General features: G+C 56.2%; 50 protein-coding genes and 1 tRNA gene (2 of these 51 only partly in view). 14 read left to right on the forward strand and 37 right to left on the reverse strand.

Translation table 11 applies throughout. The annotated features are described in order from the left end of the window. On the forward strand, positions 1-20 hold the end of the coding sequence (thpR, locus tag Q7T36_RS00835; RefSeq protein WP_304842993.1) for an RNA 2',3'-cyclic phosphodiesterase. 577 nt of this gene lie to the left of the window's left edge; 20 of the gene's 597 nt are visible here — the last part of the coding sequence; the start codon falls outside the window, past its left edge; it ends in the stop codon at positions 18-20. A gap of 9 nt (positions 21-29) precedes the next feature. Here the strand turns inward: thpR and Q7T36_RS00840 are convergent, their stop codons facing one another. Together Q7T36_RS00840 and nagZ are read right to left on the reverse strand one after the other, a co-directional pair. Beyond that, entirely contained in the window at positions 30-1,076 is a 1,047-nt protein-coding gene (locus tag Q7T36_RS00840) for an endonuclease (RefSeq protein ID WP_304842995.1), read from the reverse strand. An 85-nt stretch (positions 1,077-1,161) separates the two neighbouring features. Beyond that, complete coding sequence (nagZ, locus tag Q7T36_RS00845) at positions 1,162-2,175, reverse strand: beta-N-acetylhexosaminidase (RefSeq protein ID WP_304842997.1); 1,014 nt, start codon at positions 2,173-2,175, stop codon at positions 1,162-1,164. 158 nt (positions 2,176-2,333) lie between these two features. Between nagZ and Q7T36_RS00850 the strand changes: the two genes are divergently transcribed. Continuing rightward, positions 2,334-4,466: a carboxy terminal-processing peptidase gene (locus Q7T36_RS00850; RefSeq protein WP_304842999.1), complete on the forward strand. Its 2,133-nt coding sequence runs from the start codon at positions 2,334-2,336 to the stop codon at positions 4,464-4,466. Here the strand turns inward: Q7T36_RS00850 and Q7T36_RS00855 are convergent. The 4 genes from Q7T36_RS00855 to rluC all read right to left on the reverse strand — a co-directional run bounded on the left by Q7T36_RS00855 (position 4,432) and on the right by rluC (position 7,529). Next, positions 4,432-4,812, reverse strand: coding sequence for a gamma-glutamylcyclotransferase (locus Q7T36_RS00855; RefSeq protein WP_304843001.1), 381 nt, complete (start codon positions 4,810-4,812; stop codon positions 4,432-4,434). The genes Q7T36_RS00850 and Q7T36_RS00855 overlap by 35 nt on opposite strands. A 91-nt stretch (positions 4,813-4,903) precedes the next feature. Next, on the reverse strand, positions 4,904-5,869 hold the full coding sequence (gene sppA, locus Q7T36_RS00860) for a signal peptide peptidase SppA (protein WP_304843003.1): 966 nt from the start codon (positions 5,867-5,869) through the stop codon (positions 4,904-4,906). A 66-nt stretch (positions 5,870-5,935) separates the two neighbouring features. Next, on the reverse strand, positions 5,936-6,583 hold the full coding sequence (locus Q7T36_RS00865) for an HAD-IA family hydrolase (RefSeq protein WP_304843005.1): 648 nt from the start codon (positions 6,581-6,583) through the stop codon (positions 5,936-5,938). After that, positions 6,570-7,529 (reverse strand): 23S rRNA pseudouridine(955/2504/2580) synthase RluC, encoded by a 960-nt coding sequence (gene rluC / locus Q7T36_RS00870; RefSeq protein WP_304843007.1) that lies wholly within the window; start codon positions 7,527-7,529, stop codon positions 6,570-6,572. The genes Q7T36_RS00865 and rluC overlap by 14 nt, the downstream gene beginning before the upstream one ends. Before the next feature lie 422 nt (positions 7,530-7,951). Here rluC and Q7T36_RS00875 point away from each other — a divergent pair, with 422 nt between their 5' ends. From Q7T36_RS00875 to Q7T36_RS00890, 4 genes are all read left to right on the forward strand, one after another. Further along, complete coding sequence (locus Q7T36_RS00875; RefSeq protein WP_304843009.1) at positions 7,952-11,452, forward strand: Rne/Rng family ribonuclease; 3,501 nt, start codon at positions 7,952-7,954, stop codon at positions 11,450-11,452. A 191-nt stretch (positions 11,453-11,643) separates the two neighbouring features. Beyond that, positions 11,644-12,333: a hypothetical protein gene (locus tag Q7T36_RS00880; RefSeq protein ID WP_304843011.1), complete on the forward strand. Its 690-nt coding sequence runs from the start codon at positions 11,644-11,646 to the stop codon at positions 12,331-12,333. A gap of 151 nt (positions 12,334-12,484) precedes the next feature. Further along, complete coding sequence (locus tag Q7T36_RS00885; RefSeq protein ID WP_304843013.1) at positions 12,485-13,228, forward strand: YebC/PmpR family DNA-binding transcriptional regulator; 744 nt, start codon at positions 12,485-12,487, stop codon at positions 13,226-13,228. 123 nt (positions 13,229-13,351) lie between these two features. Beyond that, positions 13,352-14,566 carry an iron-containing alcohol dehydrogenase gene (locus tag Q7T36_RS00890; protein WP_304843015.1) on the forward strand — a complete coding sequence of 405 codons (1,215 nt, stop codon included), beginning with the start codon at positions 13,352-13,354 and terminating at the stop codon, positions 14,564-14,566. A 27-nt stretch (positions 14,567-14,593) separates the two neighbouring features. Here Q7T36_RS00890 and Q7T36_RS00895 read toward each other — a convergent pair whose 3' ends face one another. Then, positions 14,594-18,658, reverse strand: a complete 4,065-nt coding sequence (locus Q7T36_RS00895) for a translocation/assembly module TamB domain-containing protein (RefSeq protein WP_304843017.1) — start codon at positions 18,656-18,658, stop codon at positions 14,594-14,596. Continuing rightward, entirely contained in the window at positions 18,658-20,391 is a 1,734-nt protein-coding gene (locus Q7T36_RS00900; protein WP_304843019.1) for an autotransporter assembly complex family protein, read from the reverse strand. Before Q7T36_RS00900 ends, Q7T36_RS00895 begins: the two co-directional genes overlap by 1 nt. Positions 20,392-20,529: 138 nt before the next feature. Here Q7T36_RS00900 and Q7T36_RS00905 point away from each other — a divergent pair, with 138 nt between their 5' ends. The 5 genes from Q7T36_RS00905 to Q7T36_RS00925 all read left to right on the forward strand — a co-directional run bounded on the left by Q7T36_RS00905 (position 20,530) and on the right by Q7T36_RS00925 (position 26,472). Beyond that, a complete protein-coding gene (locus Q7T36_RS00905) occupies positions 20,530-22,410 on the forward strand; it encodes an MFS transporter (RefSeq protein WP_304843021.1) in 1,881 nt (626 codons plus the stop codon). Positions 22,411-22,431: 21 nt separating this feature from the next. Continuing rightward, the gene (locus tag Q7T36_RS00910; RefSeq protein WP_304843023.1) at positions 22,432-23,001 is read left to right on the forward strand and encodes an adenylate/guanylate cyclase domain-containing protein; all 570 of its coding nucleotides are present in this window, start codon (positions 22,432-22,434) and stop codon (positions 22,999-23,001) included. 88 nt (positions 23,002-23,089) lie between these two features. Continuing rightward, on the forward strand, positions 23,090-24,454 hold the full coding sequence (locus Q7T36_RS00915; RefSeq protein ID WP_304843026.1) for an SRPBCC family protein: 1,365 nt from the start codon (positions 23,090-23,092) through the stop codon (positions 24,452-24,454). A 103-nt stretch (positions 24,455-24,557) separates the two neighbouring features. Then, positions 24,558-25,448 carry an alpha/beta fold hydrolase gene (locus Q7T36_RS00920; RefSeq protein ID WP_304843028.1) on the forward strand — a complete coding sequence of 297 codons (891 nt, stop codon included), beginning with the start codon at positions 24,558-24,560 and terminating at the stop codon, positions 25,446-25,448. Between the two features lie 286 nt (positions 25,449-25,734). Beyond that, the gene (locus Q7T36_RS00925; protein ID WP_304843030.1) at positions 25,735-26,472 is read left to right on the forward strand and encodes a hypothetical protein; all 738 of its coding nucleotides are present in this window, start codon (positions 25,735-25,737) and stop codon (positions 26,470-26,472) included. Between the two features lie 17 nt (positions 26,473-26,489). Here the strand turns inward: Q7T36_RS00925 and Q7T36_RS00930 are convergent, their stop codons facing one another. After that, positions 26,490-26,684: a CopG family transcriptional regulator gene (locus Q7T36_RS00930; protein WP_304843032.1), complete on the reverse strand. Its 195-nt coding sequence runs from the start codon at positions 26,682-26,684 to the stop codon at positions 26,490-26,492. Positions 26,685-26,855: 171 nt separating this feature from the next. On the opposite strand from Q7T36_RS00930, the gene Q7T36_RS00935 reads away from it, so the two are divergent. Further along, positions 26,856-28,517 (forward strand): SulP family inorganic anion transporter, encoded by a 1,662-nt coding sequence (locus Q7T36_RS00935; RefSeq protein WP_304843034.1) that lies wholly within the window; start codon positions 26,856-26,858, stop codon positions 28,515-28,517. A 138-nt stretch (positions 28,518-28,655) separates the two neighbouring features. Next, the gene (locus Q7T36_RS17945; protein WP_370690031.1) at positions 28,656-28,832 is read left to right on the forward strand and encodes a helix-turn-helix transcriptional regulator; all 177 of its coding nucleotides are present in this window, start codon (positions 28,656-28,658) and stop codon (positions 28,830-28,832) included. Positions 28,833-28,892: 60 nt separating this feature from the next. Here Q7T36_RS17945 and Q7T36_RS00940 read toward each other — a convergent pair whose 3' ends face one another. The 27 genes from Q7T36_RS00940 to cysM all read right to left on the reverse strand — a co-directional run bounded on the left by Q7T36_RS00940 (position 28,893) and on the right by cysM (position 54,668). Then, positions 28,893-29,846 carry a PIN domain-containing protein gene (locus Q7T36_RS00940; RefSeq protein WP_304843036.1) on the reverse strand — a complete coding sequence of 318 codons (954 nt, stop codon included), beginning with the start codon at positions 29,844-29,846 and terminating at the stop codon, positions 28,893-28,895. Positions 29,847-30,117: 271 nt separating this feature from the next. After that, a complete protein-coding gene (locus Q7T36_RS00945; protein WP_304843038.1) occupies positions 30,118-30,378 on the reverse strand; it encodes a hypothetical protein in 261 nt (86 codons plus the stop codon). Between the two features lie 189 nt (positions 30,379-30,567). After that, entirely contained in the window at positions 30,568-31,218 is a 651-nt protein-coding gene (locus Q7T36_RS00950; RefSeq protein WP_304843040.1) for a hypothetical protein, read from the reverse strand. Between the two features lie 67 nt (positions 31,219-31,285). Further along, positions 31,286-31,507 carry a DUF2158 domain-containing protein gene (locus tag Q7T36_RS00955; protein WP_304843042.1) on the reverse strand — a complete coding sequence of 74 codons (222 nt, stop codon included), beginning with the start codon at positions 31,505-31,507 and terminating at the stop codon, positions 31,286-31,288. A 316-nt stretch (positions 31,508-31,823) separates the two neighbouring features. After that, the gene (locus Q7T36_RS00960; protein WP_304843045.1) at positions 31,824-32,063 is read right to left on the reverse strand and encodes a hypothetical protein; all 240 of its coding nucleotides are present in this window, start codon (positions 32,061-32,063) and stop codon (positions 31,824-31,826) included. A 369-nt stretch (positions 32,064-32,432) separates the two neighbouring features. Then, positions 32,433-33,392 (reverse strand): hypothetical protein, encoded by a 960-nt coding sequence (locus Q7T36_RS00965; RefSeq protein WP_304843046.1) that lies wholly within the window; start codon positions 33,390-33,392, stop codon positions 32,433-32,435. A 63-nt stretch (positions 33,393-33,455) separates the two neighbouring features. Continuing rightward, on the reverse strand, positions 33,456-34,172 hold the full coding sequence (locus Q7T36_RS00970; RefSeq protein ID WP_304843048.1) for a site-specific integrase: 717 nt from the start codon (positions 34,170-34,172) through the stop codon (positions 33,456-33,458). Between the two features lie 593 nt (positions 34,173-34,765). Continuing rightward, positions 34,766-34,840: transfer RNA gene (locus tag Q7T36_RS00975), tRNA-Arg, on the reverse strand. Positions 34,841-34,874: 34 nt separating this feature from the next. Next, positions 34,875-35,780, reverse strand: coding sequence for an RNA polymerase sigma factor RpoS (gene rpoS, locus Q7T36_RS00980; protein WP_304843050.1), 906 nt, complete (start codon positions 35,778-35,780; stop codon positions 34,875-34,877). A gap of 42 nt (positions 35,781-35,822) precedes the next feature. Then, positions 35,823-36,719: a peptidoglycan DD-metalloendopeptidase family protein gene (locus Q7T36_RS00985; RefSeq protein WP_304843052.1), complete on the reverse strand. Its 897-nt coding sequence runs from the start codon at positions 36,717-36,719 to the stop codon at positions 35,823-35,825. A gap of 4 nt (positions 36,720-36,723) precedes the next feature. Next, positions 36,724-37,497, reverse strand: coding sequence for a 5'/3'-nucleotidase SurE (gene surE, locus Q7T36_RS00990; RefSeq protein ID WP_304843054.1), 774 nt, complete (start codon positions 37,495-37,497; stop codon positions 36,724-36,726). Between the two features lie 3 nt (positions 37,498-37,500). Then, positions 37,501-37,989 carry a 2-C-methyl-D-erythritol 2,4-cyclodiphosphate synthase gene (ispF, locus tag Q7T36_RS00995; RefSeq protein ID WP_304843055.1) on the reverse strand — a complete coding sequence of 163 codons (489 nt, stop codon included), beginning with the start codon at positions 37,987-37,989 and terminating at the stop codon, positions 37,501-37,503. Then, positions 37,986-38,672 carry a 2-C-methyl-D-erythritol 4-phosphate cytidylyltransferase gene (gene ispD / locus Q7T36_RS01000; RefSeq protein ID WP_304843057.1) on the reverse strand — a complete coding sequence of 229 codons (687 nt, stop codon included), beginning with the start codon at positions 38,670-38,672 and terminating at the stop codon, positions 37,986-37,988. The genes ispF and ispD overlap by 4 nt, the downstream gene beginning before the upstream one ends. Then, entirely contained in the window at positions 38,669-39,004 is a 336-nt protein-coding gene (ftsB, locus tag Q7T36_RS01005) for a cell division protein FtsB (protein ID WP_304843059.1), read from the reverse strand. Before ftsB ends, ispD begins: the two co-directional genes overlap by 4 nt. A 54-nt stretch (positions 39,005-39,058) precedes the next feature. Continuing rightward, positions 39,059-40,351: a phosphopyruvate hydratase gene (eno, locus tag Q7T36_RS01010; RefSeq protein ID WP_304843061.1), complete on the reverse strand. Its 1,293-nt coding sequence runs from the start codon at positions 40,349-40,351 to the stop codon at positions 39,059-39,061. A gap of 19 nt (positions 40,352-40,370) precedes the next feature. Then, positions 40,371-41,216, reverse strand: a complete 846-nt coding sequence (kdsA, locus tag Q7T36_RS01015) for a 3-deoxy-8-phosphooctulonate synthase (RefSeq protein WP_304843063.1) — start codon at positions 41,214-41,216, stop codon at positions 40,371-40,373. 36 nt (positions 41,217-41,252) lie between these two features. Further along, complete coding sequence (locus tag Q7T36_RS01020) at positions 41,253-42,881, reverse strand: CTP synthase (protein ID WP_304843065.1); 1,629 nt, start codon at positions 42,879-42,881, stop codon at positions 41,253-41,255. A gap of 193 nt (positions 42,882-43,074) precedes the next feature. Next, entirely contained in the window at positions 43,075-44,073 is a 999-nt protein-coding gene (locus Q7T36_RS01025) for a porin (RefSeq protein ID WP_304843067.1), read from the reverse strand. Between the two features lie 221 nt (positions 44,074-44,294). Then, positions 44,295-45,326, reverse strand: a complete 1,032-nt coding sequence (locus tag Q7T36_RS01030) for a porin (RefSeq protein ID WP_304843069.1) — start codon at positions 45,324-45,326, stop codon at positions 44,295-44,297. 258 nt (positions 45,327-45,584) lie between these two features. After that, positions 45,585-46,841 (reverse strand): gephyrin-like molybdotransferase Glp, encoded by a 1,257-nt coding sequence (gene glp / locus Q7T36_RS01035; protein ID WP_304843071.1) that lies wholly within the window; start codon positions 46,839-46,841, stop codon positions 45,585-45,587. Positions 46,842-46,844: 3 nt separating this feature from the next. Further along, positions 46,845-47,387 carry a molybdenum cofactor biosynthesis protein B gene (moaB, locus tag Q7T36_RS01040; RefSeq protein WP_304843073.1) on the reverse strand — a complete coding sequence of 181 codons (543 nt, stop codon included), beginning with the start codon at positions 47,385-47,387 and terminating at the stop codon, positions 46,845-46,847. Between the two features lie 39 nt (positions 47,388-47,426). Further along, on the reverse strand, positions 47,427-48,419 hold the full coding sequence (moaA, locus tag Q7T36_RS01045) for a GTP 3',8-cyclase MoaA (protein WP_304843075.1): 993 nt from the start codon (positions 48,417-48,419) through the stop codon (positions 47,427-47,429). Between the two features lie 59 nt (positions 48,420-48,478). Continuing rightward, complete coding sequence (gene mazG, locus Q7T36_RS01050) at positions 48,479-49,282, reverse strand: nucleoside triphosphate pyrophosphohydrolase (protein ID WP_304843077.1); 804 nt, start codon at positions 49,280-49,282, stop codon at positions 48,479-48,481. Positions 49,283-49,285: 3 nt separating this feature from the next. After that, positions 49,286-51,553, reverse strand: coding sequence for a GTP diphosphokinase (gene relA, locus Q7T36_RS01055; RefSeq protein ID WP_304843078.1), 2,268 nt, complete (start codon positions 51,551-51,553; stop codon positions 49,286-49,288). Positions 51,554-51,556: 3 nt separating this feature from the next. Continuing rightward, positions 51,557-52,891, reverse strand: coding sequence for a 23S rRNA (uracil(1939)-C(5))-methyltransferase RlmD (gene rlmD / locus Q7T36_RS01060; protein ID WP_304843080.1), 1,335 nt, complete (start codon positions 52,889-52,891; stop codon positions 51,557-51,559). After that, complete coding sequence (locus tag Q7T36_RS01065) at positions 52,891-53,694, reverse strand: 3'-5' exonuclease (protein ID WP_304843082.1); 804 nt, start codon at positions 53,692-53,694, stop codon at positions 52,891-52,893. The genes rlmD and Q7T36_RS01065 overlap by 1 nt, the downstream gene beginning before the upstream one ends. 80 nt (positions 53,695-53,774) lie before the next feature. Beyond that, positions 53,775-54,668 (reverse strand): cysteine synthase CysM, encoded by an 894-nt coding sequence (cysM, locus tag Q7T36_RS01070; protein WP_304843084.1) that lies wholly within the window; start codon positions 54,666-54,668, stop codon positions 53,775-53,777. Positions 54,669-54,772: 104 nt separating this feature from the next. Between cysM and Q7T36_RS01075 the strand changes: the two genes are divergently transcribed. Beyond that, positions 54,773-57,499 (forward strand): response regulator, encoded by a 2,727-nt coding sequence (locus tag Q7T36_RS01075; RefSeq protein ID WP_304843086.1) that lies wholly within the window; start codon positions 54,773-54,775, stop codon positions 57,497-57,499. A gap of 36 nt (positions 57,500-57,535) precedes the next feature. On the opposite strand, the gene Q7T36_RS01080 is transcribed toward Q7T36_RS01075, so the two are convergent. Further along, on the reverse strand, positions 57,536-57,671 hold the 3' portion of the coding sequence (locus Q7T36_RS01080; protein WP_304843088.1) for a hypothetical protein. Its footprint extends 185 nt past the window's final position; 136 of the gene's 321 nt are visible here — the last part of the coding sequence; the start codon falls outside the window, past its right edge — the gene reads right to left on this strand; the stop codon is at positions 57,536-57,538.

The following is a 57,671-nucleotide window of genomic DNA, read 5'->3' on the forward strand; positions in this document are numbered from 1 at the left end:
GCGGGATCATGCTTCCCTGAATCCGGGTTTTACCGGCGGCATAAGGAGGCGCAGGGAACGCCGTCATTATTGCCGTCAATGGCGGTATTGCCGCAATGCCGCAGCTGGAATTCGGCTTCGGCGCAACTTTTCATTTTGGAGCAAGATTTCACGGGTTGGCATGAAAAAGCCTCCGCAGCCTCTGCTGGCATCGGCAAGGACTCCGGTGGCATTACGGGCACTGTTTCGGGTTCCTGCTTTTCAACGGTCTGAACCTGAATCGGTTGAGCCGGCTTTTCCACGATCTCCTCGTTCTTTCCGGTGCGGATCAACTCCGGGTCCTGCCCGTACAAGCGGATAAATGGATTGTCCTGACCCTGGATTTTGGCAATCCGGCGGTTGCGCTCCATTTCCCAATCGTCCGGCGGGTCCATCCGGTTCCAGGCGGCGTACAGCTTGCGGTCTTGGCCGGATAACCGGAAACCGTAAGTTTTCTCCATGTAAAACATCGTGCGTGCAATTTCGCCTTTCACATATTCCGGAGGTTCGGCGCGCCGGATGGATTCATCGACTTCCATGGTGCAGGCGCCATATTCACGCTTCTCCCCAGGAACTTCGCCCCAGTTGAAATTCGAACGGTCGCCATTGACCTCGCCAATGGCCGGATACAAATTGTTCAGGTCATTGTGCGCGGTATTGAAAACCGGATCCTTGGCTTCGCAACATTTGCGTCCGGACATCTTGCTGCCGCAGATCTTCTCAGGTTCGCGCCAGCAGGCCCTGAAGTTCCCGAACTGGTGCGCCGGCATGACATGCTCGGCTTCAATGCGCGAGGCGCGCTCCGGGTTCTTGCGGGGTTGATAACCGCAACTGTTCCAATCCACCTTGCGCGATTTCGGGCTATAGGAGCAACCACAATAGAAAGTCAGCGCATGTCCTTGATAAACTTCAGAATACAATCTTTTTTTGGCCAGCTCGAAGGTAGCCGGGGTATCAGGCAGGTTTTCCGGGCGCTCCACCGCATTTCCGGAATCGGGCGGGTTCAGCAGTTGTTTGAGATCTTCCAGCGAACACGCCGATAACAGCAGGCATGACAATAAGAACAACCACCTATAATTCAACATCTTGTATCCATTATTGAAAGTTGAAACGGAGGTGTGCCAAGCCTCCGCAGTCATCGCCTCAGACGGTGATCAAGCGCCGAATGCCTTCCTCGGCCGCAATCCATTGCGGGTGGCGGGGCAACTCGCTCCAGCCCAGGCGGCGTCGGCCCTTGAGGGCGGCAAAACGCGATTGATCGGGCAGCGGTTTGCTCTCCCGGGATTCCAGCACCTGGATAGCCGCTTCGGGCTTGTTGCAGACCAGCACCATGTCGCAGCCGGCGGAAATCGCAGCCTCCGCACGGTCGGCAAAAGAACCGGCGACCCCCGCCCCTTCCATGCTCAGGTCGTCCGAGAAAATGACCCCGCGAAAGCCGATTTTCTTACGCAGAATTTCCTGTAGCCATACAGGCGAAAAACCGGCTGGCCGGTCATCAACTTCCGGGAAAATGACATGGGCGGGCATGATGCCCTGCAAGGCTGAAGCCAAGGCGACAAAGGGCTTCAGGTCATGGGCCTCGATGTCAGCCATGGAGCGGGTGTCTACCGGAATGGCGACATGGGAGTCCGCCGCAATGGCGCCATGACCGGGGAAATGTTTGCCGGTGGCCGCCATGCCTGCATCCTGCATGCCCTTGATGAAGGGGCCGAGCAAGGCAATGGCTATTTCAGGCTCACTATGGAACGACCGGTTGCCGATAACCTGGCTGATGCCGCAATCCAGGTCCAGAATGGGTGCGAAACTGATGTCCACGCCAACGGACAGTACTTCCGTAGCCATCAACCAGCCCCATTCGTAAGCCAGCTGCCGGGCTTTTTCCGGACTGAGGGAGAACTGATCGCCCAGCGTCTTCATCGGCGGGATTTTCACAAAGCCTTCCCGAAAACGCTGCACCCTGCCCCCTTCCTGGTCCACCGCCAGAATTAGCTCGGGACGGACAGCGCGAATCTGGGCCGCCAAGGCCTGAATCTGTTCCGGGCCAACAAAATTCCGGGCAAAAAAAATCACCCCGCCGGTCTGCGGATGACGCAAAACTTCACGTTCCACGGCGGTCAGTTCCAGCCCCTGTACATCCAGCATTACTGAACCGATCATGATGTTTACCTCCACCAGTCTTCAAGCGGGCAATAATAACGAAGACACTACGATAAAGCCTGTGTTTTTTAAGGGAGTCCGGCTATAAAAACCCTTGGGCTGTCTCTATAATCCGTGGATGTCGGCAATCCGCCGCGCGCGACCTCATCAAGAATCTCATGGCATTGATCAAGCGTAAAAAAATTGTTGTCTGGGCAGCTGCCTTCGGTGGCGCCGTGTTCTTTACAGCCGTGTTTGCCAAACAGGCCTCGGCTCCCGCACAGCTTGAACCCAATGCCGATGAGAAAAAGGCCGCTCGCAGCAGCGTTGTCCTGCTCCGGCACTTGCATTACGAGCACCGCAATTTCAACGATGCTCTTTCGTCACAGGTGTTGGACCGCTACATCAAGGACCTGGATGGAACGCGCAGCTATTTCCTGGCCAGCGATATTGCATCGTTCCAGATGTATCGCCTGACGCTGGATGATGAAATCAAGCGCGGTGACCTGGATAATGTTTTCGGGATGTACGGCCGCTTCCAGAAGCGCGTCAGCGAACGCCTGGACTTTGTCCTGACGACACTGGGGCGCGGTGTCGGCAAAATGGATTTTACCAATCACCAGTCACTTGAAACCAAACGCGATAACGTGCCGTGGGCGCGAAATACGTCTGAACTTGATGATTTGTGGCGTAAACGCCTGATGTCCGCCGTGATTAGCCTGAGGTTGACCGGCAAGAGTGACGAAGACATTCAAAAGCTGCTGATCAAGCGTTACCAGAACCAGTTGAACAACCTGGCGCGCACCAAGCCGGACGATGTTTTCCAGGCGTTCATGAATTCGCTCGCCGAAACCTATGACCCGCATACGGAATACTTCTCCCCGCGGTCATCCGAGAATTTCAACATCAACATGAGCCTGTCGCTGGAAGGGATTGGCGCCGTGTTGCAGAACGATGATGAGTACACCAAGATTGTCCGCCTGGTGCCTGCCGGACCGGCCGAGAAATCCAGTCAGCTGGCGCCCGGTGACCGTATCATTGCCATTGCCCAGGGCAGCGAGGACTTTGTGGATGTCGTGGGCTGGCGTATTGATGAGGTCGTGGACCTGATTCGCGGCCCCAAGGGCAGCCAGGTGCGGCTGCAGGTGATTCCCGCCAGCGCCAAGGATGAACACCAGACCAAGACCGTTTCCATTGTCCGTAATACGATCAAGCTGGAAGAACAGGCGGCCCAGAAGCGGGTAATCGAAATCACCCGTAATGACAAGGTTTATCGCCTCGGCGTGATCAAGCTCCCGACTTTTTATGCCGATTTTCAGGGCATGCAGAATGGTGACCCCAATTACCGCAGCACCACGCGAGATGTCAAACGCCTGATTGCGGAACTGAAGGCAGAGAAAATTGACGGCATGGTGCTTGATTTGCGCAACAACGGCGGCGGCTCGCTGACGGAAGCCAATTCGCTGGTGGGATTGTTTATTGAAACCGGCCCAACAGTACAGATCCGCAGTGCAGGCGGTGAGGTCGAAGTGATGGGGGATTCCGACCCCGCCGTGGATTATGACGGCCCGCTGACTGTCATGGTCAACCGGCTTTCCGCCTCGGCCGCCGAGATTTTTGCCGGCGCCATACAGGATTATGGGCGGGGCCTTGTGGTCGGCTCCACTAGTTTCGGCAAGGGCACGGTCCAGTCCCTGCGTGACTTGAACCATGGCCAGTTGAAAGTGACTGAGGCCAAGTTCTACCGGATTTCCGGCGCCAGCACCCAGCATCGTGGCGTTGAGCCGGACGTTTACTTTCCGAATGTCTATGACAACAAGGACATTGGCGAGTCCGCACTGGAAAATGCCTTGCCTTGGGATACCATTCCCCCAGCCCGGTTTCTGCCGTACAGCGGGTACGACAAACAGATCAGCCGCTTGCGAGTCCTTTCCCAGCAACGGCAATCTGCCGATCCGGATTTCAAGTATCTGAATGCGCAAATTGCGCTGGCGGACACCCTGAAAAAGAACTCGGTTATCTCGTTGAACGAGAAGGCGCGTCAGCAAGAGCAGAAAGAACTGGATGAGAAACGCCTGGCCATTGAAAACGCCCGTCGTCAGGAAAAGGGTCAGGAGTTGCTGAAAACCTGGCGTGAAGCGGAGGCGGCCAACGATGCCGACGGCAATCCTGACACGGTCGAAGCTCCTGATCCCGGCGCGAAGGAAAAGCCCGAAGATGAGGCCTACGTACGTGAAGCCGGTCAGGTGTTGCTTGACGCTGTTCTGGCTCCGCCGCTCAAGGTAGTGCGTTCAACCAGTCTCCCCCGCTAACCGGTTCCAGCCCGGCCAATGGCCGGGCATACCAATATACCCAAGCATCAAGCCACAACCCACCCTGCCATTGAACCGGCGTCAGGATGCGCCGGTATTCAGGATTTTCCCCCAGAACCTCTTCATAAGCATCCAGTTTTTCCCATAGGCATTCAGGAATGCCGTAAATATCCCCGACAACAGGATCTTGGCCAGGTCCCAGCGCCGGATACCAGCCGACCCGGTAAAGCTGTCCACTGACAACACCTGAACCCAGATAATGCCCCTGCTCAGCCAGCCACTGCCCTTGCGGAGTCCCGGCCTGCGGACGCAGACTGCCGTAAACAAACAGGAAGGAGTTTTCCATGTCACTGCCTTTGCTGATTGACCGGTAATTACCGGGTTAACGTACAAAAAAAAAGGGAGCATCGGCTCCCGTTCTTGTTTCAGTTGCCGCCTTAACGAAGTTTCAACCCACCGCCCAGATCCAGGCGGGCGGCAATTGTTTCGCCCATGCTGGCTCCCAGCTTGCGGATCATGTTGTCGAACGGGTTCTTCCGGGTGGAATAGTCCACCAGTTCCTCGGAACCCGCTTGTTTGGCAACCGATTTCACCGACCCCAAACCATCCGCCAGCCCCAGTTCCACAGCTTGCTGACCGGTCCAGAACAGGCCCGAGAACATCTCGGGAGTCTCCTTCAGGCGCTGGCCACGGCCTTGCTTGACCGCCGTGATGAACTGCTGGTGGATAGTATCCAGCAGTTTCTGCACGTGGGCTTTTTCCTCAGGGCTGACCGAAGCCATGGGGTTGAGGATGGCCTTGTGCTGCCCGGCGGTCATGGTGCGGTCTTCAATGCCGATTTTCTGGGCCAGCGCCTGTGCCCCGAAGCCCGGCATGATGACACCGATAGAGCCTACCAGACTGGCCGGGCTGACATAGATCTGGTCAGCAGCAGCGGCAATATAATATGCGCCGGAAGCCCCGATATCCGTGATGACCGCATAGACCTTCTTGTCCTTGTGTTCTGCCTTGAGCTTGCGGATTTCGTCATAAACGTAAGCTGACTGCACCGGGCTGCCGCCCGGACTGTTGATGCGCAACAGCACCGCCTTGCTGTGCTTGGCCTCGAAAGCGGACTGCAAGCCGTCAATAATATCATCGGCATTGGCGTCACTGTCATCGGCAATTTCACCGCTGATATCGACAACCGCCACATGATCCTTGCCAAAATCCGCCGCTCCTGAACTTCCGCCGGGTGAAAAAATCATGCCGAGAATAACCAGCAGATAGACAAAGGTCAGCAACTTGAAGAAGACACCCCAGCGCCGTGAGCGCCGTTGCTCCTCCACGGAAGCCATGACCGCCTTTTCCAGAATTTGCCACTCTTTGCCCGAATTGTTGGGGGGCGAAGGCCATTCACTCATGTTCATTCTCGGGGATTGATAGGGTTGCTTAGCTTAATAAGGCCCTGAGCCTGCAAATGCAAGGCTTCAGACAAGGTGTTGATACAGTTCCGATACATGGTCGACGATAACGCGAGGCTGATGCGGCAGCAACAACTCAACCGCATGAGCGCCATAGCTGACCCCGATGCCGGGCATCTCCAGTTGCCTGGCCATGGCCAGGTCATAAGTGGTGTCGCCGATCATAATCGCCTGATCCACCCGTTTGCCGGTGTGGGCCAGAATCTGGCTCAGCATAAGCGGGTCGGGTTTGGATGCGCTCTCATCCGCACAACGCGTAATAATGAAATGATCAACGAGGCCCGTCTGGGCCAGCACCCGGTCCAGGCCGATGCGTGTCTTGCCCGTGGCTACCGCTAGCAGGCGGTTTTCATTCAGCAATTGTTCCAGCAGTTCGAGGGCGCCGGGGAACAATCTGCTCTTTTCCTCACTGCCGGCGACGAAATGCCAGGCATAGCGCTGACGCAGCAACTCCCGGACATCGTCATTGGCGTCAGGAAACAATTGGCGGATGGCAATCGGCAGCGCCAAGCCGATGATGTGGCGGCAGTCTGCTGCTGCCGGTACTGGCTGCAACAGGTCGCGCGCGGCTTCCTGAAGACTGTCCACGATATGGGCGGCCGAATCCATCAGCGTGCCGTCCCAGTCAAAAATAATCAGTTCAGGCTTTGACAAGGCGCAGGTACTCCAGCACAGCTTGTAATTCGGGCGCCGGCGGGCAGCTGAACTTCAAGGGTTCGGTTTTGCCGGACAAGGTCAACGTCAAATCACGGGCATGCAGGAACAGGCGGTTAAGTCCCCAACTGCGGGCAGCCTTGCCGGCGTCGTCATGACCGTACTTTTCGTCCCCCAGAATGGGATGTCCCAGATACTGGGCATGCACCCGGATCTGGTGCGTGCGGCCGGTCAGCGGTGAGGCTTCAACCAGTGTGGCGTGCCCAAAACGTTCAATCACACGGAACACGGTTTCGGAAGGCTTGCCGTCGTCACGCACCCGCACAATGCGCTCGCCGGAAGGCAGGGTGCTCTTGTGCAGCGGCGCTGTCACCTTGTGCTGGCCCCCTTTCAGGTTGCCTTCCAGCAAAGCCACATAGGTCTTGCGGATGCGGCCCTGACGCAGTTGTTCGTGCAGGTCTCGCAGCACGCTGCGCTTCTCGGAAACCAACAATAGACCCGAAGTGTCACGATCCAGACGATGCACCAGCTCCAGAAACTCCTTTTCCGGGAAAAGTACGCGCAGGGCTTCAATCAGGCCGAACGGCAGGTTGCTGCCGCCATGAACGGCCAGCCCTGCAGGCTTGTTGACCACAATCAGCCCGTCCTGGTGATACATGATGCGTTCACGCAACTGCTGCGCCAGATGCGGGCTGGGCGTCGGGGCCGCCGGCACTTCCGGCAGGCGGATTGGCGGCACCCGGATCACATCCCCGGCCTGAATACGGTATTCTGCCTTGATGCGGCCTTTGTTGACTCGCACTTCTCCTTTGCGAACAATGCGATAGACCAGCGTACGCGGGGCTCCCTTAAGCGCGGTGATCAAAAAATTATCAATTCGCTGGCCCTCCTCGCCGTCCTTGACGGTAATGAAACGGACTGCTGAAGAAGTATCGGGTTGATTCATAAAAAGAGTGTGAGTTCCGGAAAGAGTCTGATATATTCGGCAATTGCCGGCCCCTCGCGTTACCTGCAATACGGTCCGCTGCTGACAGCGGTGAAGGTAACTGATGGCGAGCGGATTATATAGGCAAACTGATTGCTTGTACGGGCTTTTCCTGCGGGAACCGTGAATCCCGAAAGGTCCGGGACAATAGATAAAGTGTGGCGGCGAACGCCGCTTAAATTTCCACCGGCACAACGCCGTGGGCTGCGGGAAACGAATTTTCGGAAAGTCGTGTTTACGATTTTCAGCGCCGGAACTCTCAGAAAGAGGCCGGCCCCAGTTGACAAGTCATTCAGGCCGGACCAGAAGTCCGTAGCCAGTGCCGGAAACGGCTCGTTAACCCCTGCCCCGTGCGTGTGTCACTTTAAGGTGACTACGTAACAATGAAACGCATGCTGATTAATGCGACGCATTCGGAAGAAACCCGCGTCGCCCTCGTAGACGGACAGCGTCTGTACGATTTTGATCTTGAACACCACGCCCGCGTCCAGAAAAAAGCCAACATCTATAAAGGACGCATCACCCGCGTCGAACCCAGCCTTGAGGCAGCATTTGTCGATTTCGGCGCTGACCGTCACGGCTTCCTGCCGCTGAAGGAAATCGCCCGCGAATACTTCAACAAGAATCCCCGTGATGTCGGTCGCGTCACCATCCGCGAAGCGATCCAGGAAGGCCAGGAAATCATCCTCCAGGTCGAAAAGGAAGAGCGTGGCAACAAGGGCGCCGCCCTCTCCACCTTCATCTCGCTGGCCGGTCGCTATCTGGTGCTGATGCCGAACAACCCCCGCGCAGGTGGCATTTCCCGCCGCATTGAGGGTGAAGAGCGCGAAGAGCTGAAGGAAGCGCTGAACTCCATCAACGTTCCCAACGACATGGGTGTAATCGTCCGCACCGCAGGACTGGGCCGCTCCCCGGAAGAACTGCAGTGGGATCTGGATTACCTGCTCAGCCTGTGGAAGTCGATCAACGAAGCCGCCGTCGGCAAGACTTCGCCCTTCCTGATCTATCAGGAGTCGAATGTCATCATCCGCGCCATTCGTGACTATCTGCGTGACGACATCAACGAAGTGCTGATCGACAGCGAACCCGCCTTCAACCAGGCCATGGAGTTCGTGCGCAAGGTGATGCCGCATTACCAGAGTAAGATCCGCCTTTATAAGGATGCGGTGCCGCTGTTCAACCGCTACCAGATCGAGAGCCAGATCGAGACGGCTTACCAGCGCGAAGTGAAACTGCCTTCCGGCGGCTCCATTGTCATCGATCCGACTGAGGCCCTGGTTTCCATCGACATCAATTCGTCCCGCTCCACCAAAGGCAGCGATATCGAAGAAACCGCCCTCAACACCAACCTCGAAGCGGCTGAAGAAATCGCGCGTCAATTGCGCTTGCGTGATATCGGCGGCCTGATTGTCATCGACTTCATCGACATGGTTCCGCCCAAGCACCAACGCATGGTGGAAGACAAGTTGCGTGATTCGCTGGCCATGGACCGCGCCCGCATCCAGATTGGCCGTATTTCCCGTTTCGGTCTGCTGGAGTTGTCGCGTCAGCGCCTGCGTCCTTCGCTGGAAGAGACCACCGGTCTGGTCTGCCCGCGCTGCAACGGCACCGGCGTCATCCGCGACGTGCGTTCGCTGGGCCTGTCGATCATGCGGGTGATTGAAGAAGAAGTACTGAAAGATCGCAGCGCTGAAATCCGCGCTCAGGTGCCGGTCACGGTCGCAGCGTTCCTGCTCAATGAAAAGCGCGCCGCCCTGGCCACCCTGGAAAGCCGCAGCGGTGTACGTGTGGTCATCCTGCCGAATCCGCATCTGGAAACCCCGCACTACGAAGTCACCCGTTTCCGTGATGACCAGGTGGAAGAAGGCGCCGAAGCTCCGTCCTCCTACCAGTTGGTCGAAGCCTTCCAGCCGACAGTGGAAGACAACGGCTTGAACCGTCGTGAAGAACGTTCGCCTGCCCGTCGTCAGGAACCGGCCGTGAAGATGGCTCAACCGGAAACGCAGGCCCCCGCCCCCCGCCAGCGCGATGAAAAGGCTGCCGCCCGCCCGGTAGAAGCTCCTGTTGCACCTGCACCCGTCGTGGATGCCCAGGCTGAAGGTTCACCGACTCGCAAAGGCTTCTTTGCCTGGTTTGCCAACCTGTTCAACAACGGACAGAGCGCTGAAGATGAAGTGAATGCCAAGCTGCAGGCCATCAGCGGCGAGACCGTAACGCAGGCTCAGACTTCGGTTGAAGAAGCCCCGGCCGCTCCTGCGCCCTCCCGCCAGAACCGTGACCGTAATGGCCGCAACCGTAATGGCGACCGTTACCGTAATGACCGCCAGGGTGAGCGTCAGGACAGGCCGGAACGCGCCGAGCGCCAGGAACCCCGTCAGGACACCGCCGCCATGGCAGGTTCTTCCGAGGCCGGTGATCAGCCGCAACCCAATGCTAACCGCCGTGAACGTCCGGTGCGTGAAAACCGTGAGCCTCGCGAAAACCGCGAACCTCGGGAAGCACGTGAGCCGCGCGAGGGTCGGGAAAACCGTGAACCGCGTGAGCCACGCGACCGTCAACCGCGCCAGCCGCGTCAGCCACGCCCCGAGTTGCAGGCTGACAGCGTAGTCCATGCAGAGTACCCGATTGCGGTCACCGAGTCGGTTGAACAAGGCCTGGTGGCGCCGGTTGAAACCGATGTCATTGCAACGGTTGAAGGTGAGGAGCCGCAACAGCGCCGCCCCCGCCGTGACCGTTTCGGCAATCGTCGCAATAACCGTGGCCCTCGCGAGCGTGACAACCGTGTACTGGTGGATGCGGGCCTGATGGCTGCTCCCGAAGGTGGTGATGCGCCGCTGATGGCCGATGCCCTGGAGAGCCCGGTTGAGCCGGTCAACACTCCGTCGGTGTCCATGCCGGCCATTCCGGTCGGTGCGATGAACCCCATCGTGGCTGACCTGATTGCTGCAGAAGCTGAAGCCGAGGCTGGTCTTGCTGCTGCCGCGACTCCACAAGCTGAGCCTGCTGACTCTGCGATTGAAGCTCCACTGCCGGTGACGGAGTCCGAACCGGAACCGGTTGTAGCTCCTGTTGCTGAGGCGCCGGTGGCCGAACCGGTACCGGAAGCGCGTTCGCAGAGTACAGTGACGCGGATGGTGGAAGATGTTCCGGCTGCGGCAGCGGTTGCTGAAGTAACCCCGGAAGTTGAGGAGCAACCCAAGCGCGCCGCCAACGACCCGCGTGAGCGTCGCCGCCGGGAACGTGAAAATGCCGAGGCGGCAGTTCGCGCTGAAGCTGAACGCGTGGCCCGTGAAGCCGAAGAAGCAGCCCGACTGGCAGAAGAGGCATTGCGCCCGGCTCCGGTTGTTGAACCGGAAGCATCTGTTGCCGTTGTTGAGGCCGTGGCCGTAGAAGCTGTGGCAGCCGCCAAGACCTGGCATACCGTGGGCGAATACATTGCCGCCTTCCTGCCGGGACAACCGGCTCCTGTCAGCAGCACGGAAGTGATTTCTGCGTTCTTTGCAGCGCAGAAAGCCCAACTTTCCGCCGTTGAACCTGCCGCCGAGTCTGTTTCCGTGGGTACGGCAGCTGAAACGGTTGTGGCAGATGCACCTGCGGAGATCATTGCAGTCGAGCCTGATGTCGAGACTCCGGTTGATACGGTCGTTGCAGAACCGGTGGCAGATGCTCCGACTGAAGCCGTTGCTGAGGTGGCCTTGGAAACCCCAGCGGTTGTTGAAGCAGCGGCCCCCGCCACTGCGCTGGCCGTTCCGTCTTGCACGGTCGCCGAGTACGTGGCGACCTGGTTGCCGGACCAACCGAAACCCGTCACAGGCGCGGAAGTTATTTCCGCCTTCTTCGCGGCCATGAAGAAGCACGCCGAAACGGTTGCCAATCCGGACTAATCCCGGATTGCACCACACAACAAAGGAGCCTGACGGCTCCTTTGTTGTTTCCGGGAATCACATCTTGAGCATAGCCTCTCTTCGGCATCTGCGGCCCGACCGTTTGGAATTTGATGACCTGAATTCCAGCTTGACGAACGATCCGCTCACGATATAGTGAAATGACCATACATCTGAACGGGTAATATCCCATGAATAATAATCAACTCTGTTGCGGCCTGATGTTGCTGGCTGCTTTCTCGGGAAACAGTCAGGCCTTTGACATGGCTTTGGGTGTTAAGGGCGGCACTTTGGGACTGGGGGCTGAAGCCACTTTCAAACTGCACGAAAAAATCAACTTGCGGGCGGCATTGAACACCTACACGGAGACAGATACCTTTACGGAGGACGGTATTAATTACAACGGTGAAATGAAGCTGGGCACCTATGGCCTCACTGCCGACTGGCACCCGTTCAGCGGCTCATTCCGTCTCTCCGCCGGCATCATGAGCAATGGCAATGAATTCAATCTGGTGGCTGACTGCAAGCAGGCTTGCGATATTGACGGCAGCCAGTACACCAGCGATCCGGTCAACCCCGGCCAGGTCACGGCGGTTATCGATTTCAAATCAATGTCACCCTATGCCGGTATCGGCTGGGGGAATGCCATGAGCGGTGGCAAGTGGTATGTCGGAGCCGATGTCGGGGTGCTCTTCCAGGGAACACCTCAAGCCGCGCTCACCGCTAGCGGCGTCTTCCGTAACCAGCTTAATATCCCGGTTTCGTCTTCCAACCCGGTTTTCCAGGCCCAATTGCAGAATGAAGAAACCACATTGCAGGAAGAGATGAACTCCTACGATATGTACCCGGTGCTGAATCTGTCATTGGGCTACCGTTTCTGACATACGGCGCTGAGGCTGGAACCAACTTCCGCTAACCCGGTGAATGCCTGGACCTCATCAGGCAAACACCGGCGCTCTGCATTGATCATTGCCCCTACTTGCCAGCTGATTGCTCAGGGGGCAAAATCGCCAGTCCCTGCCTGATCAGGGCATGTCTTCAATTCAATCCTTTTATACCAAGAGAATTCCCATGGGCGCCCAGTGGAAAGCCAAACATAAAGAAGCCGCCGCCAATGCCAAAGGCAAAGTATTCGGCAAGTTGTCCAAGGAAATCATGATTGCGGCGCGTAATGGCGCAGACCCGGCCATGAACGCCAAGCTGCGGATGGCTGTTGAACAGGCCAAAAAGGCTTCGATGCCGCGTGAAACCCTGGAGCGCGCCATCAAGAAAGGCGCCGGCTTGCTGGGCGAAAGCGTGCATTTCGAGCGTCTGACCTATGAAGGTTTTACCCCGCATCAGGTGCCGGTCATTGTGGAATGCCTGACTGACAACATCAACCGCACTGTTTCCGAAATCCGGGTGCTGTTCCGCAAGGGACATCTGGGAGTTTCCGGTTCCGTGGCTTGGGATTTTGACCACGTCGGCATGATTGAGGCGGTGCCTTCCCAACCCGATGCCGATGCCGAACTGGCCGCCATCGAGGCCGGAGCGCAGGAGTTTGAGCCGGGTGATGACGGTGAAATCCTGTTCCTGACCGATCTCGCCGATCTGGATGCCGTCAGCCATGCCCTGCCGCAATTCGGATTCACCGTGCATTCCGCCAAGCTGGGCTATCGCGCCAAGAATCCGGTTACGGTCAGCAGCGATGCCGATCGGGAAGAGGTCGAGGCATTTCTGGAAGCCCTGGACAGCCATGATGACGTGCAACATGTCTATGTCGGACTTGCCGGTTAAAGCCACATCATATTTTGGGACGATGGTCTTAATTTGTCCGCAGAACACAATGGCGGGCGGTGTATGATACCTGCAATCCGTACAATAACTTTGCCCCACCGTTCAGACTTAAGGTAGCCCGACATGAGCCGATTCACCACCATCCTCAAAGCCAAGGCCCAACTTGCCGCACTCAAAGTGGCGGTTACCGTTTTACCGGCCCCCCGCCCCATTGTGTTACTGGGTGCGGACTCCGCGTTAAAGCTGTGTGACACGATTTCCCATGTCGGGGCGAAGCGGGTGTTGGTGGTGACGGATGCGGTACTGCACAAGCTGGGCGTCATTGCCCCGTTGTCGGCGCGTCTGGAGCAATTGGGTATTGATACGCTGGTGTTTACCGGGGTCACGCCTGATCCGACGTTCAGTGTGGTGGATCATGGCTTGGCCATGCTGCGCTCCGGCCGTTGCGATGCCGTACTGGCTGTAGGCGGTGGCTCGTCGATCGATGCCGCCAAGGTGATCGCCCTCGCCGCTTCCAATCAGAAAACCCCGCAGCAGCTGATTGGTGTACTGAAGGCCCGCAAGCCTTCGCTACCACTGTTTGTGGTGCCGTCCACTGCCGGTACCGGTTCAGAAGTCACCATCGGCGCGGTGATATCCGACGATGTCACACACCAGAAAGGCATCGTGATTGATCCGAAGGTGGTTCCGGTGGCGACCGCCCTCGATCCGTTGATCATGAAAGGCATGCCGCGCAGCATTACCGCCGATACCGGCATTGATGCCCTGACCCATGCCGTGGAAGCCTGGATGGCGAATTTTGCAACAACAGAGTCCGATTACTTCGCCGGGGCCGCCGTACGCATGATCTTCAATCAACTGCCCGTGTCTTATGCTGACGGCGCCAACCTTGAAGCCCGTGAGGCTATGGCATTGGCCTCCCATTATGGTGGATTGGCCATCAGCGCGGCCGGTCTGGGTTATGTGCATGCCATTGCCCACCAACTGGGGGCTTATTACCGCATTCCTCACGGTCGCGCCAATGCCATTGTTTTACCGTATATCCTTGACTTCAACCGTGATGTTTCCGAGAGCCGTCTTGCGACTTTGGCGCGAATCTCCGGCCTCACGGACAGTTCGGTGCAGGATGGCCAGGCGGCCGATATCTTCATTGCCCACGTCAAGCAACTGCTGAAGGATCTGAATATTGACACCCGTATTCCGGGGATGAATGAGGCCGATTTCCCGGCCATGGTGACGGCGGCCTTTGCAGAATGCCATGGCACCTATTCAGTGCCCAAGTACATGGACGCGGCTGATGTCACCGCCATTCTGCGGGCGCTGCAACAGGCCTCCTGAAGTATGCAGGCGCGGGGCCGCCTGCCATCAGTATTTGAGGTTATAAAAGAGGTCCAGGGCGTTTTCCAGCGAGGAAACCGCCTCCAGATACAGGCTCTGGTTGATCTTGTAGCGCAAAGTCACTTTGCTTACCGGGGTGAAGACACCCACCCCGTAGCGCAGGTAGAGCCGGGGGCTGAGATAGCCCGAAACCGTAAAGCTGGTGTCATCGCCGCTCCCTTCCGCATCCAGCGACACATCTTCCAGTCCGACAATATTCCCAATGTCCGAGGCAATGCCCTGCCCGCCCCGGATTCCCAGACTCAAGGCGGCGGAAGTCAGCAAGGCGGTATCGTTGCCGCCGCCTACACTCAACCGGCCTTCCTGATACAACGGCCTGCCGATCAACAGGTAGCCCAGCATTTCGTCCTGGGTCATGGGAGTATCAGAAATCAGTTGCATCGTTGGCGCATTGGCCCGGCCTTCCACCCGAACGCCCACGACTTTATCACCGACTGTTTTCACCGCTTCAATACTGAGCGCCGGTTGCGTCACCGGACCGGCAAACAGCAGTCGGCCTTGGCGAATGGTCAGTTTTTGGCCATAGGCTTCGTAGCGTGGCTCCTTGTTACCACCGGCCTTGAGATCAATTTCACCATGGGCCTGCAACCCGCGTTGCTTTTGCTGTTGCAGGCGCAACTGCCCTGACAAGTCACTGGACAAGCCGAAACCTTCAAACCGCACCTTATCCTGCAGCAATAACTCGATATCGGCATTGATATCCCACTTGCGCATGCTTTTGGCGAGCTTCGCACGGGCCTTGCCGTCTTCCGTATTGATAACTCGGATATCCGCTGACAGCGGCACGGCCTGGTCCGAGAGTGTCTGCGGTTTCAGCAACGCCGATGGAACCTCGACCTTGCCGCGTATGTCCACGACATACGGCTCTACCTTGATATTCAGATCCGGATTGACCGTAGCCAGAATTGTTGGCTTTTGCCGTAGTTCCAGTCCGGTTCCACTCAAATGCAGGTTCAGGGAAGGCTCACCCCGCCATTCCGCCAAGCCCTCAACCAGGGCTTTGCCGGGCCCGCTGAAGAAACTGCCGTCCAGCTTGGCTTCCTTGCCGCGAATGGCGATATTCATGCCGATCTGTTTCAGGTCCAGCGGTGCATCACGGGCGCTGAGTTCACCCCCGCTCAGGGTGAAGTCGCCGTAAAAGTCCGGCCCGGTCAACTCGCCGCTCAAACCACCAGACAGGTTCATTTCACCGTTCAAGTGGCGCATGCCGGGGAAGAACGGCTTGAAAATGGCCAGATTGACCTTTTCAAGCAGCAGTGCGCCGTTGATCAGATAGGGTTTGGTTGAAGGGTCCAGCCAGGCTTCAACATAACCCTGACCAATATGCGGGGCTTCGGTTTCAAAGCGGATTCGAATTTTCTCGCCTTCCGTGACCATTTTCAGGCCCAGCCGGTCATAGGGCAGCGTGATGGGGTCATCATCCTCCTGCGCCAGGCCGATGGCGCCCTGACGGGTGTTCAGAGTCAAGCCCAGCTCCGGCAGGCTGCCCTGCTTCCAGTCAACAGATCCCTCGCCTTCCAGCGTACCTTTCCAAGCCAGTCCTTCCGGAAACAATGGTGTGAAGCGATCCATTTCCAGGCCTTGCAGGCTGAGTCCGGCATGGGCCTGCTGCGGACTGAGCACGACCTCATCGGTGGTGCAGATACGTGCCGGTGCGGAAGACCAGCAATGCGCGCCAGCCGTCAGCTTCCGCTCCGCGGTCAGCCATTGCAGGGGCAAGTCACCTTCATCCTGTTCCAGAACAGAGCTGTCAACAGCCACGGTACTGGACAGGCTTTTGCCGCGCCAGTCCGATGAACCGGCGGCACTGTCGCTGAGCGAACCTTCCAGCACCCCTTCCGCGGTTACCCGATCGGCCTCGATCTGCCAGCTGATGCGGTGAGCGAACCTGGAACCTTCCAGCACCAGCATCGTGTCTGGAATGAAGCGTGAACCGTAGGCCAGATCATGGGCATGCAGTTGCAGGAAACCGTTTTCCAGAGCCAGGGCAGGCAAATAGCCGCTGGCGCTGAAGGTCTCTGCGGAAGCGCCCAGTCCGGTCAGCTTTTCACCGATCAAGTTGAGACTGATACCGGGCTTGGCCTGTTCGCCTTGCAAGCTTACAACTCCGTTTACGGAGCCTGTCAGGCGATTGTCGAGCAAGGACAGATCTTGCAATGACGAGTTAAGCGACATATCCCATTGGTGGCTCCAAAGACCGCCTTCAATATCGACATGGTCCGTGCCCCAGTCCGCCTGAAATGCCTGGGTTTTAAAGTCCGGAAGGGCTACGCCGGGCTTGATCTGCAACAGCAGGTCGCCTTGCAGGGCCAGGGGTTGATCGCGCAGCTGGCCGCTGAGGTTGATATGACGGACGCCGATTTCATGGTTATCCGGCCGCAGCTGACCCGATGCATCCACCGCGCCGCTGACCACTGCAGGCCATGCGGGCAGCCAGAAGCTATTGGAAAAATCAGTCAGATCGGCGGTAGCTGACCACAGGATGTCCTGACGCCAGTTGAGGGCGGCTGTACCCGAAAATTTTCCGGCCGGCCCGCCATATTCCAGCAGGTTGGCAGCGAGGCTGTGCATATCTCCGCCAGCGTTGATCTTCCAATCGCCTTCCGGAAACCGGGGTGAGCGCAGTGACAGCTTACTGCTGAGGGCGTAACGCTCCAGAATGCCCTGATAATCCAGTTCCCCTTGCGCAGAAAAAGCATCCCCCAAGCCGGGGACAGGCCGGGCCAGGTTTTTCCAGACCAGTGTCAGGTGTTGCGGTTTGTGCCACTGCCAGGGCCAGGCCTTACTTTTCAGCTTGGCGCTCCAGCTTTCATTACCGGCCAGGTCAGCCTCTATGCTCAGGCTGGATTCCCCGGCGGACATCCGCCCTTCACTGTTCATGACACCCTGGAGCACCGGCAGCGCCACGCGCGGCACCGGCCATTGCCGGGACAAGTCAACATTGCTGAGGTGTGACTGCACGTTCCAGGCAATGCCGCCGCGCCAGTACACATCACCATGCATGGACAGTACGCCGCCCATCAGGGTGCGACCTTCCACAGGCATCAGGCGCAGGCTTTTCCAGTCGGTTTCAGCAAACCAGCGATAGTCACCCTTGGGAATAAATTTGCCTTGCAGTGATGCATCGCCCAGCAAGGTCAACCCCTTCCGGTTGCCGCGGATATGCGCAAATCCCTGACGGGTCTGCAAGCCGAAATTTTCAGCATACCAGGGCACATTCATCTTTCCCCATCGCACCAGGCCCCGATAACCCAGCAAGGGTTGCAAGGTGTTGATGGTGGCAATGGCTTGCATCGGCGCCGGCCGACCATGAACCAACCGCACCTCCAACGCCCCCAGATCGCCGGCCACACTGACATCGGCGGGTCGCAGGCGGTGGTTGCTGAGAAAGTCCGCCTGGATGCCGCCACGTGCCTGAATGGGATAGTTGTCGATGAAATGCAGGTTTCCACCCAGATGCAAAAAGAACCGGGAATGCTTCAGTTCAACCTGAGTGACATCCAATCGTTGGTGCAGCCATTGCAGATCCTGCACTGACAGGCTTTCAGCATCCATGATGCCACTGGGCTTGACGATGGCAATCCGGGTCAACAGGCCTTGCCCCAGAATCAGCCGGAACGGCAGGTTGGGGTGTTTCAGCTGGATCGGGTTGGGGTTTGGTGGTCCGGTGAAGACCAAACGCACACCTTCTCCTTCGAGGGTGTCGATATAAAGCTCCCGCCGCATCAGGGAGGCCCATGTCAACTGCAGGTGCAGGCGATCGGCATCCAGATGGAATTTCTTGCCGGAAAACCGGAAGTTACGCAGCCGCAAGCCATCTTGCAGCGTACCGCCCTCCACTTCAAAGCGAATGACGGTTTGCAGTGAGACCAGTCGTTCCAGCAGCCAGCGACTGCCGCCGGGTGAGGCGGCGGCCAGCACCAGTGACATCCATAACAGGAACAGCAACACCAGTATGGCCACTACGGTATGACTGCCGCCCCGCCACAGCAAACGCAGTATTTTCCGCAGCAGCCTCAGCAAACGGCGCATCACAATGCCGGCCCCATAAAGAAATGGATACGCGGTGAGGTGGAGCCGGACTCTGAAACCGGCCAAGCGATATCGAAACGCACCGGTCCGACCGGGGAAATCCAGCGCACACCAACCCCGGCACCGGTGGCCAGGCCGTCACTGGCGCTGTCAAAGGCATTACCAGTGTCCACAAAGGTCGCCAACCGCCAGCGCTTCGTCAACCGGTAGGCGTATTCGGAACTGGCTGTCACCAGATTGGACGCTCCGACCACTTGCCCGGTGCTGTCGCGGGGAGAAAGGCTCTGGTAATCAAATCCCCGGACGCTTTGGTCGCCGCCGGCGTAAAAGCGCATGTTCAGAGGAACGCTGTCGAAGTCACTGCTGACAATGGCACCCAAGTCCGACCGCAGCAAGAGCATATGGCGGTCGGCATAAGTACGTAGTAAGCGCCATCCGGCGCGTAATGAAAGGAACTCGGCATCGGACAACAACGAGCGGGAGGCCAGTTCAGTCTGGTAATACTGGCGATCCCCCCAGTACGGATCAGCGCCGCCGCGACTGCGGGTCCGGTTCAGATTGAGGCCGGGCAACAACAGATTGTTGGTGACTTCCTCTCCGGTCGTCTTGCGCGAAATTTCATTGCTGAAGCGTAATGAATAACCGCGTTGCCAGCCGTCAGCGCGACGGATCAGGCGCTCTACCCCGAGGGTGTTGCTGTACGTTGTTGCCTCATCCAGCACTTCCCGCTTGAAGCCGGAAAAAATCTGCAGGGTATCGTTAAGCGGATGGGTCCAGGGAATGCCGTAGCGGAAGGTGGCACTTTGGCGTACCTGTGAAATTTCCGTCGAAGTCTCAATACTGTGACCCCGGTCATTTAGCAGCGGCCGCCGCCAGGCCAGACTCAGCCGCGGGCCGATGTCCGTGGCGTACCCGACACCGACTTCCAGCTGGTTGGGTTTGGCAGCCGAGAGCCGGACATGTACCGGAACGCGTTGATCCTTAGCCAGATCCGGCTCGGCACGCACACGAACATCGTTAAAATATCGGCTGTCGAGCAGGGCTTTGTTGAACTCGATGATCCTGGAGGCCTCATAGGGATCATCCGGGGAAAAGGTCTTCAGTTTCTCCAGCCACTCGATCTTGAGCGGCAGCGGTTCGGCGTCAGAGGGCGTCGTAAATTCGACATCGCCAAATCGGTATCGGGAGCCACTGTTGTATTCCAGCCGGATTTCGGCGGTTTGCGCCGGTTGCAGCACTTTAACTTCGTGCAGGGTCCACTGTCCGCCAAAGTAGCCCCGCTCCAGAGCCATGTTCTGCACCAGGGTCTTGATGGCCTCATAGCGACCGTGGTGCAGCACTTCGCCTTCATGCAGCGGCAAAGTCTCCAGCAAGGCCGTGAAAGCAATGTCATTGCCCGCATCACCTTGATAACGCAGTTCCAACTTCTTGATGATAACCGGTTCGCCCGGTTGGACATCCACCAGCACCTGGGCTGCCTGCGGTGTGAAGTGAACGGTTGACTGGTAATAACCTACCGACTGCATCGCCTCACGAGCGGCCCTTTTCAGGCGGGCATGGGTATCGCGCCAGTTCAATAAGTCGTCATGGGTCAGCTTGCCAAAATAAGCCTCAAGGTTGGCCTTGGTTTCGTTGGTGACGCCTTCAATCCGGACCGGCACGTCATCCTGCGCCAGCACGGGGCCGCACACGCATGTCATCACCAGGAAGATCCGTTTTTTCCAGTCCAGCATTAGCCGTCACCTGCCTTTATCCGCCGAAATCATACCGAATTTCAGCTGTTTACCGCAGTAAACGAGCGTGAATGGTTACAAAATTGGAGTGAAATGCTAGCCTCGGTGAAAAATCGCTCATCCGGACGAGTCCATTTCATGAATAACCAGTTCGACCTGCTGAGAACGCGCCGTTTTCTGCCTTTTTTCTGTACTCAATTCCTGGGTGCGTTCAACGACAACGTCTTCAAGCAGAGCCTGATCATCCTGCTGGCCTTCAATGCCGCCAGTATGACCACGTTGGCGCCTGTGGTGCTGACCAATCTTTGCGCGGGGTTGTTCATCCTGCCTTTTTTCCTGTTCTCCGCCACGGCCGGGCAGTTAGCGGACAAGTTCGACAAAACCAGGATCATACGTCTGGTCAAGACAGCTGAAATTCTGATCATGATATTGGCGGGTTTCGGTTTCCATTATCAACAGTTATGGATGCTGTTGCTGGCCCTGTTCCTGATGGGTACTCATTCCAGCGTGTTCGGCCCCATCAAATACGCCATTCTGCCGCAGAGCCTGGAAAAGGATGAGCTGGTGGGCGGCAATGCTTTGGTGGAAACCGGCACCTCGCTGGCCATACTGTTGGGCTCCATGCTGGGCGGCTGGCTGATTTCATTGGAAGAAGGCGGCCGGGATATTGTGTCATGGACAGTTCTGGGTATCGCCTTCCTGGGTTTTCTGGTCAGCTGGAAAATTCCGCAAGCGCCAGCGGGCAACCCTGACCTGAAGATCAACTGGAACCCGTTGAGCGAGACCTGGCACAATTATCAATTCGTGCGCAAGAACCGCGTGGTGATGCTGTCCATCATGGGCATTTCCTGGTTCTGGTATTACGGTGCCACTTTCCTGACCCAGATTCCCGCCTATACCAAGGATGTGTTGGGGGGTAATGAACATGTCGTGACTTTTCTGCTGACGGTATTCTCGGTGGGCATCGCGATAGGTTCGTTGCTGTGCGAAAAGCTTTCTGACAAGCGGGTGGAACTGGGCCTGGTGCCCTTTGGTTCCATTGGCCTGACCCTGTTTGGTGTGGACCTGTTTTTCGCCACCAATCACCTAACGCCGGAAGTCACTACCGGACTGGCGGAGTTCATCGTCAATCCCCTGCACTACCGGGTTATTTTCGACTTGGTGGGGATTGGTATTTTTGGCGGTTTCTACATTGTGCCGCTGTATTCCTTGGTGCAGAGCCGCAGCGAACCGGCGCATCGTGCGCGCACCATTGCCGGCAACAACATCATGAATGCCCTGTTCATGGTGTGTTCGGCCATTATTGCCGTCGTGGTGCTGAAGGTATTGCACCTCACCATTTCCGAACTATTCCTGCTGACGGCGGTGTTCAGCGCCATCGTCTCGATGTATATCTTCACGCTGGTGCCCGAGTTCCTGATGCGCTTCCTGGTGTGGATCTTCATGAGCCTGTTTTACCGGGTGGACCGTCACGGCTTGCAGCACATTCCCGAAGAAGGCCCCTGCGTGGTGGTTTGCAACCATGTCAGCTTTTACGATGCGCTGATTCTGTCCACCGCCATCCGCCGTCCCATGCGTTTTGTCATGGATCACCATATCTTCAAGATCCCGGTGGTCAGCTTCATTTTCCGCACCGCCCGCGCCATTCCCGTAGCTCCGGCCAAGGAAGATCCGGAGATGCTTGACCGCGCCTATGACGCCATTGCCGCCGCCCTGGCCGAAGGTGAAATCGTCTGTATTTTCCCCGAAGGCCGCATCACCGATAACGGCGAAATTTACCCGTTCAAAAACGGTATTCAGCGTATTGTTGACCGAACCCCGACACCCGTTGTGCCGTTGGCGCTGCGTGGCATGTGGGGCAGTTTCAGCAGCCGCCGCGGCGGGGCGGCGTTCAGCAAGCTGCCGCGACGGTTCCGTTCGCGGGTGGAAGTGGTTGCCGGTCTGCCGGTGCTGCCGGAGCATGTGACGCCGGAGTTTCTGCAGGAGCGCGTTCGTGATCTGCGCGGTGACTGTCAGTAATCCGTTGGAGAGTTTTTCACCATGAAAGCCTTTTTTTCACTGATTGACCAAATGAACCGCCGCCCGGAACAGGCTGCTGAACTGGAAAATCTGATCTGGCAAACCTTTGGCGCTGACAAGGCGGTGTTGGCGCTGGACATGAGCGGCTTTTCGCTGACGGTGCGCCGTGACGGTATTCTGGCCTATTTGCGCAAGATCCGCCTGATGCAGGACGTGACTTTACCCCTGATACGGCAGCATCAGGGGGATGTCGTGAAGTGTGAGGCGGATAATCTGATGGTTACCTTTGACGACTGCAATGATGCGGTTGCCGCAGCATCCGCCATTCGCCAGGCCTGCCTGGACATCCGGCAGGAAGTGAGCATCGGGTTGGATTACGGTCATATCCTGCTGATTCCCGATACCGATTGTTACGGCGATGCCGTCAACCTGGCCTTCAAGCTGGGCGAAGATATTGCCCGAAACAACGAAATCCTGCTGACGGACGAGGTCCATAAACGCCTGTCCCGTGATCAGGTTTCCTGCGAAGAGCAACACGTATCCATTTCCGGGCTGCAATTGTCGTGCTGGCGGCTGTTGTCCATGGTTTGACCACCCTTTATTCACAAAACAGCATTGGTATGCGCAGGCGGAGTTGGCTAAAGTCCGCGATTCCATTTTTGTACGACCGTGCCAAGCCATGAAAGCTGTGTATGCCTGCCTGCTCTGGGCCTGTGTGTTTGTTCCCTGCGCTCATGCAGCCGAATATGGGCTGAATGACTGGCAAAACCCAGCACCCCATGGCCTGGAGCCCTTCAGCGGCAATGCCGCCGCATTGGCTGATCTGGCAGCGGACACCGTAGCGGTCTACCCGCACGCTCCCCGCGACTTTACGCTGGAGGTCAAGGGCAAGCTGAAGAAATACCGCAACCAGCAGTTTGTGTCCGCCGCGCTGGTGTTACCCGTAAGTGCTGCCACGGTGGCGCAAACCGTACGCCATTATCCCGGCTATGCCGGCTTCCTGCCCAAGACCACACTGTCTCGTCTCAAGCAGCAATCCGGGCCGCACTCGCTGATGCAATACCATGTGCGCATTGACCTGCCGATGCCCTTCCCCAATGTCTCTGAAGATATCCTGGCACAGCACACGGTGGAGCCGGACGGTTCGGTTTCGGCGAGACTGATTGATGCCCCGATGGACATTGGCCTGGCCCGTTATCAGTGGTTCCCGATCGACGCCCAACATACCCTGCTGGTGTTCACCACCTGGACCGATTTAAGCAGCGCCACCTTCCTGCTGCGCACCATCATGCGTGCATTCCCGGATATTCGCTTTGCCATTCCCTATGTCGGTAACGGATTCCTGGCCGAGGCTTTCCGCAACCGGCTGGCGCCCGCATCCAGCCCCAATCCTGCCACCCTGCCTGCCATTCCCCCCGCCAAGGAAATGGTGTGGACACCGGAGCGGAAACAAGTCCTTTCCCGATTGCTGGCCCATGGTGAAACCGCTTTCATCCATCCGCCGGTATGGATCCGCGGCGCCAACGACCAGCCCGTTGATCTGCGTTTCATCACCGCCATCGGCCAGGTTCATGCCCCCGTGGACTCCACCCGGCAACTGACCACGGACTTTGCCCGCTACCCGAAAATCTTTCCACAGGTGCGCAAGGTCAGGATTCAGCAAACCCAGGGCTCAGGTTTCAATATGGACATGAAACTGGGGATCGGCTTGGGCTTCCTGTCGCTGCCGGTCAACCTTTCCATCGCTCATACCTGGGGCAAGGACCGCACGCTCTACTACAAATCCTTCGCCGGTGATGTCGAGCATATTCAGGGGCAATGGCATTGGGAGGAAGCCGCCGGCAACAGCACCTGGATGCATCTGCATTCGGCCGGTGAAGTGGGTGAGCATCCCCCGCATGTGCTGAAACTGGCCAAGTACCTGCCCTATAATGATTTCCTGCCGACGCTGGGGGCGCAGGTGATCAGCCTGCGCAAGCTGGAACATTGGGTTGAGAGACAGCAACCGGGGGCGGTGCAGCCGGAAGAGCCTTTACCTGAATAGCATCCCGCCTGGATGATGACATTGGGTAATGTCACACTATTGACCAACAGTATATTTGCTGACACAGTATGCGTTCCCAAACAGAACCCGACCGGAGTCCGTAATGCATTCGCCTTTTGACGCCCACTTTCACGTGCAGTCCGGCCCGGTTCGGCTGGCGGTGCATGCCTGCGGCAACCCGGAAAATCCGGTGCTGATTCTGGTGCACGGTTATCCGGACAACCATGTCGTATGGTCGGGCGTGGCGGATGCCCTCAAGGACCGCTTCTACGTGGTTGCCTATGACGTGCGCGGCGCAGGTGAATCCCAAGTTCCTGAGCGGGTGCGTGACTACTCGCTGCGACTGCTGAGTGACGACCTGCAAGCTGTGATGAATACCGTCAGTCCGGACAAACCGGTGCATCTGGCCGCTCATGACTGGGGCTCCATCCAGACCTGGGAGTCAGTTACCGACCCCGCCCTGCAGCACCGCATAGCATCCTTCACCACCCTCTCCGGTCCCTGCCTGGACCACGTTGGCCATTTGATGCGCCACTTGGCCGTGAGCCCCGGCGGCGGCAACCACACCAAACTGTTCAGCCAACTGCTGAGCTCCTGGTACATCTTTTTCTTCCAGATACCGGTGCTGGCGCCGACACTGTGGAAAACCTGGGCTGGCAAGAACTGGGACAAACTGCTGGAAAAAACCGAAGGCATCCCGGTGGGCCGGCTGCATAACCCCTATCAGACCAAGGATGGCGTGCATGGCGTCAAGCTTTATCGCGCCAACATGATCGGCAGACTGACCCTGCCGCGTGAACGCTACACGTCCGTACCGGTACAGGCGCTGGTAGCAAAGGACGACCCCTTTGTGGGGACACAGTTATTGGACCGGCTGGAGCTTTGGACTTCGCAGTTGTCACGACGGGAATATGAGGGCGGTCACTGGCACCTGTTGCTGGAGGAACCGGAAAAGTTTGCCGCTGCCATACGGGAATTCGCCCTGGAGGTATAATTTCTGCAACCCTGCTTGGGGCGTGTCTTGACATGCCTCTTCACTAAGGGCGAATCACACACCTTGTCCCTTATCTTGTACTACATCCCCAGACACTCATTACACTGGCAAAAGACCAGTGAACCCTCGTTGATGCCATCGGCCTGCCTGATGGAAATGTAATTACAACTTCATTATAATGCTATTGTCATTACAACCACTCCCGAAATGATGCAACTGCCAAAACCGCACCTCACGCCGGTTTTGGTGCGTCATGCTTGTTGACTAGTGTCTCCAGGAAGCCCCCATGCGCCCCACTTTTCAGAATCCCGTGCTGCTGGACGATGGTGAAACCCTGTCCCTGCACTTCAACAACATTCATGTGCAAAGCGAAATGCGCGTGGACGCGCCGGTGGAGCTGGTTTTCGGCTATACGCAAGCCATGATGGCCTTCCTGCTGGTGCAACCGCAGCCGCAAGATATCCTGCTGGTGGGTTTGGGGGGCGGGTCACTGTCCAAGTATTGTCACTTTTTCCTGCCGGAAAGCTGCATCACTACGGTTGAGATCAATCCGGAAGTCATTGCCTTGCGCGATTCTTTTCACATTCCCCCGGACAGCCCGCGCTTTCGCATTGTGCAGGAAGACGGGGTCAACTACATGCGTCACCAGCGCGACACAGCCGATGTGATATTGCTGGATGGTTATGATGATACCGGCTTACCGGATGCACTGACCACGCCCCTCTTCTACCGGGACTGTTACCTGGCCCTGCGTGACGGCGGCATTCTGGTTTCAAACTACAATTGCGATGATTTGCAGCTGGCGACCTGCCTGGGTCGGCTGGGCAAGATTTTCAGCGGGAAAGTGCTGATCATCAAGTCGCAGACCAGCGGCAACAAGGTGCTGTTTGCCTTCAAGAATTACCGCCATTTGCCGCATGAGCTGATGATGGAACGCGCAGAACGGCTGAAGCACCGCAGCGGGTTGCCCATGCCGCATTTCGGCAACCAATTGATTGCCGGTAGTCGGGCCTGGAGCATTTAACCGGACCGGACCCGGCTCTATTCCCCTTTGTCGCGTGTGACAGCCAGCGGGCTGCGGGTGCTGTAATCCACGCTATGCTTGTCCAGATATTCGCGAATCAATTGACGCACCACCTGTGACGGCGTGATGTCCTGGGCGGAGCATAGCCCTTCAAAAGCCTGTTTCTTGACCGGATCAATCAGTACAGTCAGGCGGGCGGTCTTGTTTTCCATGTCAGCATTGCCCTGATGGCATTAGATGTTAATCAAATTATAACCCGTTGCAGGCAACCTGTCATTGCAGGGTATTTCAATCTCGATTAGCAATGACTCATCCCTTCAATGCGCAATTTATTAACATATGATGTTAATATAATACACATTAAATCGTTTTTGGAGCCCGTCATGATTGCCCTGCTCGATGCACACCGCCAAGGCCTGCTGAACCGGGAACATTGGTTGTCGAACATTGTCTCAGGAGTCATTGTCGGCGTCGTGGCGTTACCCTTGGCCATGGCTTTCGCCATTGCATCGGGTGTAAAGCCGGAGCAAGGACTGTACACTGCCATTGTTGCCGGGTTACTGGTGTCTGTCCTGGGCGGCAGTCGCTTGCAGATTGCCGGGCCGACCGGGGCGTTCATTGTCATCCTGGCCGGGATTACCGCCAAATACGGCGTGGAAGGCTTGCAAATTGCCACCATGATGGCCGGAGTGATGCTATTGCTGCTGGGCCTGGCCAAAATGGGTTCCATCATCAAGTTTATCCCCGATCCCGTCATCACCGGCTTTACGGCAGGCATCGCCGTCATTATCTGGGTGGGCCAATGGAAGGATTTCTTCGGCCTGCCGGACGTATCAGGCCAGCATTTTCATGAAAAATTCTGGCACTTGCTGCTGTCCCTGCCTCATTTCCATCCGGTGACGACCCTGCTGGCGTTGATGTCGCTGGCACTGGTGATCTTTACCGGCCGCATTCCGGGTTTCAGCCGGGTGCCGGGGCCGCTGGTTGCCCTGGTGGTGGCGACCGTGCTGCAATCCATCTTTAATTTCGAAGGCGTCGTGACCATTGGCAGCGCCTTCGGCGGCATTCCGCAAGGCTTGCCAGACTTCAAACTGCCTGACATCACTCTTTCCAGGGTGGTTGAGCTGGTTGGCCCGGCTTTTACCATTGCCATGTTGGGCGCGATTGAATCGCTGCTCTCCGCCGTAGTGGCTGATGGCATGGCGGGCACCCGTCATGACTCCAATCAGGAACTGGTGGGCCAGGGTATCGCCAATATTGCCGCGCCGTTGTTTGGCGGCTTTGCAGCCACCGGAGCCATTGCCCGCACCGCCACCAATATCCGCAACGGCGGCACTTCGCCCTTGGCCGGGATAGTGCATGCGCTGACATTGGTTATGATCATCCTCGTTCTGGCTCCGCTGGCTACCAACATTCCGCTGGCCGCACTGGCCGCCATCCTGTTTGTAGTGGCGTGGAACATGAGTGAAATCCCCCATTTCCTGAAGATGGTTAAACGGGCCCCCCGCGCCGATGTGACGATCCTGCTGGTGACTTTTGGCCTGACGGTTTTCACCGACCTGGTGGTGGCGGTGAACATCGGGGTGATTCTGGCCATGCTGCACTTCTTGCGACGCATGGCGGCCAGTGTGGATGTACAACAACAGGGCGATGTTGAGTTGCAGCAGGAGTTAGCGCAGGCCGGTTTCAGCAAGTTGCCCGCCGGGTTGCTGGTTTATGCCGTGGAAGGACCGTTCTTTTTCGGGGCAGTGGAGAATTTCGAGCGGGCATTGGCCAGTACGCATACCGACCCGAAGGTGCTGATCATTCGCCTGGAGCGGGTGCCGTTCATGGATATGACGGGCATGCAGACACTGGAGGAGGTGGTGAAAGATTTGCATCGCCGCAAGGTGCGGGTGATGCTGACCGGAGCCAATCCGCAATTGACCGCCAAACTGGACAAGGCGCTGATGCTGCGTTTGGTGGGACGCAGCAATGTCTACAAGACCTTTGCCGAAGCCATGGAACAATGCCGCAATCCTGACACCATGACCAAGGCGTCATGATCAACGTGAAAATGGCCTCGCGGCTGGAAGACGATGACCACCGCCAGAAGATGGTTGACAGCATGGCCGAATTTGTTCGGTTTTTGAAATCGAAATATGAGGCCTGACCTGACCACCTATTAAATAACAGACCGTATCATCCGCTTGCCGGAAGTCACGAAACGCGCTGGCCTCAGCGTGCCTACCATTTACCGTCGCATTAAAGCGGGCCAGTACCCCCCTGCCCAAGTCAGCTTGGGCGGATCGGCGGTGGGCTGGAGTGAGCAGGCAGTCAGTGATTGGATTAGCGGGAAATTGAATCAGCTAGCGGCGTAGCGATTGAGCTCAGGCCGCGGATGTAAGTCGTCGGTCTTGAACAAATTTATAGCCTGTTATTCACGTAGAAAGCAGGCTTATAAATGCCTTTGCCTGATTATGGTCTAACGTACTGTTATGATCTGTAAGAATTCTATTTCCAAAGGATTTTACATCTTCGTCAGTTACGATCCAGGCTACTTGTGGATTCATTATGAACGCATCGGCGATATCGCTTGCCTGCTTTGAGTTGAAGCTAGTGAACTTAGTTAGGGCTTCAATAACTTGATGGGTTTTAGCAAAGTTACCGCTATTAGCAAGCTCGACTATTAATATATCTTTCTCGAGCTCAGCAGCTACTCTGGCATCCGGAAAATTAATGGATAAGAACTGCGAAACTCGTTTGTGCAGGATGGCAATGGATTTTTTTCTACGAGCCCACTCTTCTGACAGAAAATCACTGAGCCTTTCATTGTCTAGAGGGCTGGAAAAGTCGCCATCTTCAGAGATAATAAAAATACCTTGACCATCAGGAATGGCCTCAAGCAGTGCTTCCCAGTTAATTGCATCACCGAGGGAACCATTTTTTCCGGGAGGGCTGCGTAAGTCAGATCTTCTCTTGGATGAGGTGAACTGGCTATCTGTTAGAGGTATTCGCGTAGATTTTTTGAATATTTCATTAATTAAAGTATCGGCGTAGAGGGTTTTGCTATTTATATCGTTCTTTACTTTATCTAGAAGCCGATCTCGAGAGGTGTTAACAGCTTTCAGCGCATTCATCAATTGTTCACACTCAGGGTAGCCTCGTGCAATATGTGGAATTCCAGAACTTGGCTTTTCATCAAGGAACCTTTTTAGGGCATCCGCAATCTTTGCCTCTCGATTTCTTGAAAGCTCAAGGTCAACTTGGTCGGTTAGCCAAAGGCTTATCTTTCCATAATTTTGAAGAACAAATACTTTTTCAAGCTCTTCTAAGCTATCTTTTGAGAAGTGATAAAAATTTAGTAGTATGTTCGTATCAATAAATAAGTTCATGGCTTCCTCATCAGAAGGTTATTGAATAGCGTTTATCCGTCGCGCCAAGCAGCCAGTTAGAGTCGATGCACCTGAACGCGATGGATAACTGAACCGCCGGGCCGGGCCTCCAATCTGGGGATTAGTACCTTTTCCGCAGGGGCTCGTCAAGTGCTGACGATGACGCACGGTGGCAGGCAAGATTAGCCTCCGGTGAGCAAGGTTGCCAAAACCATTGAAATAAAGCAACAATCGGCTGAGTTGTTGTCCATATTGGATTGATAGATTCAGCCTACGGCGGCCACGACCCATAAATTTGGAACAGGAAGCCAGCGACTAACAGTACCGCGCCAATGATTGCATTGCGAGATTGCTTGAGACGATCATTAACCGGCGGAAGCTGAAGATTTTCTTCATCAGTCTCGCCACTTAAGTATGACTGACCAAGCTCCAGAGCCTTGGCTCTTGAAATGATCAAGCCATAGGTAAGAAATACTGCGCCTACAGCATCCAGGCCAAGGCCAATTACATTGGCCCATTGGTTATCTAGCACGACTCTCTCCTGCTGCATCTACCGAAGATGTAGAAAAAACCAGTTAAAGTGAAGTTCTGTGTTTGTAACTAATTGAATTTCCATGAGTCGAAATCCTATTTATTTGGTATTCCTACAGCCTCAATGTTGGAGTTAAGGACGACCTGAGGCAGGCGTAACATGACACTGGGTCGGCCCTGGAATGAGTTGTTAGCGGTTACTTGTAGGATTAAATTTAGAAAAGTATTTTTGAATCTCAAGGCGAATCTCATGAACTTCCTCGTTAACTTGTGACACACCGCATCCCATTTCATATAGCCGATTTAATACTCTGTTGTGAAGCCAGTGATGGTTGGTTTCCAAGGTATCCCAAAATTTACCTTTTGAAAGGCCATCGGTGTAGTACCCGATAGCATCGGTAGTTGCATTATGAAATGCCAAGGATCTAGCCTCCAGCAAATCGACAACCTTCAATCTGACGCTTTCCGGGATGAAAGGGTCTGACTTATATTTATCGGCTGCGTTCTGTAAGTAAGACTCTTTTTTGCTGACAGGAATTCCTGTTTTCAAAATACCTGAAGATATGATTTTCTCTTTGTTAGGGGCGATTTTTATGTGTAAAATTTCTAGAATCTCCTTTATTGGGTCTTCGTTTACCCAAAAATCATCTGCTTCAGAATCGAACTCTTTGTACAACTCATCACTAAGTTGAGACAATCTTTCAATTACTTTCTTGTGGTATTCAGTGTTTACCGTATTCAGCAGCCCGTTCTTGGCTTTTACATAAGTAAGCACAGCGACGATGCTGGCAGTAATATAGAATACCGATTGAAAAATCTTCAAAAATCCATCAATGTTCATAATTTATCGCCAACGTGGAGTTGAGGCGCATGCGCGAATTTTCTCGCAGGTCGCCTCGAACGTAGAGTCAGGCCCCTTCACAATCATCCTTATTCAGGCTTGTTGCTTGGAAAGTGCCTTTAACCAATTTATTTGAAGCGTCGAAATACTCGACCGCGACATCTCCGTCCTGAAGGCCTACTGCAGCCTTGGCCATATCCAGTCGCTTATCAACGCCTACAACTCCTGTGACGGTCATTAGCGGACCACCAGATTTCAGTTGCACAACATCACCAGCTTGAAAGTTCATAACTACCTCTTTTTCGCAAACGTATTGCGGTTAATAGATATCGGAAGGGCCTTCTCTCGTAAGGGCCCATACAAACGAAACGAATAGCGTTTATCCATCGCGCCAAGCAGCCAGTTGGAGTGCGGTGGATAAACCTTGTTGTACTGGAACCGTCAGGCCAAGCCTCCAGTCTGGACAATTACCGTTTCCGCCGGGGGCTGTCAAGTGCTGACTGCGCGGTAGATCAGGCCATGTACGATCATCACATCTCTATACAGACACGAAGATGAGTCTCCGGGAATGGGGTTGCGCTCTAGGTAATGTGGCGGGGCGGGCCTTATGTGTACTGAAACTCAAGACCTTTCAGCCAATGCTCGTTTCCGAATTGGTCGATGATGGCAATGTCGGCCTTGAACAGCGTTCCTTCTTCCCTGACGGGGGGTTGGACGAAAAAGGTAAAGCGAAGGTCGCTGATACCCCCGCGGGGGATTCTGTGTTTTTGACTATACTCATTCGAATCATTTGCGCGTACCAATACATAACCAACGGCATTGGGTTTTCGAATCTTGGCACCCATGACAACAACGTCGTACTTTGAGATGTTAGTAATATTAAGATCCCCAACGATTTGCATCGCGGGATGACTACTCATTGATCCCATGTGCCACTATAGTGCGTTTGGGCGCGAAATTGGGATCAAAACCATTGTCTTTGACGGAACTTCAATGAGCCCAACTAGAGGCTTTTGACTGAACAATGACGAAGCCCAACGCCAAGCCTTCCCGAACCCCCCGAAGATGGTGCCAAGAATCGTGAGCAGGCCGATAGCTATGCCTACGGCAACTTGTGCGGATTGAAGATCAAAGGGCATAACCACCTAACGAACTGAATTGGACTGCCTCGTGCGGCCTTTCACGCGAGGTCCGCTCTAATGATGGGCTGGGCCTCATGTCGGTGGACGAAAGAGCACAAGCAATTTTTCGTACATTGCTTCGTCGCAGAATTCCTTCATGCCAACCATTTGGACCAATGCTTCCACTTGAGCATCGCTCCGGTGCTCGTATGCAAGAAGCCTTTCAAGCTGATGTCGCGGAAGATATTGGTCCAGATATTGAAATGGATTAAGCGTTTTGGGTGCCTGCGAAACAATCACATTCCATATGCACTTCTTTGTTAGCCCGTCGTAGAGGCGCTTGTATTCGAAGTACAGCCGAAGATCCTCTGCATAGCCGTCCAAGAATGCACCCTTATGCCAAGCATAGAAGCTCTGTACGTGTCTCCGATACTCGGAAAAAAGGTCATAGACGTCAATCTCGTCCGAGGCACAATCAATATATTGGCGGGCGCCTGAGGTCCACCCATCCCACTCCAACAACTCGCATTTTGCGATTCTGAATCTAGCCTGAAGCGTTTTCGAATTGGCTTCGGTTTGGATCGTCCAGTACGCCTTCGCGACCCGCCAATGCATATTGTAGTTTCTAAGGCATTGCAGGAAATCGTGCAGCCCTGGCGATGAAAAAGTTGCCTTCAACTTATTGATATATCCGGTTACCGGCATCTTACGCTCAAATGTACGTGCATGGTCGACTAGAGCCATGAGAGCCGACGTGCAATGGAATAATTTCTTCTTTACGGCTCGCGTGTGCCCTTCTTCATTCACATTGGCTTGATGCCAGAAGCTGGGATTCTTGCTTCGGTCGCCGAAGATGCATATCTCATCAAGAAGATCTGTTGTGCTAGTATTGAAGATCCAAAGTGTGTCTTCAAGATTTTGCAAGGCTTTCCATCGCTGGCCTCCCTTTGTTTCTTCGATGGCTGCTATCGCATCAATAAATGAGTTGAATATCGCGGCCTCAATATCCTTACGAGACCACGGCTGCGGAAGCGTATCGAGATAGCGGGTCATAAGGCCTCCTAGGCGGGCGACACCTGTCGCTTAATAATAAACGATTCACCCCGTGCCTTGCACTCATCCAGATAATCCGCCCACCATTGCATCATTCCCCGCCGTTCCGGCAAATACTCCGCGGTTATAGGCAGCCCTCACCCGGCTGAGCTCCACAAGCGCCAGCTGCCGTTCAATCATATCCGCATTGAACCCGTTTTCATTGAATATCGTGCTGGCTGTCGCCCGCAATCCGTGAACCGTGGTTTTCTCCTTGTAAGCCACCCCCTCCAACAACTTCAATAGCACCCCACCCAACATTGGCTCCAGCGGCCGCGCCTCATTCGGAAACAGAAACGACCGATTGCCCGTCAGCTGCTGGATCTGCTTGATAACCGCCACCGCCTGCTTAGTCAGCGGCACAATATGCTGGCGTTTCATTTTCATGTACCGGGGAGGAGTGCGCCACTCCGGATACACCAGATCTATATGTACCCACTCAGCATGCCGAAGCTCATACGTGCGGAAAAATGTCAGCTTCATCAGCTTCATGGCCAGCCTTGAAATGTTGCGGCCGTTGTAACCATCAATGGCACACAGAAAGCCTCGCAAGTCAGCCGCCGACAGATGACGGTAATTTTTTGACGAATGCTGCTCCAGACCCACATGCAAAACCGATGCTGGTTTGTAGCAGGTTATACCCAGCACCACGGCATAGTCAAAAAAGGCAACGCACTGGTGATATATGCGGCTGGCGACGGTGAGCGCCCCACGTTTTTCAATAGCACGGATTACTGCCAAAACCTCCTGCGGCTCAATGCTGGGTACCTGACGCTACCCGGTGGCTGGGAAAGCGTCTTGCTCCAGGGATTCTTTGATCCGCTCCGCGTACTCCGGTTTCCATTTTTTTACTGCAACCGCCAGCACTCCAGCGCCACTGATTCGAAGCAGTTTTCAGCAGCCAACAGTACTTGCCGCTTTTCTGCCGCTCGTACCTGCAACGGGTCCTCGCCTGCCTCCAACAACTCACGGTTTGCATCAGGCCGCCGCCGGGCCTCACCTCTGGATAGCTCCCCAGGGATGCACGCCGTGATTTACCGCCGAAAGTGTATCGGTGCTGCCATGACTACGCGCTGGTGGTTAACACGCAGAGATATAAGCCTTTTTTGTCTAAATCCCGATGCTCTTTGTCAGTAGGTTTTAGAGATTTGATGCGCAAATCGGTCAGAGACATGTCAGTTAGCGAAGCCGGTCAATTTTGACTGACGATATTACTGACAAGTTAGAGTGAGATGAAATGATAAAAGGGGAGAAACAGTGATAAGGGGGAAGGCGTGGAAACCGTTGCAGGCCAACGGTTTTGATATGCGATAAGAAGCGGTGATAGAGTTAAATGGCCTCCCCGACAGGAATCGAACCTGTAACTGCCCCTTAGGAGGGGGCTGTTATATCCATTTAACTACGGAGAGAGGGCGCAGATTGTAGCAACCCCCTCCCCGTTTGTCAGTGCAGAGTTTCATCGTTGAACAAAGTATCGGCATTCAACCCTTCGCGCTGCAATATTTCCCGCAAACGGCGCAACGCATCCACCTGAATCTGCCGTACCCGCTCCCTCGTCAGACCAATCTGCTCCCCCACGCGCTCAAGGGTGGCCGCCTCATGGCCAGCCAGACCGAACCGGCGGGTCAGCACTTCCCGTTGACGGTCAGGCAGTAATTCCAGCCAGTGCTCCAGACTGTGGTTCAGTTCGCTGGTCTGGATTGCTTCGGCCGGGTCCAGCGTTTGCGGGTCAGCCAAGGTATCCAGCAGGCTTTTTTCCGAGTCACCAGCCAACGGGCTGTCGATCGAAGTTACACGCTCGGTCAGCCCCAGCATGTACTCCACCATCGCCAACGGTTTGTCCAGCAAGGTCGCGATTTCCTCTGCGCTGGGTTCATGATCCAGTTTCTGGCTCAGTTCGCGGGCGGCGCGAAGATAGAGGTTGAGTTCCTTGACCACATGAACCGGCAAACGAACGGTGCGTGTCTGGCTCATCAAAGCCCGTTCAATGGTTTGCCGGATCCACCAGGTGGCGTAGGTAGAGAAACGAAAGCCGCGTTCAGGATCAAATTTCTCAACGGCATGAATCAGGCCGAGATTACCTTCTTCAATCAGGTCCAGAAACGACAAACCGCGATTCACGTAGCGCCGGGCAATTTTCACCACCAGCCGCAGGTTGCTTTCAATCATGCGCTTGCGGGCGGACTCATCCCCCTGCTTGGAGAGCCGGGAATAATAAACTTCCTCTTCGGCTGAAAGCAGCGGCGAGGCGCCGATGTCATGCAGGTAAATCTGGGTATTGTCGGTGCTGCCCGGAGCAGCGGCTTTGCGGATCTTATGGGCGGATGCGTGTGTTTTTGAAATTGTCATGGCTCTGCCTTCCCTTTTGGTTAAAGGGTCGGCAGACGGGAATCAGTTGATGGCGGGCAATTGGGTCAAAGGATCAATAGGCTTGCCTTTGTAACGGATCTCGAAGTGCAATTTGTCTCGATCTGCACCGGTCGAACCCAGTTCGGCAATCGTTTGTCCCTGTTTGACGCGCTGCCCTTCGGCGGAAATAAGACGGTCATTGTGGGCGTAGGCGGAAATGAAGTCATCATTGTGACGAACAATCATCAGCTTGCCGTAACCGACCAGACCTTCCCCGGCATAGACCACCACTCCATCGGCGGCGGCTTTAACCGGATCACCCCGATTCCCCGAAATATCAAGTCCCTTGCTGCCAACACCTTCGCTGCTAAAGCGCTGAAGCAGCTTGCCATTGGCAGGCCACCCCCAACTGAGTGAACCACTTTTTGCCGGGGCTTGCACCGGTGAACTGACAGACGGCGATGTTTTGGCGATTGCTGCGGCGGGCTTCGCCAAGGGTGCCGGAACAGCCGGTTTTACAGTGTTAGAAGCGGACACGGCAGCCGTTTTTTTGGATTTTTCCTTGGGAGGAACGGCCGTTGATGCCGTTGCCGCAACAGCCGGTTTGGGGTCCGCCTTGACTGGCGCAGGTTCGGCTGCCTTGCCTTCTTCTTCCAAACGCAGGGCCTGGTCGGCGTAAATCGTGAATTTGGCATCCAGGCTGTTGATGCGGGCCAGATCGCGGTAATCCTTCTCAAAACGCATGGCAATGGCCCAGAGGGTATCACCGGACTTGACGCGATACAGCGGATACGAAAGCGGCGGCAACGGCTCACGCGGCTTGTTATCAGCCACGGGCGCGGAGTCTGTTTTTTTCAGGGTGCTGCAAGCAGAAAGGCACAACGAAGCTGCCAAGCCAAGCGCCAGGGCGAAACTCGTATACCGGGGGGAATAACGCATGACTTCAGTTTCCTTGATTACGGTTCAGCCATTCAGTCAGCCCGGGCAAGGCCTCATGGCTGGTCAGATCGGTTTGCAACGGCGTCAGGCTGACATAGCCGTGATTGACCGCATGGAAGTCGGTGCCCTCTTCCAGGGTGTTGGGATCTCCGGCCAGTCCGATCCAGTATGCCTTGCGACCCCTGGGGTCTTCCACGGTACTGACCGAAAAGCCGCGCTTGCGCTTGCCCAGCCGGGTCAGGCGGAAACCCTGGATGCCGGACAACGGCAGATCGGGCACATTCATGTTGATCATATTGTGCAGGGGCAGCTGAAGCTCCTTCCAGTTTTCGACAAGCTGACACACCAGTTGCGCAGCGACATCAAAGTGAGCGGATTCCGTATATTGCTTGACAGATGCGCCGCACAAGGAAACCGCCAGGGAAGGCTTGCCCAGAAATCGGCCTTCAAGGGCCGCACCCACTGTTCCGGAATACAGGACATCGTCACCCAGGTTGGCGCCGGAATTGATACCCGAGATCACCATGTCCGGCTCCTGGTCAAAGAAACCGTTGACGGCCAGATAGACACAGTCCGCCGGAGTTCCGTTGACGGACCAGAAGCCATTGGACAACCGCAAGGGTCGCAACGGCCGATCCAGGGTCAAGGCGCTGGAAAATCCGCTGCGTTCACTTTCCGGGGCCACCACCGTGACATCGGCAATGGTTTTGAGCGCGTTCGCCAAGGCGTTGAGTCCGGGCGCCAATACACCATCATCATTACTGAGCAGAATTCGCATGGATTACTCGACAGGAAATACAATAACCACCGCATGGGCTTCAATGCCTTCACGGCGGCCGACAAAGCCCAGCTTTTCGGTGGTTGTCGCTTTAATACTGACACATTCCGCAGTGATGCCCAAGTCAGCGGCGATCCTGGATTGCATCTCGGCAATATAAGGCGACAACCTGGGTCGTTCAGCCAAAATAGTCAGGTCGCAATTGCCTACGCCATAGCCGCGCTCCGTCACCAGCGACATGACACGCCGCAACAATCCGCGACTGTCGGCCTGACTATAGGCGGGATCGGTATCCGGGAAGTGCTTGCCAATATCCCCCAGCGCCAACGCGCCGAGCAAGGCGTCACACAAGGCATGCAGGGCCACATCCCCGTCAGAATGGGCAACCAGTCCGTACTCATGGGGAATTTCCACCCCGCCGAGAGTGACATGGTTGCCCTCGCCGAAGCGGTGCACATCAATACCATGGCCGATTCGGGGAAATTTATTCATCGGGAGGAACTCAGTATCTGACCGGCCAGCCACAAATCGTCAGGCCAGGTAATTTTCAGGTTGCGGGGACTGCCCGGCACCAGCATCGGCGAAAACCCCAGCGCTTCAATGGCGGAAGCTTCATCCGTCACCACGGTATTGCGGGCGGCGGCCGATTCAAGAGCCGCCTTCAGCAGGCCATAGCGAAACAATTGCGGCGTCTGCGCCTGCCACATACCCTCGCGGGAAACCGTTTCACCAACCCGCAATCCATCGGCGCTACTGCGTTTGAGCGTATCGCGAACCGGCTGGGCCAGCAAGCCGCCGACCGGATCGTCACCCGCCATCTTCAACAGTTGCAGGATATCTTCTACCGGCACACAAGGACGGGCGACATCATGCACAAGCACCCAATCGTCAGACTTCGCCGTCATGGCCTTCAGCCCGCACAGCACGGAATCCGAACGTTCGGCGCCGCCGGCGGTAAATCGCAGTTTGTCGGGATGAAGGTAGGTCAGGGTTGATGCGAGGGTATCATCCGGATGCAGGGCAACCACGATCTCGTCAATGGCTGCAATGCTGCCCAGCAGATCCAGCGTCCACTGCATCACTGTCCGGCCATGAATGTCGAGATACTGTTTGGGAACCTCCCCTCCAAACCGGCGTCCGGTTCCAGCCGCCGGGACAACGGCGCGAATCCTCAACGGGGCGCGCCTCCGGCTGGTTGTGCAGAACTTACATCAGGACGGGAATGAGTCACCCGCACAAAGGTTTCACCGTTCTTGACCATGCCAAGATCCAGGCGCGCGCGTTCTTCAACGGCTTCCAGTCCTTGTTTGAGATCGCGGACTTCCGCCATCAGAATCCGGTTACGCTCCGCCAGCACGGCATTTTCCGCCTTCCGGGCATCAATCTCGCCTTGCAATTCACGGTTATGGCCAATACTGCCCTCACCCAGCCACAGCTGGCTTTGAATCCAGACGATGATCAACAGGGCCAGCATTAACACAACACGGCCAAACATGGAGTTCAGCATGGCGGGTCACCTCCGAAACCGGCATCAAAAGATACCGGTCCCGGCACAGAGGGATTAACGGAAAGCACGGAACTCCGCACGACCACGGTAGGCAGCCACATAATCCAGTTCCTGCTCAATGCGCAACAACTGGTTGTACTTGGAAGTGCGGTCGGAACGGCACAGCGAACCAGTCTTGATTTGACCGGCTGAGGTCGCCACGGCCAGATCGGCAATGGTGGAGTCCTCGGTTTCGCCCGAACGGTGTGAAATCACGGTGGCGTAACCGTTCTGCTTGGCCAAGTAAATGGCGTCCAGCGTTTCGGTCAACGTGCCGATCTGGTTGTACTTGATCAGGATGGCGTTGGCTACGCCTTCGTTGATGCCCCGTTGCAGGATGGCCGGGTTGGTGACAAACAGGTCATCGCCCACCAGCTGGATCTTGTCGCCGATCTTGTCGGTCAGCAGCTTCCAGCCGGCCCAATCGGATTCGTCCAGACCGTCTTCCACGGAAATGATCGGATACTGGCGGGTGAGACCGGCCAGATAGTCAGTGAACTGGTCGGAATCAAAGGACTTGCCCTCGCCTTCCAGATGATACATGCCGTTCTTGTAGAACTCGCTGGCCGCACAGTCCAGCGCCAGATGCACATTGTCACCAGCCTTGTAACCGGTCTTTTCAATGGCTTCCATGATCACTTGCAGCGCTTCTTCATTGCTGCGCAGGTTCGGGGCAAAACCGCCTTCATCACCCACGGAAGTGCTCAGGCCCTTGGACTTCAGCACGCTCTTCAGGGCGTGGAAAATCTCGGCGCCGCAACGCAGGGCTTCGGCAAAGGATGTAAAGCCAACCGGCTCCACCATGAACTCCTGGATATCGACGGTGTTGTCGGCGTGTTCGCCGCCGTTGAGGATGTTCATCATCGGCACCGGCATGGTGTAGCTGGTGGCGCCGCGCAGCGAGGCCATGTATTCGTACAACGGCACACGCTTGTCCATAGCAGCAGCACGTGCGCAGGCCAGTGACACGGCCAGCATGGCGTTGGCGCCCAGCTTGGACTTGTTTTCGGTGTTGTCGAGGGCAATCATCGCCCGGTCGATGTCGGCCTGGTCATACACCGAACGGCCTGTGAGCAGCTCGCAGATATCACGGTTGACGTTACCAACCGCCGTCAGCACACCCTTGCCCGCATAGCGCTTCGGATCCTTGTCACGCAGTTCCAGCGCTTCGCGGGAGCCGGTGGAGGCGCCGCTGGGAGCACAACCGCGACCGATGACGCCGGATTCCAGGATGACATCAGCCTCGATCGTGGGGTTTCCACGGGAATCCAGGATTTCACGGGCGCGAATATCGATAATCTGGGACATGTCCAGAGCTCCTTAGCAGTTAATGGGTGTCAATCGCGGGGAATTGCTTCACCAGATCATCAATAGCCTTGATCTGGGTGAGGAAAGCTTCAAGTTGTGACAGGCGCAAGGCGCAGGGGCCGTCGCATTTGGCCAGTTCCGGGTCCGGATGGGCCTCCAGGAACAATCCGGCCAAGCCGACCGCCATACCGGCGCGAGCCAATTCAGTGACCTGGGCGCGGCGGCCGCCGGCTGCGTTCGCCAGACCACCCGGCATTTGCAGCGAATGCGTAACATCAAAAAACACCGGATAACCGGTCTGCTTCATGATGCCGAAGCCCAGCATGTCCACCACCAGGTTGTTGTAGCCAAAGCTGGAGCCACGCTCGCACAACACAATCTTGTCGTTGCCGGCTTCGTTGCACTTGCTGATGATGTGCTTCATTTCCTGGGGGGCCAGGAACTGGGCCTTCTTGATGTTGATGATGGCACCGGTCTTGGCCATGGCGGCCACCAGATCGGTTTGGCGGGACAGGAACGCCGGCAACTGGATAATGTCGCAGACTTCCGCTACCGGTTGCGCCTGATGCGGTTCATGCACATCGGTAATCAACGGTACGCCAAACTGTTTTTTGATTTCTTCGAAAATGCGCAGGCCTTCTTCCAGGCCGGGACCGCGATAGGAATTGATCGAGGAGCGGTTGGCCTTGTCGAAAGAGGCCTTGAACACATAGGGAATGCCCAGCTTTTGGGTCACTTCCACATAGTGCTCGCAAACACGCATGGCCATATCGCGGGATTCCAGCACATTCATGCCGCCAAACAGCACGAACGGGCGGGAATTGCCCATGGTGATGGAACCCAGACTCAGCAAGCGTTCATTCATGGTGCCATTCCTCAGCAATTGGGAGTCATTGTTGTTTTAGGACTTGTGCGCCAGCGCCGCACCGACAAACCCGCTGAACAAGGGGTGGCCGTCACGAGGGGAACTGGTGAATTCCGGGTGGAACTGGCAAGCCAGGAACCAGGGATGATTGGCGATCTCCACCACTTCCACCAGATTCTGATCGGCGCTGCGGCCTGAAATCCGCAAGCCTTTTTCCACCAGACGGCCAATATAGCCGCTGTTAACTTCATAGCGATGGCGATGGCGTTCAACAATGGTATCGTTGCCATACACCTTGCGCGCCAACGTACCGGTTTCCAGATGACAGACTTGTGCACCCAGACGCATGGTGCCGCCCAGATTGGAATTTTCGTCGCGGGTGATCAATTCACCGGCCTCATTGGTCCATTCTGTGATCATGGCAATGATGGGATGGGTGCACTGCTTGTTGAACTCGGTGGACGATGCACCACCCAGTCCCACTACATGACGCGCATACTCAATGACCGCCAGTTGCATGCCCAGGCAGATGCCCAGATAAGGCACTTTGTTCTCACGAGCATAACGGATAGCGGCAATTTTGCCTTCCGTGCCACGGTCGCCAAAGCCGCCGGGCACCAGGATGGCATCGGCATCCTTGATCAGGTCAATGCCCTGTTCTTCCACCGACTCGGCGTCCACATAATCAATGCGAACCTTGGTGCGGTGCTGGATACCGGCGTGCAACAGGGCTTCATTCAGGGATTTGTAGGCATCAGGCAGTTCGGTGTATTTGCCGACCATGGCAATGGTCACTTCCCGCTCCGGCTTCAGCAAGCCTTCCACCACGGCATCCCAGTCGCTCAAATCGGCTGGCGGACGTTCGCCCAATGCCAAACGCTCAATCACATAATCATCCAGGCCCTGTTCATTCAGCGTGCGTGGAATCATGTAGATGCTAGCGACATCTTCCGCCAGGATCACCGCCCGCTCTTCCACATTGGTGAACAGGGAAATCTTGCGACGGGATTCTTCGGAAATCGTATGGTCGGAGCGGCAGATCAGCACATCGGGTTGCAGGCCGATGGAACGCAACTCCTTTACCGAATGCTGGGTAGGCTTGGTCTTGGTTTCACCGGCGGATGCAATGTAAGGCACCAGCGTCAGGTGAACCATCAGCGATCCGGAAAAACCCAGTTCCACCCGCATCTGGCGCACGGCTTCCATAAAAGGCAGGGACTCAATGTCCCCGGCCGTGCCGCCGATTTCGATAATGGCTACGTCATAACCGCGCGCACCTTCCCGGATGCGCTGCTTGATCATGTCGGTGATGTGCGGAATGACCTGCACCGTGGCGCCCAGATAGTCCCCGCGACGCTCCCGTGAAATCACATCCAGATAAATGCGGCCGGACGAAAAACTGTTGTTCTTCGACATCTTGGAGCGACGCAGGAAACGTTCGTAGTAGCCCAGGTCAAGGTCGGTTTCGGCCCCGTCTTCGGTGACGAAGACTTCACCGTGCTGATAGGGGCTCATGGTGCCCGGATCGACATTAATATACGGGTCCATTTTCGTCATGATGACCTTCAGACCACGGGCTTCCAGCAGGGAGGCCAGCGAAGCCGCCGAGATGCCCTTGCCCAATGAAGAAACAACGCCACCGGTGACAAAAATGTACTTGGTCATGTATTCGCCTGGATTGTTAGCGGGATAGGATGGAATGCGCGGCGATTTTAACAGGGAGGGCGTTTTGTCTCAACGCAGAGCGGTCTGTTCGTCCAAAGAAAAAGCCCGCGAGGTGCGGGCAAGGTGAAAATCCGTTTCTTTCAGGGTCTTCCATGGGGATTTGGCCATCCTTGGCCGAGAATGAAACCGTGGATCAGAACTTGTGTTCCATGCCGACAGCCAGAATGGTTTCTTCGATGTCGTTAGCAGCTCCCTTCAGCACGTCTTCACGGGTGGTGTACCAGGCAAACGCCTTGGTCTTGGAGGTGATGTTGTAGTCAGCTCCCAGCGAAGACATGGTGCGCTCGGAGCTCTTTCCCGCGCCAACCTTGGCCTCATCATCCGCTTCCGCCGTGCTGTGTTGCAGCTTCAGGGTAATGGCGTCAATCTTGTAAGCCACACCCAGCAACATGGATGTCTCGGCATCCTTACCGGTAATATTTTCGCTGGTGCCGTAGATGCAGTTCAAGGTCAGGTCGGCAATCTTGTAAGAAGCCGTCAGACGCAGGGTGTCGCTTTCACGCGCGCCGAACAGGGCGGACTTGCCGTCAATGCCCATGTCGGAAGCCAGCGCCAGATACAGACCCATTTCTTCGTTGTTGTGGACGACGGACAGGGAGTTACCATTTTTGGCGGCTGTAGCAGCATCCTGGGTTTGCATCATGACGTTGATCTGGGTGTTCATGAACTTGGGTGATTCATAACCGATCACGTTGTTAATGCGGTTTTCACCAGCGAGTGTCCATTCCATGTCACCGGCAAAATCGTTGAACAGGTCCACTTCACCTTGCGACAACTTCATGTAGGTGTCGTACTTGCCCATCTTCAGCGTGCCGAATTGCTGGTGCTTAATACCGAAGAAACGGTTGCGTTCAGAAAGATCGGTGCCACTATCACCGTCAGCGCGGACATGCCATTCAATACCATAGATGGCGCTAAGGTTGGCGGTCAGTTCATCCTCACCCTTGACACCGAAGCGAGAGGCGTTGCTGACCATGCGGGTGAAATCTTCATCAACTTTGGTCACGTCTTCAAAATCCTTTTTGTAGGACTCAGCCGACAGGTTCAGCTTGCCATAGACTTTGGGGGCTGCATTCGCCATCGGGGCGGCGAGAGCGGCAGCGATGCTGATGGCGATAAGCGACTTATTCATTCAAGGTCTCCTCAACACTGAGTCATAAAGGGCTGTAACAATGGCGCTACAACTGGGACACAGTATTGAAGGATCAGATGACAGTGCGGTGTCTGGTAGATGACAGAAATGTGAATTCAGCAACATTCTGTGACATTCGAAGGGGTTCACTTTATCAAGACGCGTTAACAGCAGGCCACAAAAAACCCGCCGAAGCGGGTTCTTTGTGACTCAGGAGCAGGTTAGAAGCGAACTTCGATACCGCCACCCAACAACATATTCGTTGTATCTGTGCCAGCGATATCAACCTTCACTTGAGCAAGATTGCCATAAACCTTGGTGTTTTGGGAGAAGTTGTAGTCCACGCCCACGCCGATCAAGTCAGTTTGATTTTCGGTAGCCACGCCGGTTTCTACGGTGTTGTTCAGCAACTCACCACGGAAGGTCAGCTTGTCCATTTCGTAAGATGCGCTGAAAACAAACGCGGTCTCATCAGAGTTGGCTGCATTAACAGTTTCACCTTGCTGGTACAAACCAGCAAAGACCAACTTGTCCATCTTGTAGCGGCCCACGGCACGGATCAGATCTTTACCGGCAATTTCCTTGTCCAGTGCGGCAGACAGGTACAGGTTGTCATCTTCGTAGCTGAAGGCAGCGGAAATGCCGTTGGCCAAGTCGTTACCACAACCAGGGTTACCATTTGGCGGTACAGAACAAGGGGCTGCACTTTCACCCGGAACAAAGGTGATGTTTGCGCCGAACACATCAAGAACCTTGGGCGAAACATAGTTGATGGAGTTGTTCAGGCGTGACTGACCAGACAAGCTGACATTTGCAACAGCCGGAACACCAGCAACGGCGTTGCCGAGATTTGCCATATCCAAGACGGCATGATCATTGAAAGCATCAACCATGTCTTCCGAAGTCTTCAACGGAGAATCAATGGCACCCAGACGGATGGTACCGAGGCTGGAGTGCTTCAGACCGATGTAGCGTTCACGACCACCCAAGTCACCACCACCAGCCATATCACCATTGATTTGCCATTCAGCCTTGTACACGGCGGTAAAGTCATCAGACAGCTTTTCATTACCTTTGACGCCAATGCGGGAGGCATTGCTGTTCACAACCCAAGCGGGTTCCAGACCCGTAGCGTCAACATCCACATAGTCAACCGACAGGTTCAGACGACCATAAACGGTCGGAGCGGCCTGTGCAGTCAGCGGCAGAAGAACAGCGGCGCCAATGGCCAGAGCAAGCAGATTACGTTTCATTCTCAAATCCCCTTTCGGTTTAAAAAGTCAAAGTTCACACTGCCTGTCACATTCTGGTGCATCTCGTCGGACACATCCGGCTGCACAGGGCTATATGTGACATAATTTGTAACAACTTAGACAGGCTGTCAACAACATTCTGCAAAACACTTGATCTTTTTTTGCTTGTTTTTGCAAAAGTCACTGATAAAAAACCCTGCCCGGTTGATGCTTTCGCACCAAACTGATGCGACTTGTAACAAAACATTCATTTGCCCGTCAAGCAACTCCGAATCCGGAGAAGGGCATAAAACGAACAGAGTCACCCGGATTCAGCACCACATCCACCGGAATACACGCCAGACCGTCGGCCCACAGACTGGACGACAACACCCCGCTGCTCTGATTGACATGTTTTTCCAGCACCAAACCCTGCTCCGTCTCCACCAGCCTTACACGCAAATACTCCACGCGCTTCAAGGGCTTGGCCACGCTGAACGAGATCGGAACCGGATAACCGGCGGGTTCATTGCGGAAACGCTGGCCTTGCCGGGCCAGCAGGAACTGCCTGCCGAGTATTAAAAATGTAATCCACACCGACTGCGGGTTTCCCGGAAAGCCGATAAAGGCCGTTTCGCCAATACGTCCAAACGCCAGAGGCTTGCCAGGCTTGATCGCAATCTTCCAGAAATCCAGTTTCCCCAACTGTTCCACCGCTGTTTTGACGTGGTCCTCCTCCCCGACCGATACCCCGCCGCTGCTGATAACCACATCGGCCAGCTTCCGGGCCTTGTCTAGGGCAGCCAAGGTATCTGGCAAGTTGTCGGCAACGACGCCCAAGTCAATCGATTCGCAATCCAGCCTTGTCAGCAGCGCCTGCAACAGATAGCGGTTGCTGTTGTAAATCTGCCCGCCATGTTGAAGCGGCGAACCCGGTTCAACCAGCTCATCGCCGGTGCTGAGCACAGCCACTTTCAGGCGTCGGTAAACGGGCGCTTCGGCCAATCCCAACGACGCCAGCATGCCGATCGCTGCCGGACCCAAGCGCTCTCCCTGTTGCAGAATCCGGGTTCCGGTGCGGATATCCTGCCCGATGAGGCGGATATTCTCGCCCGCCTTGAACGCCTGCCGGATCTGCACCGAATCCGGCGTTGCCTGACAGCAGTTTTCCTGCATCACGACCGCATTGACCCCTTCAGGAATCACGGCGCCGGTAAATATCCGGGCAGCGGTGCCGGGCCTCAACGGCTCGGGATTTACACCAGCCGGAATACGCTGACTGATCGCCAGCGTCAAGGGAATACTGCCCAAGCTGTCGGTGTGGACAGCATAACCGTCCATGGCGCTGTTGTCCCGGGGCGGCACATCCACCGGCGCCAGGATATCAACCGCCAGCACCCGGTTCAGGGCCTGCACCAAAGAAACCCTTTCAATTTCAGGCGTCCTGGCCTGACCAGCTTGCCGCAAACGCTCAATGGCCGCGTTGACCGGCATCAAGCCGGTGGAAGTGATGCTGTAGCAACCGCAGTCATTCATGGCTTATCCCCGGGGTTCGCAATAGGCGGCCTGTTTCAGGTGCGGCACAAAATTGCAGGGGCGGTTGCGGTTATCCAACTGTTGCAACAAGATGTTCTGCCAGGCGGTGCGGCAGGCATTGGTGGAGCCGGGCAGGCAAAAGACGACGGTATTGTTAGCCATGCCCGCCACCGCACGCGATTGCAGGGTGCTGGTGCCGATTTCCTGCAATGAGAAATGACGGAACAACTCACCAAAGCCTTCCACATTCTTGTCAAAAAGCACCGTGACCGCTTCCGGGGTGCTGTCGCGTCCGGAGAAGCCGGTGCCACCGGTAATGATGACGGCCTGCGTCAGCGGATCGGCAATCCAGGCAGAGAGCACGGCGCGGATCTGGTAAATGTCGTCCTTGACAATTCGTCGATCAGCAAGCAAATGACCGGCCTCGGTCAACGCATCGACCAGGAATTGCCCGGAGGTGTCGGTTTCCAGTGAACGGGTGTCGGAGACAGTGAGGATGGCGATTTGCAGGGGAATGAACGGTTTGTCGGCTTTGGAATGGCTCATGGAATGCTCTCTGGATGTTGCTAAGGTATTGTCAGGAAACTACCCGCCCGTCATGTTCATGAATCGGACAATCTGCGGCTCTTCCTCAAGATTGAAATAATGGCGCTCGGGTTTCAAGGGCAAGGCGGCCACAATCGCGTCGCGCACGGCGACATCGTCATCCGGGTTGGCGCGCAATACCTGTTTCAGGTCCACCGAGTGTTCATTGCCCAAACAGAGCAGCAAGCGCCCTTCCACGGTCACACGCACCCGGTTGCAACTGCCGCAAAAGTTGTGGCTGTGGGGGGAAATGAAACCCAGGCGGCTGCCGGAATCACCCATGCGCCAATAACGCGAAGGCCCGCCGGTCTGGTCTGTCGCCGGTAGCAGCGGATAACGCTGGGCAATCCGCTGGCGGATTTCTTCACTGCTGATGTAGGTATTGGCGCGGTCATGCTCGCTGATATTGCCCAGCGGCATTTCCTCTATAAAGGAAAGATCGAGAAGGCGTTGGCGGGCGTAATCCACCAACGGCAAAATTTCGTCGTCATTGCGACCGCGCAGGATAACGGCATTGAGCTTGGTGCGCTGGAAACCGGCGGCATTGGCGGCATCTATTCCCGCCAGAACCTCATCAAGATTGCCGGTGCGGGTGATGGCGCGGAACTTGTCGGCCTTGAGGCTGTCGAGACTGATATTGATACGGTTGAGACCGGCATTACGCAGGGGTTGCGCCAGCCTGGCCAATTGGGAACCGTTGGTGGTGAGCGTGAGTTCGCGCAGACCAGGCAAGGCCGCCAGTTTTTCAACCAGCAACAGGATATTGGGGCGAATCAGCGGCTCACCGCCGGTGAGGCGCAGCTTGGTGACGCCCATGTCGACGAAGGCCTTGCCGACGCGGTAGATTTCTTCCAGGCTGAGCACCTGCTGTCGCGGCAGGAACTGCATGTCTTCACTCATGCAGTAGACACAACGGAAATCACAGCGGTCTGTCACGGACAAACGTACGTAAGTGATTTCGCGTCCAAAGCCGTCAACGAGGCGGGTGGTCATGACCGGTGATTCCGAATAGCCTGCATGCATTATAGCCCCGGCTATGGCGTCGCCGGGTACTAGCCGATTGGCGGGTTTCCCTCCCGTCGTTTGGCCTCCTGCCACAAACTCTCCATTTCCCCCAGATTACTGCCTTCCAGGGTTTTGCCCTGCTGCTGCAACCGTTCTTCTATATGGTTGAAACGGCGTACAAATTTCTGGTTGGTCAGCTTCAGGGCCTGTTCACTGTCCACATTCAGGTGCCGGGCCAGGTTGACGGCGCAAAACAGCAGGTCGCCGACCTCTTCCGCCACTTTCTCCGGAGATTCCTGCAGGGCTTGGTCAATTTCACCCAGTTCTTCCTGCATTTTTTCCAGCACCGCGCGCGGGTTGTTCCAGTCGAATCCGACTTTGGAAGCCTGCTTCTGCAACTTTTCCGCACGGGCCAAGGCCGGCAATCCGGAAGACACCTGCTCCATGAACCACTGCCCCTGCCCTTTCCCCGCTTTTTCTTCGGCCTTGATAAGTTCCCATTGGGAACTTACCTCTTCAGGAGTCAGGCCGGTCTGATCGGCAAACACATGGGGATGCCGTCGGACCAGCTTGGCGCTGATGCCTTGTACTACGTCGGAGAAATCGAAGAGGCCTTGTTCGCGCCCGATCTGCGCCTGGAAAACCACCTGTAGCAACAGGTCGCCCAACTCTTCACACAAATGAGTGTAGTCGCGGGCGGCAATAGCTTCAGTGACCTCATGTGCCTCTTCAATAACATATTTGGCCAATGTCTCAAAGCTTTGTTTGCGATCCCAGCTGCAACCGTTCTCGCTGCGCAGGGTGGCCATGATGTCCAGCAACGCCGGCAAATCGTAACGGGGTTCGGTCATGGCTCAAGTCCTGGGCAGGCTGGTGGAAACGCGGCGGGCGGCAATGACATTGGGCTGTTGCTCAATGCGCGCCAGTAAACGGCCCAACTGCCCCAGGCTTTCCACCTCGACAATAATGTCCATGGTGGCGATGCCGTCCTGCTTGTTGGACTCGGTATGCACACTGGTGACATTGACATGCTCGTTGGCCAGCACCGAGGTAATGTCACGCAGCAAGCCGGTGCGGTCCCAGGCCTGAACCTGGATACTGACCGGCTGCACCGTACCGACGGTCTGCTGCCAACTGACTTCAATGATGCGGTCGGGTTCCTCTTCCTGCAATTTCAACAACTCGCTGCACGCGCAGGCATGCACGCTGATGCCCCGGTTATGCGTGATATAACCTACAACCGGCTCTCCCGGTATGGGCCGGCAACAGCCGGCGACATGCGTCAGCACATTGTCCATGCCCTCGACTACCACCCCGCTGCGCAAGGCTTTACGGCCTTTGTTCAGCTGGATGGCGGGCGGCTCGGCGGCCGGGTCCTGCGGCAGGCTCTCGGCAATCATCCCCACCACTTGCGAGGCGCGGATATCCCCGGCGCCGACACCGGCCAGCACATCGTCGGAAGTCTTGACGTTCAACTTGGGTGCGTAATCGGCCAGATTGACATGTTTCAAGGTCAAGGCCATACGGGCCAGATCTTTTTCCAGATACTCGCGGCCGATGCGGATATTGTTTTCCCGATCCTGGAGCTTGAACCACTGGCGAACCTTGGCCTGGGCGCGGGTGGTGCCCAGATAGCCCAGATTACCGGAGAGCCAGTCCCGGCTGGGGGTGCCGCCTTTCTGGGTGAGAATTTCCACCTGATCGCCGGTTTGCAGCCGGGTGTTCATGGGGACAATGCGGCCATTGACCTTGGCGCCCCGGCAAGAATGGCCCAGCTGGGTATGGATGGTGTAGGCGAAGTCCAGCGGCGTGGCTCCGGTCTCCATGTCAATGACATGTCCGTCGCGGGTAAAGACATAGACCCGTTCATGCTTGATGGATTGACGGATCTGGTCAGCGAGCACATCAATCTGGCCCTCCCCCATGTCCTCCTGCCATTCCAGCACCTGGCGCAGCCAGGCGATCTTGCTTTCGTAGCCGGCGTCCTTGTTGCTGCCGCCCTTGCTGCCCTCCTTATATACCCAATGCGCGCAGACGCCGAGCTCTGCTTCTTCGTGCATGTTGGTGGTGCGGATCTGCACTTCCAGCGCCTTGCCATCCGGACCAATGACGGCTGTATGAAGTGAGCGATAGCCGTTTTCCTTGGGCGTGGCAATGTAATCGTCGAATTCCTTGGGGATGTGTTTCCACAACGAATGGACAATGCCGAGCACGGCGTAACAGTCGCGTACTTGCGGCACCATGATGCGCACGGCGCGAATGTCATAGAGTTCGTGGAAGCTCAGTTTTTTGCGCTGCATCTTCCGCCAGATGGAGTAAATATGCTTGGCGCGACCGCTGATTTCCGCGTGAATATCCGCCTTGAGCAGGGCGTCCTTCAGCTCGCGGATGACGCTCTGGATATAAACATCCCTTTGCAGGCGTTTTTCATCCAGCAAACGGGCAATATGTTTGTAGGCTTCCGGTTCAAGGTAACGGAAGGACAAGTCTTCCAGTTCCCACTTGATCTGGCCGATGCCCAAGCGGTGCGCCAAGGGGGCGTAGATGTCGAAAATTTCACGGGCAACCCGTTGCTTCCGCTCTTCGGAAGCCTCTTTCAGTTCGCGGATGGCGAAGGTTCGTTCAGCAAGCTTGATCAGCGCCACCCGCACATCGTCAATCATGGCCACCAGCATCTTGCGCATGTTGTCGAGCTGCAACTGGCTTTGCGAGAACTTGCTGTTGACGGAATCGGGATTGATGATCTGGCTGATGGTGGCCATGCGCAGCACGCCTTCAATCAGCAAGGCGATATCCACCCCGAATTCCTTGCGCACAATCTCCAGCGTAGTCTTGCCTTCCCGCACCGCCCGGTAGAGCACGGCGGCCATGACCGACTCCTGGTCCAGTTTCAGGTCGGCCAGGATGTCCGCCATGGCCAGACCGGTCAGGAAGCTGTTGGTGCGCGTACTCCACGGGTGTTCCTTGGCGTAGCTCTCATCCGCCTCACGCGCAAAAAGGCAGGCGCGCCGCAACAATGCCGGATCGTGCAATTCCACCTGGGCGCCAATGCGGTCAATCCAGGCGTCGAGGTTGACCTCGCCGTCCGCCTGCAACGGATAATCTTCGCGAACCTTGACCATCGTTCAACCTTTTTCGAACAAGGCAATCGACTCGACATGGGCGGTATGGGTGAACATATCCATCACACCCGCTTTTTTCAGCGTATAGCCCGCCTTGGCCAGCTCTCCGGCATCCCGCGCCAAAGTCGCGGGACTACAGGAAACATAAACAATGCGCTTCGCCCCGAAACGAGGCAAATACTGTACCACTTCCAAAGCGCCCGAACGCGGCGGGTCAATCAGCAGCGCGTCAAAGCCCTCCTTCGCCCACGGCTGGCCGGAAAAATCAGCCGTCAGATCCTGGGCATAAAAATCCACATTGCTGAGATTGTTGTGCCGGGCGTTCTCATAACCGCGTTCGGTCATGGCGGCATCCCCTTCTACACCCACCACATGACCGGCGCGTGTCGCCAGCGGCAGGGTGAAGTTTCCCAGCCCGCAAAACAGGTCCAGCACCCGCTCGTGAGGTTGCGGATTGAGCATTTCAATGGCGAGCTTGACCATTTGCCGGTTGATAGCGGCATTGACCTGGGTGAAATCCAGCGGATGGAAGCGCATGGTCAGGTTGAAGTCCGGCAAGGCATAGGTGAGGCGGTCTTCACCATCCAGAGGCCAGACGCGATGAACGGTCGTGTAGTTACCCGGTTGCAGGTAACACTTCCAGTCCAGGTCACGGCAGAACGCCACCAGTTTCTCCTGATCGGAAGCTGACAGGGGTTCCATGTGGCGGAAAACCAGCGCCACGCTCTCATCACCGGCGGCAAACTCGATTTGCGGCAGGGTATCCTTGGCGTCCATGCCGCCAATCAGTTCACGCAGCGCCATGATCCGGCTGCCAATGCGTTGATCCAGCACCGCACAGGAGGACAACTCCGCCAGAAACGGCGACCCTTTTTCACGGAATCCGACGAACAGGCTGTCCTTCTTGACCACGAACTTGACACCCAGGCGCGCCTTGCGGCGGTAATCCTGGGTGTTGTGCACCATGGGCGGCAGCCACTCTTTGGGCTGCAGGTTGCCGAAATGTCGGAACTGCTCTTCCAGCACCTTTTGCTTGAACGCGATCTGGGCGGATGGCGCCATGTGCTGCAATTCACAGCCGCCGCAGATACCAAAATGCGGGCAAGGCGGCTGTGCGCGCTCCGGGGAGGCCTCCAGCACTTCAACCGTATCGGCCTCGTTGAATTTGCCGCGAATCAGCGTGGTGCGGGCCGTGACGGTTTCACCGGCCAGCGCACCGCGCACAAAGACGGTCTTGCCGTCGTGGTGGGCAATGCCCCGGCCTTCATGGCTGAGACGGGTAATGGTCAGGGTGTCCGGGGCCTGGTCTTTCAGACGCTGGCGTTGTTTCTTTTTCATCAATCAACAGTCTCTTGAGCTGCATTCCATGCACTGAGGAATTCCTGCAAATGGGGTTTCGGGCTGTTTTCCAGCAACTCCCGCACCCGTTCAACTTCGCGGTCATGGTCGGGGCGGAACATCTCGCCGCGCAGCAACTGGAAGCGCAGATACACCAGCCAGGTGTTCAGCACATCGGTTTCACAGTAATGGCGGATGCCGGCCAGATTACCTGCGAGGTACTGCTCATAAACCTGGCTGCCGTCCATGCCCATTTTGCCGGGGAAGCCGAGGAAAGAGGCAATCTGGTCCAGCGGCTGGGCCGCCCGCGCCTGATACATGGACAGTACGTCCATCAAGTCAACGTGCCGCAAGTGGAAGCGGTTGATGTAGTTGTTGTAGCGGAAATCCTTGTAGTGCTCGCCCATTTCCCAGTACATGGGGGCGCTGATCTGATGCAACATGGCGCGGTAATGCAGCACCGGCAGATCAAAGCCGCTGCCGTTCCAGGACACCAGCGTCAGATCATATTTGTCGATGGCGGTAAAGAAGCGGCGGATGATATCGGCTTCATTGCCGTCTTCCTCGCCCAGCGACCAGGCGCGCACGGTGTCACCCAGCCGCAGCACCACCGAAATGCAGACAATGCGATGCAAGTGATGCCTGAAAAAGTCAGAGCCACCGGTTTCCTGGCGGCGGATATTTTTCAGGGCTTCAAAAGCCTCGGCATCGTCCAGGTTTTCCAGACCGTACTGGCGCTTGGCGCGCGAAATGTCCGGGATGGTCTCGATATCGAAAACCAGTGTTCCTTTTTCTCTGGGCATACCGCACTTCCTGATTGATGGCGAGATTTCGCCGGCTGCCGGGTATCGGGCGAATCATTTCACCCCGAAATACATCGTTCTTATTCAGCGGAAAACAGGCCGGTGGAGAGGTAGCGGTCGCCCCGGTCGCAAACAATGGCGACCATGACGGCATCCTTGACCTGTTCGGCCAGTTGCAACATGGCCCACACCGCCCCGCCGGAGGATACCCCGGCGCAGATGCCCTCTTCCCGCGCCAGACGGCGCATGGTGTCTTCCGCTGCTTTCTGCGGAATATCCATGATCCGGTCCACCCGTTCCCTTTCAAAAATAGTCGGCAAATACGCTTCCGGCCAGCGGCGGATACCGGCAATTTGTGCACCGTCACCCGGTTGCAGGCCGACAATCTGTATGGAAGGATTTTGTTCTTTCAAATAGCGCGAAACTCCCATGATGGTGCCGGTGGTGCCCATGGAGCTGATGAAGTGAGTTACCGCTCCATCCGTATCCCGCCAGATTTCCGGGCCGGTGCTTTCGTAGTGGGCCAGCGGATTATCAGGGTTGCCGAACTGGTTCAGCACCAGCCCTTTGCCTTCTGTCTCCATGCGCAGCGCCAAATCGCGGGCGCCTTCCATGCCGGTGGACTGCGGCACTTCAATCAGGGTGGCGCCATAGGCGGCCATGGCGTCCTTGCGCTCCCGGCTCATGTGATCCGGCATGATCAGGATCATTCGGTAGCCTTTCATGGCCGCTACCATGGCCAGGGCAATACCGGTATTGCCGCTGGTCGCTTCAATCAGTGTATCGCCAGGGCGAATACGCCCGGACTCCTCAGCGCGCCGGATCATGTTCAGCGCCGGCCGGTCCTTGACCGAACCAGCGGGGTTGTTGCCTTCCAGCTTCACCAGCAGAGTATTGCCAGTATGCACTCCCAGCCGTTGCAATCGCACCAGTGGCGTATTGCCGACACATAGTTCTGGGGTCAGGTATGACATGGCGGGAGCCTCCGGGATTCTGGGGCGCGATTGTAAAGAAAAAGTGCTGTCAGGGACATGCTCTTTCGTTAAAGTAACCTTTGGTTACCATCACGACAAAATTCATGAAAACGGTCAGCCTTCATACCCGCCTGCTGTTTGCAACCCTGATACCGGTGACGTTGTTTGTCATTCTGTTCGGCATATTCACGGTCATGCTGCGTTTTCAGGACATAGACGACTTGCAGATGCGCAATGCGGAAGTGCTGGTGGAAAAATACCGGACCGAAGCCATGGGTTCGGCCGGCCAGGGGCAATGGCGGGAAATGACGCAGTCGGCGCTGGAGAGCCCCTATATCCGCTCCATCAGCATTCTGGATAAGGACAGGCAGGTTGTCGCCCACGGGGGGCCGCTGCTCAAGACCGTGTTCGAAAGTCTTCCCACTAAAACCGGCTTTCAGACATACCCCGCGCCGGACGGGGCCAACTACCTGCTGGCGCTGTCTCCCTTCAGCTATGGCTCTGCGAACTACTGGCTGGCGATAGAACTGCGTCCGGCGCCATTTACCATCGCCCGCTATCAATCCGCGATTATCACCTCGTTCAGCGCCTTTATCATGCTGTTCGTGCTGGCCCTGATTCTGGCTTCTACCCTGCGCAAATGGCTGGAACCGATCAGCCGCATGAGCCGGCAAATTACCCAGATGACGCCGGAAAACCTGGAACAACGTCTGGACTGTCAGGCGGAGGGCGACCTGGCCGGATTGCAGGATGACATTAATGCCCTGCTGGAACGCGTGACCGCCAGTGTGGCTGAATTGCGTCAGGATATTGAGCAAACCCGTGCCGATCTGGAGGAAAATTATCAGACCATTGAGGCGCAGAACATTGAATTGCGCCTTTCGCGGGCTCAAGCCATTGAAGGCAATCGCATCAAATCGGCATTCCTGGCCAATATCAGCCACGAACTCCGGACTCCGCTCAACAGCATCAACGGTTTCAGCCGCCTGCTGCTGAAGTCGCCGTTGCAGGGGCGTCAGGCGGACTTTGTCGAAACCATCCAGAAGTCGGCCAACAACCTGCTGGCCATCATTAATGATGTGCTGGATTTTTCCAAGATCGAGGCCGGAAAGCTGCAACTGGAACGCCAGCCGCTGTCCATTGAAGATACCGTTTTTGATGTGCTGAACATGTTGTCGCCCCAAGCCGATGACAAGGGTCTGGAGCAGATTGCCTTCATTTATGACGATGTTCCACACATGATGGAAGGGGACTCCCTACGCCTGAAGCAGGTGCTGACCAATCTGGTAAGCAACGCCATCAAGTTTACACCGGCCGGTGAAGTAGTTGTTCGCGTCATGCTGGAAGACACACGCCCCCTGCACCATGTCATCAAGATCAGTGTGACCGATACCGGTATCGGCCTGACCCGCACAGCCAAGGCCGACTTGTTCCAGGCCTTCCAGCAAGGTGACCCGTCGGTCAGCCGTCAATTTGGCGGCACCGGGCTGGGCTTGGTCATCGCCAAGAATCTGGTGGGATTAATGGAAGGCCAGATCGGTTTCGATGAAACCCAAGAAGTCGGAGCAACATTCTGGTTTGACTTCAAGGCCTGTATTGTGGAGTCCAAGCCGCAGGAGGCCGTATTGCTGGCAAACAAAAAACTGCTGATCCTGGAACCGCACGAAAAATGCCGGCAGTTGCTGAGCGGCGCCTTGTCCCGCGCTCAGGCACAAGTTATTGCAGCTACTGATTGGGAAGGTCTGCTCGAGGCCTTGAAAACCCCTTGCGACGGAGCCGTTATCAGCAGCCGCTTTTTTGACGAGAGCACCCCCTCAAGGTTGCAGGCATTGCGTGCGTGTTATAGCGGCCCGATTGTTGTTTTGACACGGGGTTATGACAACCAGCCGGAACCGCATTTTGTGTCGCAATACCGTCTGCATTGCTTGTCCAAGCCCCTGCGCCCCCGGGTATTACTGGCCTTGCTGGCGCAGTGCTTCAGCATGGCCAAGCTGAACGATCCGTCGCCGTGGATACAAGCCGCTCCGGTCACCGTTAAACCAGTTCCATTGCGCATCATGGCGGTAGACGACCACCCGGCCAATCTCAAACTGGTCTGCACCCTGCTGGAGGATATGGGTATTGAAGTATTGGGAGTCAGCAGCGGTCAGGAGGCGGTACAGCGCGCCCTTGCCGGCCATTTTGACCTGATATTCATGGACATTCAGATGCCGGGCATGTCTGGCATCGACGCCACCCGCACCATCCGTGACAATGAACGGGATGGCAAGCGGGTGCCGATTGTGGCGCTGACCGCCCACGCACTGTCGGATGAGCGTGACCATATGCTGCGTGAAGGCATGAATGACTACCTGACCAAACCCCTGCAGGAAGAACAACTCATCCACATCATCCAGAAATGGACAGGCGTCATGCTGCAGGAGTCCGGCTGGATGCCGGCGGTGACCCCGGAACAAAAGCTCGCCAGCGCAGTTCTGGTTGACTGGAATGAAAGCCTGCATCTGGCCGCGGGCAAGGCGGACCTGGCACGGGACATGCTGGATATGTTGCTGGGCAGCCTGCCCGCGCAACAGGAAAAGATGGAAGCGGCGATTCATCAAGCCAATGCCGCCGCCCTGTTGGCCCACACCCACTATTTGCATGGCGCCACGCGTTACTGTGGAGTTCCCTCTTTGCGCACGGCCGCCTGCCGGCTGGAGGAACGCCTCAAGGACGCGCTGAAACATCAACCGGAGAAAGCGATCGAGGCAGCCTCCCCGGATATTGAGGCGCTGCTGGGCATCATGGCGGAATTACAGGATTGGCAGGACAACACCACACTTCCGATGTAGGCGGCGCACACCATGCGCCGCAAATTCAGCAGTTGATTAGCGGGTGTGTTGTTTGAGGGCTTGCGCGACCGCCGGTGGCAGACTGTTCAGGAACATCTCATCCTGATGACGGACATGGCGAATGGCGCTGCGGATTTTCCAGAACAAGGGCAACATGCACAACAGGCCGACT

The sequence above is a fragment of the Fluviicoccus sp. genome, assembly GCF_030646115.1.
Classification (GTDB): domain Bacteria; phylum Pseudomonadota; class Gammaproteobacteria; order Pseudomonadales; family Moraxellaceae; genus Fluviicoccus.

Excerpts from the sequence above, each read along its gene's own strand:
- Q7T36_RS00955 (WP_304843042.1), bottom strand. The coding sequence starts at position 31,507 with ATGAACTTTCAAGCTGGTGATGTTGTGCAACTGAAATCTGGTGGTCCG.
- Q7T36_RS00965 (WP_304843046.1), bottom strand. The coding sequence starts at position 33,392 with ATGACCCGCTATCTCGATACGCTTCCGCAGCCGTGGTCTCGTAAGGAT.
- mazG (WP_304843077.1), bottom strand. The coding sequence starts at position 49,282 with ATGACCGAACCCCGTTACGATTTGCCGGCGTTGCTGGACATCATGGCC.
- Q7T36_RS00915 (WP_304843026.1), top strand. The coding sequence starts at position 23,090 with ATGAAAGCTGTGTATGCCTGCCTGCTCTGGGCCTGTGTGTTTGTTCCC.
- Q7T36_RS01075 (WP_304843086.1), top strand. The coding sequence starts at position 54,773 with ATGAAAACGGTCAGCCTTCATACCCGCCTGCTGTTTGCAACCCTGATA.
- surE (WP_304843054.1), bottom strand. The coding sequence starts at position 37,497 with ATGCGAATTCTGCTCAGTAATGATGATGGTGTATTGGCGCCCGGACTC.
- Q7T36_RS00920 (WP_304843028.1), top strand. The coding sequence starts at position 24,558 with ATGCATTCGCCTTTTGACGCCCACTTTCACGTGCAGTCCGGCCCGGTT.
- Q7T36_RS00935 (WP_304843034.1), top strand. The coding sequence starts at position 26,856 with ATGATTGCCCTGCTCGATGCACACCGCCAAGGCCTGCTGAACCGGGAA.
- Q7T36_RS00855 (WP_304843001.1), bottom strand. The coding sequence starts at position 4,812 with ATGGAAAACTCCTTCCTGTTTGTTTACGGCAGTCTGCGTCCGCAGGCC.
- Q7T36_RS00895 (WP_304843017.1), bottom strand. The coding sequence starts at position 18,658 with ATGCGCCGTTTGCTGAGGCTGCTGCGGAAAATACTGCGTTTGCTGTGG.
- Q7T36_RS00960 (WP_304843045.1), bottom strand. The coding sequence starts at position 32,063 with ATGGGTGCCAAGATTCGAAAACCCAATGCCGTTGGTTATGTATTGGTA.
- Q7T36_RS00930 (WP_304843032.1), bottom strand. The coding sequence starts at position 26,684 with ATGGAAAACAAGACCGCCCGCCTGACTGTACTGATTGATCCGGTCAAG.
- Q7T36_RS00890 (WP_304843015.1), top strand. The coding sequence starts at position 13,352 with ATGAGCCGATTCACCACCATCCTCAAAGCCAAGGCCCAACTTGCCGCA.
- rluC (WP_304843007.1), bottom strand. The coding sequence starts at position 7,529 with ATGAATCAACCCGATACTTCTTCAGCAGTCCGTTTCATTACCGTCAAG.
- Q7T36_RS00905 (WP_304843021.1), top strand. The coding sequence starts at position 20,530 with ATGAATAACCAGTTCGACCTGCTGAGAACGCGCCGTTTTCTGCCTTTT.
- eno (WP_304843061.1), bottom strand. The coding sequence starts at position 40,351 with ATGTCCCAGATTATCGATATTCGCGCCCGTGAAATCCTGGATTCCCGT.
- moaB (WP_304843073.1), bottom strand. The coding sequence starts at position 47,387 with ATGAGCCATTCCAAAGCCGACAAACCGTTCATTCCCCTGCAAATCGCC.
- Q7T36_RS00885 (WP_304843013.1), top strand. The coding sequence starts at position 12,485 with ATGTCTTCAATTCAATCCTTTTATACCAAGAGAATTCCCATGGGCGCC.
- glp (WP_304843071.1), bottom strand. The coding sequence starts at position 46,841 with ATGAATGACTGCGGTTGCTACAGCATCACTTCCACCGGCTTGATGCCG.
- relA (WP_304843078.1), bottom strand. The coding sequence starts at position 51,553 with ATGGTCAAGGTTCGCGAAGATTATCCGTTGCAGGCGGACGGCGAGGTC.
- Q7T36_RS01020 (WP_304843065.1), bottom strand. The coding sequence starts at position 42,881 with ATGACCAAGTACATTTTTGTCACCGGTGGCGTTGTTTCTTCATTGGGC.
- Q7T36_RS00950 (WP_304843040.1), bottom strand. The coding sequence starts at position 31,218 with ATGAACATTGATGGATTTTTGAAGATTTTTCAATCGGTATTCTATATT.
- Q7T36_RS00880 (WP_304843011.1), top strand. The coding sequence starts at position 11,644 with ATGAATAATAATCAACTCTGTTGCGGCCTGATGTTGCTGGCTGCTTTC.
- Q7T36_RS01065 (WP_304843082.1), bottom strand. The coding sequence starts at position 53,694 with ATGCCCAGAGAAAAAGGAACACTGGTTTTCGATATCGAGACCATCCCG.
- Q7T36_RS00900 (WP_304843019.1), bottom strand. The coding sequence starts at position 20,391 with ATGCTGGACTGGAAAAAACGGATCTTCCTGGTGATGACATGCGTGTGC.
- nagZ (WP_304842997.1), bottom strand. The coding sequence starts at position 2,175 with ATGATCGGTTCAGTAATGCTGGATGTACAGGGGCTGGAACTGACCGCC.
- Q7T36_RS00850 (WP_304842999.1), top strand. The coding sequence starts at position 2,334 with ATGGCATTGATCAAGCGTAAAAAAATTGTTGTCTGGGCAGCTGCCTTC.
- kdsA (WP_304843063.1), bottom strand. The coding sequence starts at position 41,216 with ATGAATGAACGCTTGCTGAGTCTGGGTTCCATCACCATGGGCAATTCC.
- Q7T36_RS00910 (WP_304843023.1), top strand. The coding sequence starts at position 22,432 with ATGAAAGCCTTTTTTTCACTGATTGACCAAATGAACCGCCGCCCGGAA.
- Q7T36_RS00985 (WP_304843052.1), bottom strand. The coding sequence starts at position 36,719 with ATGCGTTATTCCCCCCGGTATACGAGTTTCGCCCTGGCGCTTGGCTTG.
- ftsB (WP_304843059.1), bottom strand. The coding sequence starts at position 39,004 with ATGCTGAACTCCATGTTTGGCCGTGTTGTGTTAATGCTGGCCCTGTTG.
- Q7T36_RS00940 (WP_304843036.1), bottom strand. The coding sequence starts at position 29,846 with ATGAACTTATTTATTGATACGAACATACTACTAAATTTTTATCACTTC.
- sppA (WP_304843003.1), bottom strand. The coding sequence starts at position 5,869 with ATGAGTGAATGGCCTTCGCCCCCCAACAATTCGGGCAAAGAGTGGCAA.
- Q7T36_RS01025 (WP_304843067.1), bottom strand. The coding sequence starts at position 44,073 with ATGAATAAGTCGCTTATCGCCATCAGCATCGCTGCCGCTCTCGCCGCC.
- rpoS (WP_304843050.1), bottom strand. The coding sequence starts at position 35,780 with ATGACAATTTCAAAAACACACGCATCCGCCCATAAGATCCGCAAAGCC.
- rlmD (WP_304843080.1), bottom strand. The coding sequence starts at position 52,891 with ATGAAAAAGAAACAACGCCAGCGTCTGAAAGACCAGGCCCCGGACACC.
- Q7T36_RS01030 (WP_304843069.1), bottom strand. The coding sequence starts at position 45,326 with ATGAAACGTAATCTGCTTGCTCTGGCCATTGGCGCCGCTGTTCTTCTG.
- ispF (WP_304843055.1), bottom strand. The coding sequence starts at position 37,989 with ATGAATAAATTTCCCCGAATCGGCCATGGTATTGATGTGCACCGCTTC.
- Q7T36_RS00875 (WP_304843009.1), top strand. The coding sequence starts at position 7,952 with ATGAAACGCATGCTGATTAATGCGACGCATTCGGAAGAAACCCGCGTC.
- moaA (WP_304843075.1), bottom strand. The coding sequence starts at position 48,419 with ATGACCACCCGCCTCGTTGACGGCTTTGGACGCGAAATCACTTACGTA.
- Q7T36_RS00925 (WP_304843030.1), top strand. The coding sequence starts at position 25,735 with ATGCGCCCCACTTTTCAGAATCCCGTGCTGCTGGACGATGGTGAAACC.
- cysM (WP_304843084.1), bottom strand. The coding sequence starts at position 54,668 with ATGTCATACCTGACCCCAGAACTATGTGTCGGCAATACGCCACTGGTG.